This window comes from Bacteroides sp. 51, from assembly GCF_010500965.1.
In the GTDB taxonomy this organism is placed as follows: domain Bacteria; phylum Bacteroidota; class Bacteroidia; order Bacteroidales; family Bacteroidaceae; genus Bacteroides.
Window position 1 is genome coordinate 57,672 of sequence record NZ_QVMI01000001.1, and the last position, 57,671, is coordinate 115,342.

General features: G+C 45.4%; 31 protein-coding genes and 1 pseudogene (2 of these 32 cut by a window edge). 16 read left to right on the top strand and 16 right to left on the bottom strand.

What is annotated here, in order from left to right:
• The 10 genes from D0T87_RS00200 to D0T87_RS00245 form a co-directional block, all read left to right on the top strand.
• Positions 1-1,555, top strand: partial view of a SusC/RagA family TonB-linked outer membrane protein gene (locus tag D0T87_RS00200; protein WP_370526801.1) — the 3' end only. The gene continues 1,775 nt to the left of window position 1, outside the view; 1,555 of the gene's 3,330 nt are visible here — the last part of the coding sequence; the start codon falls outside the window, past its left edge; the stop codon is at positions 1,553-1,555.
• A 14-nt stretch (positions 1,556-1,569) separates the two neighbouring features.
• A complete protein-coding gene (locus D0T87_RS00205; protein ID WP_163171661.1) occupies positions 1,570-3,609 on the top strand; it encodes a RagB/SusD family nutrient uptake outer membrane protein in 2,040 nt (679 codons plus the stop codon).
• Positions 3,610-3,631: 22 nt separating this feature from the next.
• The gene (locus D0T87_RS00210) at positions 3,632-5,950 is read left to right on the top strand and encodes a hypothetical protein (RefSeq protein ID WP_163171663.1); all 2,319 of its coding nucleotides are present in this window, start codon (positions 3,632-3,634) and stop codon (positions 5,948-5,950) included.
• A gap of 1,242 nt (positions 5,951-7,192) precedes the next feature.
• Positions 7,193-8,041 (top strand): hypothetical protein, encoded by an 849-nt coding sequence (locus tag D0T87_RS00215; RefSeq protein WP_163171665.1) that lies wholly within the window; start codon positions 7,193-7,195, stop codon positions 8,039-8,041.
• A gap of 121 nt (positions 8,042-8,162) precedes the next feature.
• On the top strand, positions 8,163-9,644 hold the full coding sequence (locus tag D0T87_RS00220; RefSeq protein ID WP_239063404.1) for a pectate lyase: 1,482 nt from the start codon (positions 8,163-8,165) through the stop codon (positions 9,642-9,644).
• Between the two features lie 470 nt (positions 9,645-10,114).
• Complete coding sequence (locus tag D0T87_RS00225; RefSeq protein ID WP_203558580.1) at positions 10,115-13,255, top strand: TonB-dependent receptor; 3,141 nt, start codon at positions 10,115-10,117, stop codon at positions 13,253-13,255.
• 18 nt (positions 13,256-13,273) lie between these two features.
• Positions 13,274-15,241 (top strand): RagB/SusD family nutrient uptake outer membrane protein, encoded by a 1,968-nt coding sequence (locus tag D0T87_RS00230; RefSeq protein WP_163171669.1) that lies wholly within the window; start codon positions 13,274-13,276, stop codon positions 15,239-15,241.
• A 42-nt stretch (positions 15,242-15,283) separates the two neighbouring features.
• The gene (locus tag D0T87_RS00235) at positions 15,284-16,477 is read left to right on the top strand and encodes a DUF5000 domain-containing lipoprotein (RefSeq protein WP_163171671.1); all 1,194 of its coding nucleotides are present in this window, start codon (positions 15,284-15,286) and stop codon (positions 16,475-16,477) included.
• A gap of 20 nt (positions 16,478-16,497) precedes the next feature.
• Entirely contained in the window at positions 16,498-17,724 is a 1,227-nt protein-coding gene (locus tag D0T87_RS00240; protein WP_163171673.1) for a DUF4998 domain-containing protein, read from the top strand.
• Between the two features lie 34 nt (positions 17,725-17,758).
• Positions 17,759-19,945: an alpha-galactosidase gene (locus tag D0T87_RS00245; RefSeq protein WP_163171675.1), complete on the top strand. Its 2,187-nt coding sequence runs from the start codon at positions 17,759-17,761 to the stop codon at positions 19,943-19,945.
• Here the strand turns inward: D0T87_RS00245 and D0T87_RS00250 are convergent.
• Complete coding sequence (locus tag D0T87_RS00250) at positions 19,942-20,328, bottom strand: HU family DNA-binding protein (protein ID WP_163171677.1); 387 nt, start codon at positions 20,326-20,328, stop codon at positions 19,942-19,944. The genes D0T87_RS00245 and D0T87_RS00250 overlap by 4 nt on opposite strands.
• A 297-nt stretch (positions 20,329-20,625) precedes the next feature.
• Here D0T87_RS00250 and D0T87_RS00255 point away from each other — a divergent pair, with 297 nt between their 5' ends.
• Positions 20,626-21,429: a KilA-N domain-containing protein gene (locus D0T87_RS00255; RefSeq protein ID WP_163171679.1), complete on the top strand. Its 804-nt coding sequence runs from the start codon at positions 20,626-20,628 to the stop codon at positions 21,427-21,429.
• Between the two features lie 18 nt (positions 21,430-21,447).
• On the opposite strand, the gene D0T87_RS00260 is transcribed toward D0T87_RS00255, so the two are convergent.
• Positions 21,448-23,535, bottom strand: a complete 2,088-nt coding sequence (locus tag D0T87_RS00260; RefSeq protein ID WP_203558568.1) for a hypothetical protein — start codon at positions 23,533-23,535, stop codon at positions 21,448-21,450.
• 182 nt (positions 23,536-23,717) lie between these two features.
• On the opposite strand from D0T87_RS00260, the gene D0T87_RS00265 reads away from it, so the two are divergent.
• A complete protein-coding gene (locus D0T87_RS00265; RefSeq protein WP_163171681.1) occupies positions 23,718-27,734 on the top strand; it encodes a two-component regulator propeller domain-containing protein in 4,017 nt (1,338 codons plus the stop codon).
• Positions 27,735-27,884: 150 nt separating this feature from the next.
• Positions 27,885-29,474 carry a glycoside hydrolase 43 family protein gene (locus D0T87_RS00270; protein WP_163171683.1) on the top strand — a complete coding sequence of 530 codons (1,590 nt, stop codon included), beginning with the start codon at positions 27,885-27,887 and terminating at the stop codon, positions 29,472-29,474.
• Positions 29,475-29,744: 270 nt separating this feature from the next.
• Here the strand turns inward: D0T87_RS00270 and D0T87_RS00275 are convergent, their stop codons facing one another.
• The 5 genes and pseudogenes from D0T87_RS00275 to gpmI all read right to left on the bottom strand — a co-directional run bounded on the left by D0T87_RS00275 (position 29,745) and on the right by gpmI (position 36,205).
• Positions 29,745-30,329 (bottom strand): DUF3109 family protein, encoded by a 585-nt coding sequence (locus D0T87_RS00275; RefSeq protein ID WP_163171685.1) that lies wholly within the window; start codon positions 30,327-30,329, stop codon positions 29,745-29,747.
• A 60-nt stretch (positions 30,330-30,389) separates the two neighbouring features.
• On the bottom strand, positions 30,390-32,639 hold the full coding sequence (locus D0T87_RS00280) for a GH92 family glycosyl hydrolase (protein ID WP_370526803.1): 2,250 nt from the start codon (positions 32,637-32,639) through the stop codon (positions 30,390-30,392).
• A 102-nt stretch (positions 32,640-32,741) separates the two neighbouring features.
• Positions 32,742-33,221 (bottom strand): annotated as a pseudogene (locus D0T87_RS24430) (trehalase family glycosidase); the annotation flags it as partial.
• A 177-nt stretch (positions 33,222-33,398) separates the two neighbouring features.
• The gene (locus D0T87_RS00285) at positions 33,399-34,382 is read right to left on the bottom strand and encodes a hypothetical protein (protein ID WP_163171688.1); all 984 of its coding nucleotides are present in this window, start codon (positions 34,380-34,382) and stop codon (positions 33,399-33,401) included.
• Positions 34,383-34,690: 308 nt separating this feature from the next.
• Positions 34,691-36,205, bottom strand: coding sequence for a 2,3-bisphosphoglycerate-independent phosphoglycerate mutase (gene gpmI / locus D0T87_RS00290; protein ID WP_163171690.1), 1,515 nt, complete (start codon positions 36,203-36,205; stop codon positions 34,691-34,693).
• A gap of 208 nt (positions 36,206-36,413) precedes the next feature.
• Here gpmI and D0T87_RS00295 point away from each other — a divergent pair, with 208 nt between their 5' ends.
• Positions 36,414-37,358, top strand: a complete 945-nt coding sequence (locus D0T87_RS00295; RefSeq protein WP_163171692.1) for a hypothetical protein — start codon at positions 36,414-36,416, stop codon at positions 37,356-37,358.
• Between the two features lie 185 nt (positions 37,359-37,543).
• Positions 37,544-38,470, top strand: coding sequence for a magnesium transporter CorA family protein (locus D0T87_RS00300; RefSeq protein WP_163171694.1), 927 nt, complete (start codon positions 37,544-37,546; stop codon positions 38,468-38,470).
• 40 nt (positions 38,471-38,510) lie between these two features.
• On the opposite strand, the gene D0T87_RS00305 is transcribed toward D0T87_RS00300, so the two are convergent.
• Positions 38,511-39,131 (bottom strand): ribonuclease HII, encoded by a 621-nt coding sequence (locus tag D0T87_RS00305; RefSeq protein ID WP_163171695.1) that lies wholly within the window; start codon positions 39,129-39,131, stop codon positions 38,511-38,513.
• Between the two features lie 122 nt (positions 39,132-39,253).
• Here D0T87_RS00305 and D0T87_RS00310 point away from each other — a divergent pair, with 122 nt between their 5' ends.
• Positions 39,254-39,484 (top strand): type II toxin-antitoxin system Phd/YefM family antitoxin, encoded by a 231-nt coding sequence (locus tag D0T87_RS00310; protein WP_163171697.1) that lies wholly within the window; start codon positions 39,254-39,256, stop codon positions 39,482-39,484.
• A 125-nt stretch (positions 39,485-39,609) separates the two neighbouring features.
• On the opposite strand, the gene D0T87_RS00315 is transcribed toward D0T87_RS00310, so the two are convergent.
• The 8 genes from D0T87_RS00315 to sufD all read right to left on the bottom strand — a co-directional run.
• Entirely contained in the window at positions 39,610-42,549 is a 2,940-nt protein-coding gene (locus tag D0T87_RS00315) for a discoidin domain-containing protein (protein WP_163171699.1), read from the bottom strand.
• 142 nt (positions 42,550-42,691) lie between these two features.
• On the bottom strand, positions 42,692-44,251 hold the full coding sequence (locus D0T87_RS00320) for a RagB/SusD family nutrient uptake outer membrane protein (RefSeq protein WP_163171701.1): 1,560 nt from the start codon (positions 44,249-44,251) through the stop codon (positions 42,692-42,694).
• 35 nt (positions 44,252-44,286) lie between these two features.
• Positions 44,287-47,337: a TonB-dependent receptor gene (locus tag D0T87_RS00325; protein ID WP_163171703.1), complete on the bottom strand. Its 3,051-nt coding sequence runs from the start codon at positions 47,335-47,337 to the stop codon at positions 44,287-44,289.
• A gap of 1,486 nt (positions 47,338-48,823) precedes the next feature.
• Positions 48,824-52,819, bottom strand: a complete 3,996-nt coding sequence (locus D0T87_RS00330; RefSeq protein ID WP_163171705.1) for a two-component regulator propeller domain-containing protein — start codon at positions 52,817-52,819, stop codon at positions 48,824-48,826.
• Positions 52,820-52,873: 54 nt separating this feature from the next.
• Positions 52,874-55,084 (bottom strand): sodium-translocating pyrophosphatase, encoded by a 2,211-nt coding sequence (locus D0T87_RS00335; protein WP_163171707.1) that lies wholly within the window; start codon positions 55,082-55,084, stop codon positions 52,874-52,876.
• A 154-nt stretch (positions 55,085-55,238) separates the two neighbouring features.
• A complete protein-coding gene (locus tag D0T87_RS00340; RefSeq protein ID WP_163171709.1) occupies positions 55,239-55,565 on the bottom strand; it encodes a DUF5684 domain-containing protein in 327 nt (108 codons plus the stop codon).
• 185 nt (positions 55,566-55,750) lie between these two features.
• Entirely contained in the window at positions 55,751-56,965 is a 1,215-nt protein-coding gene (locus D0T87_RS00345; RefSeq protein ID WP_163171711.1) for an aminotransferase class V-fold PLP-dependent enzyme, read from the bottom strand.
• A 1-nt stretch (position 56,966) separates the two neighbouring features.
• On the bottom strand, positions 56,967-57,671 hold the 3' portion of the coding sequence (gene sufD / locus D0T87_RS00350) for a Fe-S cluster assembly protein SufD (protein ID WP_163171713.1). It continues 645 nt past the right edge of the window; 705 of the gene's 1,350 nt are visible here — the last part of the coding sequence; the start codon falls outside the window, past its right edge — the gene reads right to left on this strand; its stop codon occupies positions 56,967-56,969.

The window sequence follows — 57,671 nt, forward strand, 5'->3', positions numbered from 1 at the left end:
TATGCGTGCTGATGGTTCTACTAAATTCGCTCCGGGTAATCAATGGGGTTATTTCCCTTCTGTAGCTGGTGCATGGGTACTTTCAGAAGAAGGCTTCTTGAATGATGTTGAATGGATCGAACAATTGAAATTCCGTGCCGCTATTGGTATGGCTGGTAATAATGACATTGATGATGATATGTGGCGTTATTTATATGCAGTTAACTCAACTGGTGGACCAGGCTTTGGTGAGGCAACACAGTTTGGTGAACAATGGTACGGTAACTTGGGTGGTGATAAATTTGCCAACAAAAAAATTAAATGGGAAACCACATTGACCCGTAACCTCGCCTTTGATATTTCTCTTTTCAATGGCCGTATGACAATTACTCCGGAACTTTACTGGAATACCACGAAAGATTTGCTTTATAGATCGAATATTTCATCATCAGTAGGTTACGCAAGCCAAATGCAAAACATTGGCCAGGTAACTAATAGAGGTATTGAATTGAGTGTATCGGGTGATATTCTTAGAGGTAAAGACTATGTACTCTCTGCAAACTTCTCTGCAGGTATGAATAAAAGAAGGGTCGACAAACTGAATGGTACGGATGATATCCTTTGGTCTCAACACAAAGACTGGAGCTCAGCTTTTAATGACTATTGTTTGAAAGTAGGCGATGAGGTAGGTTTAATTTACGGCTTCGTGTATGACGGTATTTATTCAATGGATGATTTCTTTTTTGATCCAGCCAACAACTATCAGGCTATCCCATGGGGTTCTACAGCAGCCCAGAATGGTACTTCAAAAGATCAACCTAAAAGAGTTGATGAGAACGGTGTAGAACTTCCTGCAACTGTAATCAACAATGTTTCCGGAAGCTCAAATTCAGGTATTGCCACCCTTCCCGGTAAGGTTAAGTTCAAAGATATCAGTGGTCCTGAAGGAAGACCCGATGGTGTCATCGACGAACACGACCGTGTTGTTATAGGTAATACTAACCCTAAGTTCCAGGGAGGTTTCGGATTTAGTGGGCAATGGAAGGACTTCGATTTTGCAATGAACTTCAACTTTATGCTTGATTTCGATGTAAATAATGCCACAGCCTATCAACTCGCATCTTCAGAGAAGAATGATAAAAAGTTCTACAATGCTCTTGCTAAGTATGCCGATAAAGGATGGCGTTATACGCGCGATAGCGATGGAGAAACCCTGTATAAAGCTTATTTTCTTGACAACTCAGTGGATCTGTACCGCGAGTTGAACGAAGGCCGCACGCTTTGGAATCCGACAGACGTAACCACAAAGATTACCCATTCTTACTTCATTGAAGATGGCTCATTCCTGCGTTGTCAGGATGTGACAATCGGTTATACACTGCCTTCAAAACTAACAGCTAAATGGGGCATATCAAAGGCTCGTTTCTATGCATCGGCATCCAACTTGTTCATCATTACAGGATACTCCGGCTATGACCCTGAAGTCGATGTTCAGACAGGTTTAACTCCAGGTATGGACTACAACCGTTACCCACGTAGCCGTGGCTTTGTATTGGGAACTAATATCACATTCTAAAAAACTGAAAGAAAATGAAACTAAGAAATATACTATTAACAGGCTTGACCGTTATGACCTTGGCTTCGTGCAACGACTTTCTCGAAGTAGAGTCTCCGTCAAGTTATAGCGAAGACTTCGTATATAGTCAAAAAACGGAGATGAATCGTGCATTGAATGGCGTTTACGCTTCTATTTTGTCAGGTGATCTCTATGGCAATGCCTATCAGAGAACCTTTGTTCTAAATAGCGATGTTGACATGCAAGTGAGTAGTAACGGTTCGGAAACTCATAACAGCTACGCCCGTTTCGATTGTGATTCCCAAGGTGGTGAAATCGACAAATTCTGGAAAGCTGCCTATAATGCTATTGAGGTTGCCAATCGCTTCCTGTATGGCATGGCGAATAGCGAACTTTACGACGAGAACGATGATGAGATTATGCAAATGATAGGCGAGGCCAAATGTCTTCGTGCCATGGTATATCACGATCTGGTAGTAATGTTTGGCGATGTTCCTTTCACCTTTACAGCAGCTGCGCAATTAGGTAATGATTATGTGATTCCTGTTGCTAAACGCGAAGATATTCAGAATCAGTTGATTGAGGATTTAAAAGCCATTGCTTCGAAGATGAAGTCCTCCTCTAATACCACAGTAGAGCGCGCCTCTAGAGAATACGCCTGGTCGTTAATTGCGCGCATTGCTTTGGCTGCCGGTGGATATTCACTTCACCCGGAAGAAGGTAATTCTGAAAGCTACGGTGTAATGAAGCGTCTGCAAGATTACCAAAAATACTATCGTATCACAAAAGATTATGCCGACTCGGTGATCACACGCAGTGCACACACCTTGGGAAACTCTTATCAAGATGTGTTTGTCAAACAAAGTAATTTTGAAATCACAACCAACGGAGATCCTATTTTTGAAATTCCTTTCGCAAAAGAGTCTACTGGTAATACTGGGTATATCCAAGGCCCCACATCAACATCTAATCTTGGATTAACTTTGGGAAAGAACGTTTGGGGAGAATCAAGTGGTAATGCACGTTTAAATGCTTTCTATCGTTTCTTATTCGATGAAAAAGATAAGCGTCGTGACTTTATCAACGGACTTTGGTATTACGGTAATACTAAAGGTAGCGCTACGCAAGATTCTTGTTTAATTCGTGCCGATTATACCGTACATAATAACAAATGGTCTAAACTATGGGCCAATGCCGGACAATTCACCAACATGAGTGCAGGTTCCACAGGCATTAACTACCCATACATGCGTTTTACTGACGTGTTATTGATGCATGCCGAGGCAACCAATGAGCTAGAAGGCCCTACGGGTGCGGCACAAGAGTCGCTTCGTAAAGTTCGCGCGCGTGCATTCGATGATCAGGGCGCTGTTTCTGCATACATTGCTAAAGCATCTGCTTCAAAGGAAGACTTCCTAAAAGCTGTACTTGATGAGCGTAAGTGGGAGTTTGCTGGTGAGAATATGCGTTGGCGTGATCTTGTACGCAACAATCTTTATGGACAAGAATTGGTTTACAGTTTCCTTCGCTACCTAGCTGTCGCAATGAATAATGCAGGCGCCTATACAGGTTTCGAGGATGATATTATAGAGCACGACGGTAGTGACTATCTGGATAATTTACCTTTTGAAGTCTATTACCATGTTCTACCTCAAAACACAGAGTGGAATGTAGAACCAAGTAGTGTTTACGGCTATCCTTATCCGAATAAAACACTTGATATCCTATATGTTTATAATCCTTACAAAAATACATCTAAGCCTGCAAATGCAGCTGCTGGCATCGAAGGAAAAGCTTGGCAAACTGCAGAATTCTATCAGTGGCAAAAAGATGGTGTTGTGGATAACAGATGTAGATTCTCGTTTTATGGCTACATTCGTTACAACAATCAAAATGAGATTAAGCTAATGAAAAACAACTCTGAGATTTCACTTGGGCAGAGTATACCCGAAGCTAGCGCTTTGCCTCCTGTACGCTACATCTTACCTTATCCTAATGCCGCTATCCAGCGCTCGGCAGGTGCATATAAGAATTACTATGGTTACGACAAATAATTATAAAGAAAAGAACTGATTTATGAAAAAATATATATTATATACTCTGATGTTGCTATCAGGTTTTTCATTCAGCTCATGTAGCGATAATGATGATTCCTCCTCAACAGTATTAGACAGAGCGTTTATGACAATGTTCATCAAGGATGAAAACAGAGGAAAAGGCAGTGACTACCCTTACAACAGCAAGGCAGAGGGGCCTAACGGTAATGATATCCATCTCTATTGGTATGGTGTACATGATTGTGCCGGTTACCAGATTCGCCAAGCGCTTCAACCGAATGTATCGGGTGGAGCAGATGCATGGGGAACATCGGCTGAAAATGGACTTTTATTGTTAGATACAATCGTGGGACCAGATGTACTTGATCTGGTTATCAAAGATCAACAATACTCTACCGATTTTCGTTTTGCTATTCGTGTACTTTCAAAAAAGGATGATAATATAACTGATTTCTCGCACGCTTCCAAGTGGTATGGACATGGCGACGGCAGACAATGGGCAGAATATATGGGTATTGAAACGGCTGCTCGTTACGCTACACCGTTTTGTGTCTATGTGGATGCCTCGCAGACTACAGAAACAACGATGCGTGTGATGTTGAATCGTAGTTTTCAAACAGTCTCAGAAGGTGTCTCAGAAGATGATAAGGTTATATATCGAGAAAGATTCGAATTGGATGAAAATGATAATTTTGTCTACCAATGGTTGGAGGTTGAGGCTTCTCCTAATAATCCGGAATCGACTGTAGGTTCTCAATGGAGAAAATATAGATTAACTGATGATGATTTCAAAAAAGGTTATGTAGAGATTGACGGTCTTCAAAAGAACTCAGTTTACGTGATTAATGTACGTAATGAGCATGTAAAAATTAAATGGGATTCTTATTATAACATTTGTTCTGCCCGTTCGGATGGCGAACCGGGTGAACCGATTGTAATCACTCATGATTTGACTGCTCCAAACCGCGATTATTTCGATTCACAAGAAGCTTATCAAACTGCAATGGAACAGCATGAAGTTGCATTGAAGTATAATGCGAAGCGTATTGATTTCATATTGACCGATTTTATCTCTGATGTGACCCTTGCCGAAGGACAGACATATTATCTGGAAGGTGGAAAGACTTACTGTATGTTCAATAACCTGACTACTTGTAAGGGATTTGTTCTTCGCACACATCCGGATGATGTAGCCGAAGGGAAACGTGCTAAAATATTACTTGGTGGTATGCACATGACTGGTACTAATGTGAATACTATGAATCTGATGTTTGGCCGCCAGCCTCAAGCCGGTGAAGGTGGCGAAATTTATATGAAGATGCTTGAATTCTATGATATTGACTTCGATTGTCCGATGGCCTTCAATTATGGAGACCGGCAAGTAGATGGTAGTGGTAACTACTTCATTAACATGTACTCTAATGGGATGGCAGTACACCTGGAAAGTTTCGTCATTAAGAATTGTACGTTCAAACGTATGGTTCGTGGTTTCATTCGTGAACAAGGGTCAAATTACAAAATTTGGGATAAAGTGTTGATTGAGGACAACCAATTCTTCGATTGCGGCTTCTATAACAATGGGGCTGGAGGTTATCCATGGATAGCTGGTTCTGGTAAAAATACCAAAACGAATCTTTGGAAAGATTTTGTAGTTCGTAATAATACATTCTTTGATTGCCCATTCCCGTCATTCTTTAATCAAACAGCAGGAACTGATACAAAAAGTGAACCATGGAACATTACCTTCGAGAACAATACATTGGTCAACTGGAATGTACGCGGCACAGGGAACATCTTCAACATGCGTGGTTTACCCCACAACAGTACATTCAATGTTAAAAATAACTTGATTATTTTGACAGTACAGGACGGTGATTTCCGAGCAAGCCTGAATGAGAGTGGTACTTATAGAATGATGGCAATGGCCGGTTGCGATATCCGCAATACCGTGACTATGGATGACGGTACAGCTGGAAAGATTACATTGAATTTTGAAAACAACTACTCAACCAATGCATTCCTAACCAAAGGGCAGATATTCAGCACAAATGCCTGGAATGCTACCGGTAATCAATTTGGTAAGTTGGTAAACAATAATTCTGCTACACTGAACGGAACTTTAGAAGTAATTGCGGATAATATTTCACCTACCGAATTAATGGTGAGTCCTAATCCTCCACATAAAGCTAACAGTGGAACAGATAAAGATATGCACCGTGCCGACGCATTGGATGGTACTGGTGGTTCGCACGGAGTAGACCTTCATTATAATAAAACCGACAAGGTCTTTAATTCTCAGATTTACAAACTGGGTGTTGGCGACAAGCGTTGGAGATAATAAATAATAAAAGGTAAATTGATATAATGTCGTTAATGAGGTTGTGAAATTTTGTTAGACATTCTTTGCAAGAGAGAAGGGCGCCCCCGAAAGGGAGCGTCCTTCCATGCTTTTATACCACGCAGACTAATTTACCTATCTCTTTGGAATGCGATTTGACACAAGTTTAATACATCTATATTCCACATTAACAAAAGCGGGTCAAGCATAGAAGCAGGTTGGATTGTTAAGAAACTCACTATATATTTTGGTTCTTATTCACTTTCGGTGCAAGCTTAGGCGGTTTTTATGCACATTCTATAGGAATATCCTTCTACGGTAATGATTGACGAGATTTACCTTTAGGATATTGAATGCGTAAAAACAAATATCTAAAATTATCTGAAACAACTATGGATAAAGGGATTGTGCTGATTTACTTGCACCTAAATTGCCTAAGAACCTATATTTTTCAAAAAACAAGAAAAAGCCTCATTCATTTCATTCAAACCCTTTATTCATAGGGTATATAAGAATGGTACTTTGTATTTTTTCTGCTAGCACTCTAGTATCACTGCTAGCATCCAGCATCCTTGTGTTGAATATAAACCAGATAAACCCCTCCTCGATGATTCCTCTGGTTTCGATTGCCGGCTCATTCCGGATTCCCGACCTAGGTGGGAAGGCGTGCCCGACGTACATGGGGAAGAGTCGACCATCTAGGTGGGAAAAGTAATGTGAAACCAGCAATTGAAATTACTGCAAGTAGAACTTCAAATTCAATCAAGTTTCTACCCAATAGTCTGATGCTAGCAAGTGCTATATGAGTGCTAGCAAAAAAGGTGGTAAGTACCATTCTTATATACCCTATAAATAAAGGGTTTGAATGAAATGAATGAGACTTTTTCCTGTTTTCTTAAATTTCTATAGTGTAAATAAAGATCGGAGATCACGCCAAATATAAGCTTCCAGTTCAAATGAGTTCACTCCGATTAACTGAGTTTCTTTCGCATTTTCCATTACACACAAGATTTGCTCGTTATCAATCTTTTCGCTGTCACAACTTAGGAATGATGGCGTAATCATAATCAAAAAAATCCACTTGTCTCCATCGTTTAGTATTTATTTCATTGTTACTATTAGTATTATAACTGAAATCTTTAACTAAAAACACGACACCCCATGCAATATTCCCCAAACCCACGCATTTACTAATTAAACCGCATAACGTTCTTAACCACAAGAACATAACAAGAACTAAATATGAAAAACAACTTAAGAAACACCAGAACATTGATACTGCATTTATTCGCAGTAAGCTTTCTATTCACTAACGTTGCTTGCAGTAACGACGATGATTCGGCATCGATTGATTCGGATATTCAGATTCTAGTCAAAGAGATAATGGGAACAGAAACAAATACATTCTCCTTATTTTGTCGCACAGAGAACATATATCCTTGCGTTAACTACCCGATATTAACGACCCTAGACTTTAAAAGCAACTCCCTGAATATCAACTTTACAGGAGTACCAGAGGAAATCGGTATTTGTTTTACTGCAACTGGCCCCGCTACAACAGAGATAAACCTATCCGCGCTAGAAAACGGAAGTTATGAGATCATGTTGAATAATGGCAGTTTAAACAATTCAGGAACACTAACCATTACTGATACGAAAGTAGAACTTAACGTTAAAACCCCCAAAGGAATTAGAATCACTAATCCGACGCTACAAAGAGTACCGGCAAATACATATTGGGGATTAATTGGATATTCCTCTAAAGATAAGATTAGTAAAGTCAATGAATTCCTGAGTAAACTAGAGCAAGCCGGCGCCCTGTTTAATAAACAAACCCCAGGAGATTACAATCATTACGAAATAGATCAAAATGGTGAAATAAAGAATGACTACGGCTCAAATTTATCAGGATACCACTTTCATAATTGGTTTATATTCCAATACTCCGGCGATGAAGAAGCCTTGAAAGAAACCATAAAGACCTTGTTCAGTTCCAACAAAGACGACTTACATATACGCCTTAATACATATAAAGGCGAATATATATACAATTGGACTGACTTTCCTACATTCAGTCCATGGAATCAGTAGAGAATACTTTCCTTCATATCATTTAGTTCCCTTTTTAGCCTAAATATTACCCCGGTTCAACCCAGTATTTCATGATATTTGTGATGATTAGACATAATAACATGTAAAAACCGCAAATATCATGAAATCACTGCATCTATTCGTTTCCCTATTATTGTTGTTCGCAGGACAACAATTGACAGCCACGAACGACCCCATCGCCTTTCCCGGCGCCGAAGGCTTCGGCCGATACACCACCGGCGGACGTGGAGGTAAAGTCTACCATGTCACCACCCTCAAAGACGGCATGGAAGAAGGAACCCTGCGCCACGCCATTGCCCAGAAAGGACCGCGCACCATCGTCTTCAACGTAGCCGGAACCATCTTTCTCGACAAGAGATTGCCCATCAGCAACGGCGACCTCACCATCGCCGGACAAACAGCACCCGGACAAGGCATCTGCATTGCCCGGCACCCCGTAACGATCAATGCCAGTAACGTCATTATCCGCTATGTCCGCTTCCGCGTGGGTAACGAAGGAGGCGGAGAACCGGATGGATTGGGCGGATCGGATAATAAGAACATCATCGTTGATCACTGCTCCATCAGTTGGTCCGTCGACGAAGCCTGTAGCATCTACGGCAATGAAAACACCACCGTTCAGTGGTGCCTCATCTCCGAAAGTCTCCGCATGGCAGGACACGGTAAAGGCTCACACGGATACGGCGGTATTGTCGGTGGACACAAGGCTTCCTTCCACCATAACCTGATGGCACATCACGAAAGTCGCACACCCCGCTTTGGACCACGCCCCAGAACACAAGACCGCGAACTGGTCGATATGCGAAACAACGTCATCTACAACTGGGCAGGACACGGCTGCTATGGCGGCGAAGGCATGCATGTCAACATTGTAAACAACTACTATAAACCCGGACCGGCAACACCTACCGACAGTCCCGTTGGCTATCGCATCGCCGCGATAAATATCCGTACCAAAGCGTATATAGGCAACTCCCAAACCTGGGCAAAGATGCTACACGTCTGGGGAAGGTTCTATGTAGACGGAAACGTGATCGAAGGAAACCCCGAAGTCACCAAAGACAACTGGACGAAGGGCATGTACGAACAAATAGACAACTCCAAAAACGACAATACATTTACAGATCAGGTTAAAAAGGAAATGCGCCTGAGCACCCCATTAGAAACCGATGTCATTACCACACACACAGCCCAACAAGCATACGAACTAGTATTAGCCCATGCCGGCTGTTCTAAGGAACGGGATATCATTGACACACGTATCATCGAAGAAACCCGGAACGGAACAGCAACCTATACCGGTAGTGTTTCCAAAGATGCCAATCGTCTGCCGGGATTGATCGACCTACCCAGCGATGTTAAGCCCCAAGGAGCAGCAAGTCCATGGCCGGAGTTAAGCAACGGCAATGTAAAAGCAGATGATATAAAAGATTCCGATGGCGATGGCATGCCGGATGTTTGGGAAATAGCACACAAACTCAATCCGAACGATGCTTCGGACGGTGCTGCAACATCGTTAAACAAAGAAGGATACACCAATCTGGAAGTCTATTTGAATAGCCTTGTAAGCAAACAAAAATAATACAGCACAGCCAGGGACTATCTAAAAAGAGCTTTACTCTAAAAATCCATCACCCCGCCCTTTGGGCACCCCTCCTCAAAGAGGCGGGGAGTTCCATGCGGCACCGACTCTCCTCCTTTTTGAGGAGGAGTACCCGAAGGGGGAGGTGGTGGAAAGGACTTTTAAGACACCCCCAATGCCACATGGAAATTTGACTTCGGCACCATGCCGCCGCCGTGCGCCAGAAACTTGCAATATTGAACACAAACCCTCTCCCAACCCACCCCCTGGCGTAATATTCCAAGTTTTTTCTTTATTCCTATTAGTTTATAGAGAGCGTGCAAGCCTATATTTGCACTGTTGTCGACACACAGATTTCTACATCTCTTAAAACTAATACAATGAATGAATTAATCCAAAGAAAGCCTCAACCGGCAAATGGGTCAATCAAAAGGAGCATCCCCAGGAAACTCTTCGACCTTCACAGGAAAATGACAATCATTTTTTTCCTCATGTGTTTCACCACCTATCCATTCCATTCGGCTAAAGCCAACGCATCCCTAACCGAAGCGAACCAACAAACCCAAAACCTGAAAGGTAAAGTAGTAGACACAACAGGCGAACCCCTGCCAGGTGCCACCGTACAACTAAAGACCAGCACCAAGGGAGTAATCACCGACGTTAACGGTTATTTCGAATTTACCGGAATGAAAGCAGGCGACATGCTTGTCATTTCATATATCGGCATGGAAACCCTGGAAATCAAATACCAGGGAGAACCCCAGCTGAATATCACCCTAAAAGACAAAGCCGATGAACTCGATGAAGTAACCGTAGTTGCTTTCGCTAAACAAAAGAAAGAAAGCGTAGTGGCCTCCATCACCACCATCAAACCATCCGAGTTGAAAGTACCCAGCAGCAACCTGACCACCGCCCTGGCCGGGCGCGTAGCCGGATTAATCTCCTTTCAACAAAGCGGCGAACCGGGACGAGACAACGCCAGCTTCTTTATTCGCGGAATCACCACCTTTGGTGCAGACGCAAAAAAAGATCCACTTATCCTGATCGATGGTATTGAACTAGGCACCGACGACTTGGCACGGTTGAACACCGACGACATCTCCTCTTTCTCTATCATGAAAGACGCCACCGCCACCGCCCTTTACGGAGCACGCGGCGCAAACGGCGTCATACTGGTAAACACCAAAGAAGGACGCGAAGGTAAAGTATCCGTCAACGCCCGCGTAGAGAATACCATAGCCAGGCCAACAGAGAAAACCAAAATTGCCGACCCAGTTACGTATATGCGAATGCAGAACGAAGCCATCAAAACACGCGACCCTCTGGGACTTGCCATGTACTCCGAAGAGAAGATCGCTATGACTGCCGCCGGAAGATACCCCAACATCTTCCCCGCCATCAATTGGTACGACACCATGCTGAAAGATGTCACCATGAACCAACGCGCAAACGTCAGCATTAGTGGTGGTGGAAAACTGGTACGCTACTATGTAGCCGCAAACGTTTCGCGCGACAATGGCAACATCCGGGTCGACAAACGTAATAATTACAACAATAATATCGAACTCATCAAGTATTCCTTCCGTTCCAATATCAACCTCGACCTAACCAAAACAACAGAACTGTTCCTGAAGATCAGCGCTTCGTTCGACGATTATAACGGACCAATCGACGGAGGTACGGAAGTCTACCGCATGACCATGCAAGCCAATCCGGTTCTGTTCCAACCCTATTACGCACCCGACCAGCAATACTCCAACGTGCGCCATATCCTATACGGAAACTATGGCACCGGAATGTATGTAAACCCTTACGCACAGGTGCAAAGAGGCTATAAAGAATACAGCAAAAACACCATCCTTGCCCAGTTGGGATTCAAACAGAACCTCGACATGATCACCAAAGGACTATCCGCTCGTGCCCTGGTAAACATTGACCGATATGCAGAAACAGCAACCACACGTGCATGGGACCCTTACTTCTATGGAATATCCAGCTACAATCTGGGCGATGGAAGTTATAAACTCAAAAGGCTGAGAACCGGTAGCGACGGGCTTAACTATAACCGCGACCCGATGCACATCAATACCGCCTTCTATCTGGAGAGTGCATTGGAATACTCTCGCGTATTCGACACAAAGCATCATGTCAATGCGTTGTTTGTTTACACCATGCGCGAAGCAACCAAAGCCAATCCGGATATCAACACCCTACAACTTTCCCTGCCCAACCGCAACATTGGCTTTGCCGGACGTATGGCATATAACTATGACAATCGTTACATGGCCGAGGCCAACTTCGGTTATAACGGTTCCGAACGCTTTGCCAAGAACAACCGCTGGGGGTTCTTCCCTTCCGTCGGCTTAGGTTGGATGCTGTCGAATGAAAAGTTCTTCAAACCCATGGAGAAACTCTTCAGTCAGTTCAAACTGAAAGCCACTTACGGTATGGCGGGCAACGACCAGATCGGGAACAATAACGACCGCTTCTACTATATGTCGGATGTTAAAAACGATGCCGACAACTCAGTGAACTGGGGCGAGCGCGTAAACTACAACCCCGGTGGAGGTTTCTACGTAAACCGATACGCAAACGACCAGATTGGTTGGGAAAAGTCCTATAAGCTGAATACAGGAATAGAGTTCAGCACCACTTTCGGGCTAAGCGCCAATATCGAATACTTCCACGAAAAACGCAAGAACATTCTCCTGTCCCGCACCATTCCGGCAACCACTGGTATCACCCAGGATGTGAAGGCCAACTTAGGTGAAGCAGAGGGAAGCGGCGTTGATATGGAACTCAATTATGAAAAGAGCATCAATAAAGATCTATGGATTACCGCACGGGGCACATTCACCTACGCAACCAGTAAAGTGTTGAAATGGGAAGAACCCGATTACAGTTCCACGCCATGGAAATCGGCCGTTGGAAGAACAATTGGCCGCCTATCGGGCTATGTCGCAGAACGTTTGTTTGTAGACGATGAAGAGGTTAGAAACTCTCCAACCCAATTCGGCGATTATGGTGCCGGCGACATCAAATACCGCGATATAAACAACGACGGAAAGATCAATGAACTGGACAAAGTGACACTTGGATTCCCCAACAATCCGGAAATCAACTACGGTTTTGGTTTCTCTATGGGTTACAAAGCGTTCGACGTTTCCTGTTTCTTCCAGGGATCGGCGCGCCAGTCGTTCATGCTCAACAGGACAGAGATCACGCCTTTCCATAACATACGTGGTGATGACCTGATTGGCCAGAATGCCATACTGCAAGCCATCGCCGATAACTATTGGTCGGAAAGTAATCCGAACCCATATGCCTTCTGGCCTCGTTTGCAAAACGGGCTGAATGAAAACAATAACCAAGACAGTACATGGTGGTTGCAAGATGCCGGCTTCCTACGACTTAAATCTGTTGAAGTAGGTTATACACTCCCTCAGAACCTGACCAAAAAAATGAGAATGAGCAACCTGCGCCTCTATGTAAGCGGAACAAACCTGGCTTGTTGGAGCAAATTCAAGTTATGGGACCCTGAGATGGCAGGCAATGGGCTGAATTATCCGATACAACAAGTATTCAACATCGGACTAAACATAGGATTTTAACCTTTAAAGTGTACGAAAATGAAATCAATTTATACATATATCACCACGCTTTGCATGGCACTTGTAGTTGTGTCTTGCGATTATCTCGACATCATGCCCGATGACGTAGTTACGGTCAACAGTATGTTTGCCGACCGGTACACTGCCGAAAGGTATCTGGCTACCTGCTACCGTGGACTTCCACGCCTGGCAGAAACAAACGGAAACCCGGCGCTCATCGGTTCCTTCGAAATGACATACAACAAAAGCACCGATATGCTCAATAATTCATGTATGAAATTAGCATTAGGCCAGAATAGTGCTTCTGCCAATGTGATTAATTATTGGCAGGGAACAGACGGATGTTATGCCAATATCCGTGTATGCAACGACTTCCTGGAAGGAATTGACGGAGTAACCGACCTTACAGCCAGTCAGCGCGAACGGATGAAAGCGGAAGTGAAGCTGGTCAAAGCCTATCTGCATTTCTACCTGATTCGCTTTTACGGCCCCATTTGTCCGATACGCGAGAACACATCCGTTAACGAGTCTACTCAAGGCGCCCGCGTACACCGTGAAAAGATAGACGATTGCTTTGCGTATGTACTCGAACTCATTCAAGAAGTGATCGACAGTGAGGCACTTCCATCCATCATCATCAACCGGGCAACTGAATTGGGACGTTTTACACATCCGGCTGCTCATATGCTCAAGGCAAGGGTATTACTATATTGGGCAAGTCCGCTATTCAATGGCAATACGGATTATAATGATTTTCTGGATCATAATAAGGAGCCTTTCTTTAACCAAACTCCCGATCCCGAAAGATGGAAACTAGCTGCCGAAGCTTGCGACAAAGCCATACTGGCCTGTGAAGAAGCCAACATTCGCTTGTTCCAGATGGGCGATTACAGTACAGGAAGTACACTCTCGGACGAGACTATGCAGGTAAACATGCTTAGAAGTTCCGTATCCGAACTATGGAATTGTGAGATTGTCTGGGCATGCACCCGTTCGCTGGTCGATGGTGGTTTCCAGAGTTCGAGTATACCACGTCTTGAGAACGGTACGGTAGCTTTAACTACCGGGACGATTAGTTTGCCCTTTAGTACGGTCAATCTTTTCTATACTAAAAATGGTCTGCCCATCGAACACGACCCGAGTTATTATACGGATGGTATGTATCTGCCTGTCAGGTATTCAACCAATAACGAAAGCTTTACAGCGCATTATGATTTCGATTACAATTTCCGTTATGTAATTGAGAACGAAACAACTGCCGGCATGAACTTCGACCGGGAACCTCGTTACTATGCATCGGTAGGTTTCGACCGTGGCGTATGGTATGGCAATGCATACAATGACCCAACCAATGACCAGGGAGATACACAAGCTGCTTACCGTTATCCGCGTAATCTCTTCGGCGAGTTTTCTTCCGTATGGAATGCCACCTGGTATAACGCTACCGGATTCTGGCCAAAGAAAATGGTTTCACTGAAATCAAGCTCTACGGGCAGCGACAATATCTCTTTCCATAACTTTGCCTTCCCCGATATGCGTTATGCCGATCTGTTGCTGATGGCTGCCGAAGCATGGAACGAGGTAGAAAGCAAGCCTACGGAAAAGGTGTACAACTACCTGGATCAGGTAAGGGAACGCGCCGGACTGAAAGGAATCCGCGAAACCTATTCACAATATGCAGATAACGCTTATAAAGGCTATCCTAATGATAAAACACGGATGCGCGAAATCATCCAACGGGAGCGCAAAGTGGAACTGGCTTGCGAGGGAATGTACCATTGGGACAGTCGCCGCTGGAAAACAGCCTCGAAAGAACAGAACAGGATTATACAAGGCTGGAACGTATTGCGTGGCGAAACGGCCGGAGATTATTATATCCCGACCAACCTTTTCAACCAGCAATTCACGCACCGTGATTATTTCGCACCGATACCCGATGATGATATCATAAAGAATCCACAGTTGGTTCAAAACCCTGGATGGTAGTGTATTAAGAGTCAATAATTGAAGAACTGAAAATGTAAGATTATGAAGAAAATATATCTGATTATAGTAACAAGTTTGTTCATGATGAGTTCCTGCGACGAAAAGAGGCTGGAACCCATCACCCCAAGCCTCGGCAAACCGGGAATTCCCACGGAGATAAACGTGGAAGTCGTTGCCGGGGGAGCGATTATCTCCTACCGCATTCCCGAAACCGAAGATATACTCGGAGTGAAAGCGGTATATCAGTTGGCAGATGGCAAAACACGCGAGGTCATGTCTTCCTTGTTCAATGACGAGGTAAAGATAGAGGGTTACGTTGATACGGCAGAAAAAAGAGTAACCCTGTATGCACTCAATCGCGCAATGACGCTGTCCGATCCGGTAGAGGTTAGCTTTACACCACTGGAAGCAGCCATCAGCAAGGCAAGAAAGAGCATGCAGATTGCCCCCGACTTTGGAGGAGCGCAATATACATGGAAAAACGAGGATAGGGCAAACCTTACGCTTGAGGTACTGACTACAGATTCTACGGGAGTGATGACAGCAATGAAAGTCTTAACTACCGGAACCGTGGATGGAAAATATAGTCTGCGGGGTTATGATACCGATTCCCGTTGGTTCGCCGCCATCTTCCGCGATAATTTCGGGAATGCCACAGACACCATTTATCCCGTCAACCCCAATGGCGAGAAGATGCAACTGGTTCCGATATACGAACAAAAGATAGACAAGAAACAAATCCGTTTCCTATTTCTTAATAATGACGCCAGCTTCGGATACTTTGACGGAAGCGAGGACAACATGATCGACGATAATACGGAGACATTCGGCCACAGCCCCAATGGATCTATGCCGGCAGCCTTTAGTCTTGACCTGGGAAGCAGAGTCAAACTGAGCCGGGTAGTTATACATCAGCGGAATAATTATCCTTACGGGTGGGGTAACCCTAAAACATTCGAGATATACGAGTGCACAAGCAGTCCCGAGAAGAACGGCGACTGGAATCAATGGAATCATATTCTGGATTGCGAAGTCATTAAACCATCCGGTCTACCCATCGGCAACGATTCCGAAGAAGACAAAGAAGCGCTAGAGAACGGTCATGACTTTACCTTCGATCTGGAACAGGAGCCTATACAGTATATACGTTTCCGGTTCACTTCGGTATGGACGAGTTCGACTTTCTGTCACCCGGCAGAGATTACTTTCTACGGAGATCCGAATTACAATAAATAACGAACAAAAACAAGAGTCAAATGAAAAAGATCATTCAAATAGGGTGCTGGTTACTGTGTGCTTGTGCATTTATGGCATGCGATGACCTGATGGATACCCACAAGGAATTTATTGAGGGCGGGGAAATCATCTACGCGCCCAAACCGGACACCATTTTCTTCGTTGCCGGAAAGAACCGGATCGAAGCGAATTACATTATTTCCAAAGCGCCGAACGTTAATTCGATCAATATATATTGGAATGGGAGCCAGGATTCATTGGTTACGACAGTCAACCTTTCAACCGCCGCAACGGCAGGTAAGATCGTATTGAACAACCTGGAGGAGAAGGCATATACCTTCACCGTGCAACTGGAAGATAAATACGGGCACCGGTCACTAAAGACTACCGGATTCGGCACTTCTTATGGCGAGAACTACCAGAACAGTCTGCTGGGGCGACGAATCAACCAGATGGAGAGCAACAGCGAAGGTGGTGTGGTGAAGTGGGACATTGCGCAGGAAGGTTTGGTGTACAATGAAATCAGGTACAAGGATAAACAGGGTAACACTAAAGAAGTGAGAATGGAAGCAGGCGAGCGAGACATCTTTTGTCCGGCAGCTGCAAGCGGAAGCACAATTGATTATCGCTCGGCCTACATTCCGGAAGAAGCAAGCATTGATACTTTCTTTACGGCCTGGCAAAACTCGGCCGAGGTGGGTATGAATTTCCCGCATGTTTACGAGTATGCCGACGTAGACCGGGGCAACTGGGAAGTGCTTTACTATGACAACAGTGATCCGGACGAGGGAAGTGTACAGAATATGTTCGATAATGACGAAGGGTCTTACTGGCATTCCAATTATCATGATGCTACACGGTTTCCATACACGTTCGTTATTGATATGAAAGCAAATTACTGGATAGGCAGAATGGGGGCCGCATCACGGCAGAATACGCATTACTCCAAAGGAATAACCTACTACATCACTGAAGATGCCAATTATGCTAATGATCCGAATAGCAATAACTGGATATATCTGGGCGACCTTGATCTCCGTCAGGAAAATGGTTGGCAATGGAGCACCATATCCGAAGAAACTGCCGGGAAGGAGTTGCGCGGCAGGTATCTGAAAGTGGTATTTACCAGCGGGCATAACGGTGAACACCTCGGAGCGATAGCGGAACTTGGGGTGCAACGTATTTCATCGATAGATGGTGTAATGGCGACAAACCACGGCCAGTACCCCCCCACAGTTAATCATTAACTCAGTTTTCAATACGTATTATAAAAACATTACCATGAAAAAGATTTGTCTTCTCTGTGTGGCATTCATCGCCACCCTAACCGCCAAAGCCTGGGACTACGATATCCTGATCTCGACCCGGAACACTTCCCTTCTGTTCTCCGCCAATCAAGGCGAAGAACTACGATTCAGCTATTACGGCGATAAAATAACCCCGGCACAGATCGGTCAGGTACACGATGCCTGGATTGGAATGAATCGTCCGGCATACCCCGCTTTCGGAATGGACTGTACCCGCTCGCATGCCCTGCAAGTCGTTCACCCCGACGGGAACATGACCCTCGACCTTGTAGTGGATCATATAGAAGAAAGAGATACGGAAAATGCCACGCTTACCATCATTACACTGAAGGATAAAGTCTACCCTTTCTTTGTAAAGATGAACTACAATGCCTATAAAAACTCCGATATCATCGAGCTTTGGACAGAGATCTTGCATACGGAGAAGAAAGCGGTTACGTTGCAGCGCTTCGATTCGGGTTGTCTTCCTATCCGGCGGGCAGATGTATGGGTATCTCACCTGTCCGGCAATTGGATATCGGAAACCTACGTCACTGCCGAGCCCTTGCAGCGAGGCATGAAGGTGATTAAGAACACAGACGGTGCCCGCAATGCACAAGGTGCTCATCCCGAGGTTATGCTTTCACTTGACGGGAAGCCACAGGAGAACGAAGGCCGTGTGATTGGCGCAGCACTCTGCTGGAGCGGCAATTACAAAATACGTATCGACACGGAAGACCACCACTCGCATACGCTTTTTGCCGGTATTAATGAAGAGGCATCCGAGTATAAGCTCGAACCGAAAACCACCTTTACTACTCCTAAACTGGCTATTACGTATAGCGAAGAAGGACTAAGCGGTGCAAGCCGGAACTTCCACCGCTGGGCGCGTAACGGACAGATTCACGGGGGAGATAAGCAGCGCGACATCCTCCTGAACAGTTGGGAAGGCGTTTATCTGGATGTTAACGAGCAGGAGATGGAGAACATGATGCGCGAAATCGCGGCTATGGGAGGCGAACTTTTTGTTATGGACGACGGTTGGTTTGGCGACAAGTATCCGCGCGATCACGACAACTCATCGCTGGGCGATTGGGTAGTCAACAAGCGGAAGCTCCCGCATGGTGTGGAAGGATTGATTGCCACAGCCCGGAAGTACGGCATCAAGTTTGGCATCTGGATTGAACCGGAAAGCACCAATACCCGCAGTGAACTGTACGAGAAACACCCCGACTGGGTGATCCGTGTTCCTAACCGCGAACCACGCTACGGACGCGGCGGCACGCAGATCTTGCTCGACCTTTCCAACCCTAAGGTACAGGACTTCGTATTTGGAGTGGTAGACGACCTGATGACGAAATACCCCGGAATTGCCTACATGAAATGGGATGCCAACCTTCCGCTCTTCAATTACGGTTCTTCTTATCTGCCCAAAGACAAGCAATCGCACCTGTATGTTGAATACCACAAAGGATTGGAGAAAACCCTCCAACGCATCCGCGCAAAATATCCCGATCTGGTTATGCAGGCCTGCGGTGGCGGCGGCGGACGTACAAGCTATGGGGTGATGCCCGCCTTTGAAGAGTTTTGGTTGAGCGATAACACCGATGCCATGCAACGCATCTATATGCAGTGGGGAACATCGTACTTCTACCCGTCCATCGCGATGGCGCAACACGTAAGCGCAGCGCCTAATCATCAGACGGGAAAGAGCATTCCCATCAAGTTCCGCTTCGATGTGGCCATGACCGGCCGCCTGGGTATGGAAATACAACCCAAAGATATGAATGAAAAGGAAAAAGCATTCGCAAAGAAAGCCATTGCTACGTATAAAGACATCCGGCCTGTGATTCAGTTCGGAGATCTGTACCGGTTGGTTTCTCCTTTCGACAAGAAAGAGGTGGCATCGCTTATGTATTGCACACCCGAGAAAGATTGTGCAGTGTTCTTTGCCTATAAGCTGGATCATTATGCCAATCAGGTCATTGCCCCGTTCCGCATGGCAGGGCTTGACGCAACGAAGTATTACCGCCTTCGCGAGATCAACGTCCCCGATGGGGAAAAGCCTTGCCATCTCGATGGAAAGGTGGTTTCGGGCAAACTGTTGATGACCGTGGGACTAGATATTCCGCTGCATAAAGAGTATGCGAGCCGGGTGTTTGAATTGAATGTAGTAAACTAACCCTTCTCCCTCTTCTCGTACTTAATTTCGGCCAGTACGCGACGCATTTCCGGATCTGCCTTGTAGCAAACACGCAGGGGCTTTACTTTGGCGGGTGTGCACTCTTCGGGAGTGTCGCACCCCTCACTGCTGGCCGACACGGTAAACAGCCCCAAACCGTTCAGGTTCACCGTATCTCCCATAGCCAGATGCTTCCGCGTAAGGCGGGCTACAACGCTTATGGCGGCAATCACATCTTCCGGCGTCAACGAACCACGCACGGAGGCTTCGTCGGCGATATACTTCAAATCAATCACACCCGAGCTAACGGGAACACCATAATACTGCACCTTTTCTTCTTCTCCTAGTACACTTTTCTTTGTACGCACCACGTATTTTGCCATATGCTACCACGTTTTTTTAGTTTAGTAACTTTCTCTTACTCTTTGAGATGTACATCTCAATAGGTTTTAGATGTACATCTAAATAGGCTTGACATGTACATCTCAAGACACAAATGCTACTACAAAGATAGAAAAATAAAGCTGGGAAACAAGAAGTTTGCCGGGCGGAATAGGAAAAGCCGGCGGTGGAATAAGAAAACCAACCGATTAGTTTTGCACGCTAATGCTTTTTGTATAACTTTGTTTCATTAGAAACATAAAACAGGACAACAACTCTAAAAATACAAGAAAAAAGATATGGCAAAGATTACAGTATTAGAAACAAATATAAATGTGGTAACTATTTATAATGAAAGTTACATCTGCATCACTGACATGCTAAAAGCAAAAGATGGTGATTTTTTTATTGCAGATTGGTTAAGAAATAGAAACACCTTGGAATATCTCGGTATTTGGGAGCGACTCTATAATCCCAATTTTAATTATGGCGAATTCGCCATAATTAGAAACCAGTCGGGGCTTAACAGTTTCAAGATTAGCGTCAAAGAATATGTAGAAAGAACTCATGCCATAGGGATACAAGCTAAAGCCGGAAGATACGGCGGTACATATGCACATAAAGATATTGCATTTGAGTTTGGAATGTGGATTAGTGCAGAATTTAAAATTTATTTAGTAAAAGAGTTCCAACGCCTCAAGGAAGAAGAGCAAGCACAACTAGGCTGGTCGGCAAAAAGAGAACTCTCTAAAATAAACTATCGCATCCATACCGATGCCATAAAGCACAACCTTATACCGCAAGAGATTACCCCGAAACAAGCATCCATCATTTACGCCAACGAAGCCGACGTACTTAATGTAGCCATGTTTGGCACCACTGCCCTACAATGGCGTGATGCCAACCCCGGGTTGAAAGGCAATATACGCGATTATGCTTCCATCAATGAACTCATTTGCTTGTCGAACATGGAAAACCTGAATGCGGTATTCATTAACGAAGGACTTCCACAAAGCGAAAGATTAATCAAACTGAATCAAATAGCCATCCAGCAAATGAAAATACTTGAAGACAATCAAAGCAAGAAACTTCTCAGCGACTGATCCAACCGCCAGCTATAACTACAAACGAACTCTAACCGATTCTCCATTCCGTATTCTATACGTTTTAATCACCCGATTGTTCCGTTGCAGCCGGGTTTCGATTTTACTCCCCCTCCGCTCCACAAAGATATCAAACGGGGCATCGCCGAAGGCCTGTATGTTTTTCAATGCCATGCGGTCCCATTTATCCGGCAATTGGGGCGTGAGGGTAAACGACCGGAACCCGGTTGGCCGGATGCCAAATAGCCCTTCCGTAACGATACGTGCATACAATCCGCTTTCGGCCGATAAATGACGCTGGTTACCCTCCGGCCAGGCTTCTATCGGATAAGGGACGTGCTCGCCCAAGAGTCGTTGCGCGGAATAATCGTGTAAATAATCCAGCGCCTTTTCCGTTTCTCCTGCGGCAAACACACCTCTTAATGCATAAAGAGTCGACCGGTCCCAGAAGGTAGAAGTACCTGCCTGAGTAAGCAACCCGTCCTTTGTCCATAAGCGTGGAGAGAACAACGCATTGACAGTTCCTTCACTTCGCTCGTAGATGCCAACCGTTAACGGCATACAAATCCACGACCGTAAAACATCGTTTCCATCGTAATAACGATACGTTTCAAAACCCTCGACGGTTGCGCCAAAGTGCCGATTAATCGCTTCTTTAAGATCCTCCGCCCGACGGGCATATTGTTTGACCTGCCCGACGGGCTTCTTCAACTCTTTCGCAAGAAAAACAGCTGATAAAAGCGCATCATAATACAAAGTAGAAGTACACAGATTAGCATCACCCGAAGGGAAACGATTCTCCAGTTCGTCGGAATCGGACGCCACCACACCTTCCGCCGTTAGCTGACGATTGCAATATTCCAGGCACCATTCTATTAAAGGCCACAGCGTATTTGCTTCCGCTGCATCTCCTTTTGCCAAAGCATACCGGGCGGCACCATAGGCAATCATAGCCGCATCTCCACGGTCGCCTGCCCCATGCCAGACGTCCTTCCCCTCGGCAACGATAGAACTTGGCATCGGTTTGTATTCAGGATTCATAAAGCGGGCGAAGTGCCGGAAAGAGTTTAAAGCAGATTCATTTCCTGTTGCATAACCCAGAAAAGGGAAAAAGGGATTGACATATTCCGCCTGGTCGTTTGCCCAGACCGCCGCATAGTACGATTCCCCGCCGGGACCATGCATCAGTCCGCCGGAAGTGGCAAATATACTTTCGGCCGTTCTTACTTTAGCAAAAGCGAATGCGTGGTTTATCACCTCATCGGGCGATTCGAAGCAAAGGTTGGTTTGTATTTGATGTACAAAGGACTCTCTCGCCTTTCTCTCGGCGGTGAGATCGGGGAAAAGCTCGGTTTCATCGCTATTATTTGCTTGCAGAGTTGCACCGAAACGTACCGTTTCTCCGCTTCCGAGTGTTATTGGTTCGGTACTTGTTTCTTTTAAGGTACTCATTGAAACACCCGTTAAGGTATCCATTAAAGGACTTATTAAAGTACCCACTATCCGGTAGCTTCCGTCTACTCCTTTAGCCGGATCTGTCTGGTATATCACCCGCGATTGGGGTATTAGTAAAGATACGGGGCGGTCGCTGATATTTTTCACCGTATATTCTTCGCACAGCATCGGCTCATCGGTAGAAGGGAAATATACACGGGTAACTTCCACAGCAGGCTCTTGTAATTTATTCCCAATATGTCCGCGGGTATGATCAATCGTAAACTCGCTGACAACAGTCAGTGTGCCATCCAGTTTCAGTGATTTAACCTTCTCGTTATTCAGTGTTTTACCGTTTACTATCAACATAGAAAGGTAATCAATCGAAGACCGTTGCATCAACGAGCCGTGTGTATTGTTGGGGATGGTTCGAAGCATGGGCCAAATCATCGAGCGTTCCAGCGAAAACGAGCCGTCGGCGTTTACTCCGTAACGCAGTACCGCGGATACTTTTAAACCACTCATCTCGATGTGATCGTAATGGGGGATATCGTCCGTAACCGCCCATTTAATCGAATGATCGGGTTGAATGGTCCATCTTTGAGCATGAGTCGAATGGATAAACAGGGAGAAGGTAAATAGGAAAAGGGGGAATAAAGGTTTGAAGTTCATATTTTTATGGTTATGAGGGAAATAAAAGTCACCCCACAAAATTACTCCAAACCCTACTACGCAATCGTAACAGTTACGCCAATTACTATCAAATATGACGAAACCGGTTCTTTTTAAGATTCTCCCATGATTCGGATACATCTTCTTTTCCTATCTTTATCTCTCAAACAGAAGCTATTACCATGAAAAACATTCGCCTCATCCTTACCATCCTGATCGCCTTGTCATGTTATACACCTGCCAAAGGAAACTCCAGTTACTCTTTCATTCACATCAACAGTGAAAACGGACTGTCGCAGAGTAACGTAAAATCCATTGTACAAGATGGTTACGGCTTCATGTGGTTTGGCACCAAAAACGGATTGAACCGTTACGACGGAGCGTCCATGATCACCCTGAACTGCTATGATCCTGTGGCAAAGCGAGGCAACAACAACATCTCAGCCCTGTTCGTAGACAGCCGGCAGAACTTGTGGACAGGAACCGACGAAGGAGTATACGTATACAACATCATGCAAGACACATTTACGTTCATCGACTACGAAACCGAAAACGGGAACATGATGCACAACTGGGTATCTTCAATCACAGAAGACAAAAAAGGGAACATCTGGATCATCCTGCCACAACAAGGCGTTTTCCGCATCTACAACAACCAATTGTTCTTCTACCAAATACGGAGTACAACCGAAACACCGACCTGTGTGCACGTCCGCGAGAATGGCGACGTCTGGGTAGGCACCTGGGAAGCGGGACTCTTTAAGTACAACGCCGGAACGGGAAGCTTCGAGCAATATAAAACCGATAGAAACGGGAAATCCATCGCCGAACTATACATCAATACCCTGTCCGATGACGGCGAATGGCTGATTATGGGAATACAAGACGGTTATATCATGAAGTACAACCCCCAAACCAACAGCCTGGTCAATCTGGAATATGCCAATCTGCGACATACCTACGTCCGGAACGCCCTCTATGCCCGAGGTGAGATATGGGCAGGAACACACGATGGCCTGTACATTATCGATGAAAAGGACAAAAGCGTAAAACATCTGAAGGATGATATCGCCAATCCGGCAGGCATCTCCGATAACATTATCTACACCAGTTATTTAGACAAGAGCGGCGGCGTATGGCTAGGAACCATGTTCGAAGGTATTAATTACCTCCCCAACCGGGAACTAACCTTCGAACGGTATGCTCCGGGCTACTCCCTAAACTCCCTGAGTTCCAAAAGGGTAAGCGAGCTGGCCGAAACGGGAGACGGTACCATCTGGATTGGAACCGAAGACGGTGGCCTGAACAAACTTAACCCACAGACAGACGTAATCACCCGCATAGCACCGCCCAAAGGTATGTCGCAGAGCCACACACCGATCCTTAGCCTGGTGGCCCATAAAGACAAACTATACTGTGGACTCTTTAAACAAGGGTTGAATGTATTCAATCAAAACGGTTCAGTCACCCACTATCCCTATCTGGATATGCAGATCAACGAGGGAAGTACATTTGCCTTCTGTATAGACAAGGATGAGAACAAGTGGCTGGGAACGGGTTCGGGATTGTTTAAAGCGGATAAAAACTCGTTCAACTTCTCGCGCATGGATCAAACCGGACACGACTGGATTTATGACATCTTCGAAGACAATAGCGGTACGCTTTGGATGGCTACAATGGGCAACGGAGTGTGGAAGCACAATCCGGCAACAGGCTCTTTCGAGAAATACCTGCACGAACCGGACAAGGAAAACACACTAGGCTCCAACTCAGTCAGCTCAACCATGCAAGACAGTCGCGGCAACATCTGGGTCAGCACAGACCGGGGTGGCATTTGCCGCTACAACCCGGACGAGAATAACTTCACCAACTTCTCCATCAAGGAAGGACTACCCGATGATGTGGCCTATAAAATACTCGAAGACAATCATCACTATCTATGGTTCGGTACAAACAAAGGACTGGTAAAGTTTCACCCCGATACGCACGAGATTGTTGTTTACACCACCAAAGACGGACTTCCCGGCAATCAGTTCCTATATAAAGCCGCGTTGAAAGCATCCGATGGAAAGCTGTATTTTGGAGGAGTCAACGGATTGATAGCCTTCGATCCGCTTACCTCAGGCAAATCGGAGAAGCATTCAACACCTATTTACATATCCAAACTCAGCATCTACAATAACGAGGTGACGGTACACACGCCCGATTCTCCGTTAAAAAGGAATATAATTGGTACTAAGGATATTGTGCTGCCATACGATCAATCGAACATAAGCCTTGAGGTTTCTTTGTTCAATTATTCCTCTACGAAATCGAATATCTACTATTACCGTCTGGAACCAACAGACAAAGAATGGGTTAAATCGTCGGATAATCAGAATATCTCGTATGCCAATCTACCGCCGGGAAATTACACACTGCATATCCAAAGCGATCCGGAAGAAACAGACGAATCGGCAAAATGCTCACTAACAATCACCATTCTACCCCCCTGGTGGTTATCAACATGGGCGTATCTGGCGTATACTATTCTTTTGATTGGCCTCGTGCTTTTTATCTTCCTATGGTATAAACGCCGCAAAGAGAAACAAATGGAAGAAAGACAAACCCTTTTCGAAGTGCAAAAGGAGAAAGAGTTATACGAGTCGAAAGTGGAGTTCTTTACGGAAATTGCACATGAAATCCGGACACCACTCACCCTCATCAATGGTCCGCTGGAAAGCATCCGGACGATAGAGATTGAAGACCCGCGGCTAAACAAAAACCTGGGAGTCATCGCCCAAAACACCAAACGGTTACTCAACCTGGCATCACAGCTACTTGATTTCCAGCGAATCGACTCCAAGAAACTGAAACTCAATTTCGAGAAGACAGAGATTGTAGAGCTTATCCGCGAAATCACCGAACGCTTCGAGCCAACCATCCAACTGAACCAAAAGCGCCTTTTCATCGATATACCCGAACGGAAAGTAACTGTTCTGATTGATAAGGAAGCCGTCACCAAGATCATCAGCAATCTGTTGACGAATGCGTTGAAATATTCCAATCAAAACATTCATCTTAAGCTGAATCTTACGGCTACAAGTTTCTCTGTACGCGTCACCAGCGACGGCAAGAAGATACCCGCAGAGTTTAGCGAATTGATTTTTGATCCTTTCTACCGGATGGAAAGAACGGCACAGGAAACGCAAGGTATCGGCATCGGTTTATCTCTATCCCGCTCTCTGGCTTTGTTGCATCATGGTAAGTTATATCTGGATATACAAGACGAAAGGAATGCTTTTGAGTTGGTGATCCCCATCAGTAAAGAGGAAATGCAAGAGGAATCCAACACTGCCACAACTTCTGATGATGACGAACGTTTCACGGAAGAGTTAATGGACACTACAGAATCCGGAAAATACAGCATCCTGTTTGTGGAGGACAATGCAGATATGGTTGACTTTATGACCGATCGGTTGGAGGAAGATTTCCAGGTGCAAACCGCCCGAAACGGAGAAGAGGCATTAGAAATAGCAAGGAGCACATATATAGATCTTATTATCAGCGATATCATGATGCCGGTAATGGATGGATGGGAGCTTTGCAGAATCATGAAGAGTGACATTGACCTTTGCCATATCCCTATCATCTTCCTGACAGCGAAGAATGATCTGCAAAGTAAAATCAATGGCCTTAAGCTGGGCGCAGAGGCATTTGTAGAAAAACCATTCTCGTACGATCATCTGAGGGTACAGATTCTTTCACTGCTGGACAACCGGCAAAAGGAGCGGGAGGCATTTACAAAGAAACCGTTCTTCCCTGTTCGCAATATGCAACTCAACAAAGCGGATGAGGAGTTCATGAACCAGGTGATTGAAGTTATCGAAGAAAACATCACGTACGAGAATTTTAATGTAGAACGCCTGGCAGAGATTCTCTGCATGAGCCGCTCGGGTATGCTCCGGAAAATTAAGATGTTATTCAATCTCTCTCCGGTAGATTTTATACGGGTAGTCCGGCTAAAGAAAGCAGCCGAACTCATTCAAACGGGGAAATACAGGCTGAGCGAGATTTGCTATATGGTAGGTGTGAGTTCTCCGTCGTACTTCAGTAAGCTTTTCCACAAACAATTTGGCATGTCGCCCAAAGACTTTGAGAAGCAAAGCCAGCAGAATAAGGAGAAAGTAAATATGGATGAGTTCCTGAATTTACCGTAAAACGCTGGTTATACGTGCGGTTCTTTTCATTTAAAATGGCTTTTGCTCAAATATATCATTTTATGAAGCATAAGTATTAAATGATGACCGGACTTAAGTTTATTTTTGCATGAGTAAAAATGAATCCGGTAATCCTTTTAATTTAATCACATGAAAAAGAAACAGAGATTTACTTTCCTGAAGCATTATAAAACGGCTTTTATTTTGTGCTTCGCAACCCTGGCTTTATCTGCAAATGCACAACAAAAGCCGATGAGTTGGGGCGATCAGGGAAACGGCACTTATATCAACCCTATTCTGAATGCCGACTACTCCGACCCTGATGTGATTCGTGTAGGAGAGAAATACTACATGATCGCTTCGGATTTTCACTTCATCGGTATGCAAGTGCTCGAATCGGATGATATGGTAAACTGGACATTGATCTCACAGATATACGATCATTTCGACCATCCGGAATGGAACGAGAATAAACGATACGGCGCAGGGGCGTGGGCACCCAGCTTACGCTACCACGACGGAAAATTCTGGATGTTCGTTTGCACGCCTCACGAACTATACATGAGCCAGGCAGAAAAAGCCTCCGGCCCGTGGTCGCCTCTGCATGTAGTTAACGCCGTGGGACAATGGGAAGACCCCTGCCCACTTTGGGATGACGACGGCAACGCCTACCTCGGAAGGAGTCAATGGGGAGGAGGCCCGATCATCATCCACCGCATGAGTCCCGACGGGCGGGAACTGTTGGATGACGGTAGAATTGTCTACACCGGTCCCGTGGCGGAAGGTGTTAAACTCCACAAATGGAACGGATATTATTATATTAGTATTCCCGAAGGTGGAGTCAGTACAGGTTGGCAAACCATTCTCCGTTCGCGCAACATATATGGTCCGTACGAGAAGAAAGTGGTTCTGGAACAAGGCAGAACAGACATCAACGGTCCGCATCAGGGTGCACTTGTAGATACACCGGAGGGTGAATGGTGGTTCTACCATTTCCAGGGAACGGAACCGTTAGGCCGCGTTGTGCATCTGCAACCAGCTCATTGGAAAGATGGTTGGCCTGTCATCGGGGTAGATATAGATATGAATGGTATAGGAGAGCCTGTGCGCACATGGACAAAGCCTTCTATCGGCAAGAACATAACCCCACATTTGCCCCAAACCAACGATGATTTCTCGACCAGCAAGCTGGGATTGCAATGGCAATTCAATCATAATCCGGTGAACGAACGTTGGAGCCTCACGGAAAGAAAAGGTTGGCTGACGTTGGATGCCATCCGGTCGGAGAAACTGTATGAAGCGCGCAACATGATAACTCAGAAATGTACGGGTTATCAGAGTGAAGCCACTACCCTACTGGATTTTAGCAAATTAGCCGAAGGTGGGCGCGCAGGTATCCTTGCCATGGGCAATATTCCTTGTGGCGCAGGGGTGATTCACAAAAACGGCAAGAACCATATTTATGTTGAGAAGGATGGAGAAGTAGAAATTATACAGCCTGCAAAAGGAAAAGTAGTTTATTTGAGGGTTTCTTTTGATGCCATCAACAATACGCACCAGTTTTATTATAGTACAGATAATAAGGCATTTACCGCTTGTGGAGAGGCGTTTGCCCTAAGAACAGGAAGCTGGAAGGGTATACGCACCGGGGTATATACGTATAACACAGCTCAGGATAATGGAAAGGTATCTTTTGACTGGTTCACTTATAAGACCGATGCCCACGGAAAAGATAAATAATTTCAACTTACGACCTTTATTGGAAAAGAAAAATATGACACAATAAAAAACAAAAAAAGATTTTCGAAAACCTCATTTCAAGGAGTTCTGACGCGGATCAATTTTTGATGCATCGAAAAAATATTTTTGATGCATCAAAAATTTAAAATGGATGCATCAAAGATTTATTTTCGTTGCATCAAAAAAAGCGGCTGGATTAACCAGCCGGAAAAATTGTTATCTATCAAAAGAGTTATTCAAGGAAATAACAGGACATCAAGGATGCATTCCTTAAGAAATCATATTCTGTTCCTTCAATTCTGCTGCTACAGATTCGAGCTCATCATACCAAACCTGTCCAAACTTACGGATAAGCGGTTCTTTCAGGAATTTATAGACAGGTACTCCTTCTTTCTTCCCCAATATAGTGGCAGCATGACATACGCTCCACCTGTGGTAATTAACCGCTTTATACGGGCCGTAATCGCCTACGCGAATGGGGTACAAATGACAGGAAACCGGTTTATAGAAATCGACCTTACCGGCACGATAGGCTTTCTCGATGGCACAGAAGCAATATCCTTTTTCGTCATAGCAAGTAAAAACACAATCTTTGCCATTTACAATAGAGGTAACCAGATCGCCATCCCGGTCCTCATAACACACGCCCTGCTTTTTAATTACAGCCTGGGCGTCGGGCGAAAGATCATCCCAAACCACGGGAAGTACTTTTTCCAACTGCTCAACTTCGTCTCTCTCCACAGGAGCACCTGCATCACCTTCAATGCAACATTCTCCTTTACAGGCATCCAGGTTGCAAATGAACTTTTCAGTAAATACATCCAGAGCCACTACTACATCATCAATCTGTACCATCTTCTTAAATTAGTCGGTGGCAAAGGTACAAAAAAGAGTCGATAGTCAACAGTTAACGCCTTAATTACCCATCGTCAATACCAGCGTCCCTCCATTTATAACATCCTCATGGGTAATATGAAAACGCTCGTATTTCTCCCCATTAAGCTCCATTGACTGTATATATAGATTCTCCGGAGAGTTATTCTTTGCTTTTACCACAAACGTTTTTCCCGAATCCAACCGGATGGTAACTTCATCAAAAACCGGACTGGTAATCTCATACTCCGGTTTCCCCGGACAAATGGGATGCAGGCCAACCGCTGCCAGAACATACCAGGCAGACATCTGACCGGCATCTTCATTGCCCACCAAACCTTCCACACTGTTCCTATAAGCGTTCTTACAAATATGACGGGTCCATTTCTGGGTAAGATGCGGAGCCTGTAAACGATTGAATAGGAATGGAACATGATGCACCGGTTCGTTGGCATGATTATAGTATTGATTCCACAACAAGTCATCGGGCGTATGCTCAAAGAAAGCAATCAAATCGCTTAACGTTTTATCTCTTCCTCCCATCAGCGCAATCATTCCTTCTATATCATGCGGCACAAACCATCCCTGTTGATAAGGATTAGACTCGATACACCCATACCACTCCGTAGTCCTTCCACCGACAGGCCATTCCAACCAATTCCCATCCTTATCTTTAGGACGGAACCACCCCTTTTCCTTATCGAAAACTTCTTTGTAAGCCTCTGCCCGCCCGCTAAAATACCGGACATCTTCTCCTTTATCCAGATAACCCGCCAATACAGACATACACCAGTCAGTATAGGCATACTCCAAGGTATTCGAGATGCTATAAGAGTCGGTAGAATAACCCAGCTTGCCGTTTCCGAATTTTGCAGATGTATTGTAAGCATATTGATAGGCTTTATCCAGATCAAATCCTCTGATCCCTTTAACATAAGCATCGGTGATAACAGATATGGCCGGATTGCCAACCATACAACCCGAGTAAGCGTTCAGGAACTCCCATCTGTCGTAATAATACGTTTTATTTTCTTCGGCCAGTGATATGAATGAGCAAATCATATCATTCACCAAACCAGGATTGATAATTGTTTGCAGTGGGAATTGACTACGAAAGACATCCCATCCGCTAAAGATTGTTCTCTTCGAGAAACGTGCTTCTTTATGAATCTTCTTGTCGCCGCCTGTATACCGCCCGTCTGCGTCCGAAGAAAGTCTCGGATCAATCATCGTATGGTAGAGGGCCGTATAGAAAATAGTCTTCTCGTCTTCCGTTCCTCCCTTTACTTCTATTTTACCCAATGCCTCATTCCAACGCTTATAAGCCCCGGCATAGACTTCATCAAAAGACTTACCCGCAATCTCTTTTTTAAGATTATTCTTAGCGCCTTGTTCATCGACAAAAGAGATGCCAACCTTCAACGTAACCTGCTCACCTTCAACGGTTTCGAACTCGGTAAAGAACCCGACGTGTTTTCCCTCCAGTGCAGAAACACCACTGATTATTTCGGCTTGGGCAACACGCTGCTGATAAACATCGGAAGTAACATCACCCAAACGGCGCGACCATTCATCGGGTATATCGGCTTTCCAAAAGCCCATATCTTTTAACGGCTTACTGAATTCCGCATAAAAATAAACCGTATAATCCGGATGACCATCGCCATTTCCCCAGCCTCCCCCTTGGGGAGTACACAACATATAACCCGTAATCGCATTTTTTCCGACTTTCTTTACCGATTGATAAACAGACGTTCCGCCTACCCTTCTTGCCAGATCGACCTGAATACGCGACTGTTTATGCTGCGGAAATGTAAACCGAAGCATGCCGCTATGTGGAGCAGCGGTTGCTTCCACCTTAATATCATAATCGGTCAGTAGTACCGAATAATAACCGGCTTTAGCCACTTCGCTCGCTTTGGAATAAGAAGACCTGTACCCTGCCTGTGTATCATCTGGCTTGCCTGCAACCACTTTAAGCGGTCCGTTGGCAGGAGTTACAAGGAAGTTTCCCAGATCGCCATACCATCCTACCCCACTCATTTGGGTAAAGGCAAAACCTTCGATGGAGGTGTGTTCATCACTATACCCCGAACCATTGTCACCCCCTGTTATGGTGTTAGGACTCACCTGCACCATTCCGAAAGGAGTCGTTGCTCCGGGAAATGTTTTTCCAAGACCGTGATAAGAATGTGCTGTATTTGTACTGGCACCGATAAAAGGATTAACGTAATCTGCAAGTTCCTTGTCGTGGGCAACAGCAGAAGGAGAATTCAAAAATTCATGTGCAATTACAAGAAAAGCACTCGAGGTCCATGTATAAGTCAAATCCCGTAAAGGCTTACCTGTTAAAGCATTATAGTTCTCCGAGAATCCGGATCTCAGGCAATTATCGCAAAAACGTTCGGCAATTGTGCGCGCAAGACTTTCTTCACCGCAACTACGCAACCCTTTACACAAAATAACGATAGTAGGAGCCCAGATCGGTCCTTTCCAGTAACCGTCTTCCTGATAATAAGGACTTCCCGGGCTTTCGGATGCAACCCCATAAGGAGTTAGCAAATAACCTTCCTGCTTTAAATCAGCAATCATTTTGTTACGGATATCCAGTGGCAACCGCTCACCTAAAATAATAGGCAAATAACTCATAAGACTCTGACTTTTAGGATTACTGCTTCCATCGCCTGCCTTGATGGTCACAAACTTATCTCCATTCCAAAAAGCCTTCAGCATTTTGTCCAGCATTTCCTTACTCTTCGTTTGCCATTTCACAGCTTCATCCGTATAAGATAATTGTTTAGCCAAATCTGACAAGACTTCCATCTGAAGAATTAAAAAAGTAGCCAGATCGGGGCTTTCCGCAGGTACGCCCATTTCAAACGAGGTTCCATTATCCCACCCGGAATCGAGCGCATTGTAATATTCAGACAATCCATTCCCGTTTGTATCCCTACAAACTAACCAGTAATTAGTCCACAAGGTTAGCCGGCTATAAGCCTCCTGCAACTGATCTTTACTAAGCGGATATTGTTTCAAAAGTTCCGACAGCGTCTAGCCATGTACCGGAGGTTTTTTAGCTCTCCAGTTTATGGATTGAGCACTTATCAGATCGGGTAATGCGCCGGTTTCCTTGTTCTGATGATCAAACATAATCATCAATTGATCCCATGACAATTCTGGTTGATGATAACTTAAACTCATTGCATTAAAACAGTGATCCCAGCTCCAGATATAACTCATACCTCCCTTAGACATGGCCATTCCGAATCTTGTTATATTTTCCCTGGGTTCATAAACACAAGACCAATTGATGTAAGCTGCCAACCGTTTGCCGGGCAAATATTTATCACCAACAGAAGGAAGGTTATTCTCCCACTGGATAAATTCTCTTGTTAGTTTATCAATGCTTTGGCTATGATTTTCAGTATAACACTTAGGTACCCAATCGCCATAATATTGTTCTACAACGATATCTAAATCTCCTTCTGCGCTCTTTTCCAGATGAATAACCCCCGGTTCATTATCAGGAGAAAGGTTAATCCGGCCAGTTCTGGCAGTCAACACAATTCCTCTGTCATAGAGTACATAAGAATCAGGATATCCCGGAACAGATAGCATATGACCTCCTATATTTCCAGATAATTGCATATCTGTTCCTTGAGAGCAAATATGCAAAACCCGAGGGGTTTCATAATAAATATGAATGTTCCCTTCTTTGGTTTTACCTTTCAGTTCAACCGGATCTCCCGTATATTTAACAGGAAGAACACCTCCCGCATGAACAGGTTGTATTGTCATTATACGTTTGTAGGCATCCCACAGCACATTTCCCGTAAGGTCATAAAGGCCCAATTCCTGAGAACCATCCTCTTTATTCTGAGCAATAAGAGACATGTACGAACCATAACGACTAAACGGAACTTCGGAGACATCAAACGTAAGAGATTGCACATCTGAAACACTCATTTTATTGTTAGCAAAGACAGATGTAAAAGTCGTAAATAGCAATAAAGAGAATAGGTAGATTGTTTTCATAGGTTGATTAATTGATTGTGCTTCAAAAATAGGTATAAACAGCACATAGAGAACTGACAAAAGGGGCAAAAAATAACACGATTACGGCAAAACTATTTATAAAACACAAAAAGTTACTATCCGACAGAAAGTTTGCACTGAGAATAACCCTTGTTTCCACCCCCAATGAGTGTTATCGCTATATGCAATGATGTGACTGAACTCATCCAACTTCTAAATATCAACAAAAAAAGAAACCACAGACTACACTGAACGAATCATGGTGTAATCTGTGGTTAAAACCTGGCGGCGGCACCTTGCCGCTCTTATTATTTAATCAATACATTTCCTGTCATTTCTTTCGGTGCTTCAAGACCCATGATCTTAAGAATTGTTGGAGCAACATCTGCCAAACGGCCATCTTCAATCTTAGCATCTTTGTTCTCCGTAACGTAGATGCAAGGAACCGGATTCAGAGAGTGTGCCGTGTTAGGCGTACCGTCTTCGTTTACAGCATTATCTGCATTACCGTGGTCGGCAATGATAATAGCTTCGTAACCGTGTGCTTTTGCAGCTTCGATGGTATCTTTTACACAAGCATCTACAGCTACAACTGCTTTTTCGATGGCTTCGTAAACACCGGTATGACCTACCATGTCGCCGTTTGCGTAGTTCACAACGATATAATCATACTTTTCAGTATTGATAGCCTCAACCAGTTTCTCGTTTACTTCGTAAGCACTCATTTCCGGTTTCAGGTCATAAGTAGCTACTTTAGGAGAAGGAACCAGGATACGGTCTTCACCATCGTAGGGAGCTTCACGTCCACCATTGAAGAAGAAAGTTACGTGAGCGTATTTCTCCGTTTCGGCAATGTGAAGCTGAGTCTTACCTTGCGAAGCCAGATATTCGCCCAATGTATTGTTTACGTTATCTTTATCGAAAAGGATATGTACACCTTTGAAAGAAGAATCATAAGGAGTCATGCAGTAGTATTGCAGATTAGGAATGGTGTGCATTCCGGCTTCCGGCATATCTTGTTGAGTCAATACCACTGTCAATTCTTTAGCACGGTCGTTACGGTAGTTGAAGAAGATAACCACATCGCCTTCTTTGATGGTTCCGTCGAAGTTTGCATTGATGATAGGCTTAACGAACTCATCGGTTACGCCTTCGTCATAAGATTCTTGCATGGCCTGAACCATATCGGTTGCTTTCTTTCCTGTACCATTAACCAGAAGATCATATGCTTCTTTCACACGTTCCCAGCGTTTGTCACGGTCCATAGCGTAGTAACGACCAATGATGGAAGCAATTTTACCTGCACTCTTCCGGGTATAAGCGTCAAGTTGCTCAATAAAGCCTTTACCGCTCTTAGGGTCGGTATCGCGACCGTCCATGAAACAGTGTACGAATGCATTGTCAATGCCGTATTCCTTAGCGATATCGCATAGTTTGTACAGATGATCCAATGAACTGTGCACTCCACCGTCGGAAGTCAGACCCATGAAGTGTATGTTTTTTCCTTTTTCTTTAGCGTAAGAGTAAGCCGCAATGACTTCCGGGTTCTGCATGATGCTGTTGTCACGACAGGCCAGATTGATTTTTACCAAATCCTGATAAACCACACGTCCGGCGCCAATATTAAGGTGACCTACTTCAGAGTTACCCATTTGTCCGTCGGGCAAACCTACGTTCTCGCCACTAGCCTGAAGCTGTGAGTGTGGATATGTTTTTACCAGATAATCCCAATAAGGAGTAGGGGTATTAAAGATTACGTCTGCTTTTCCGTGGTTACCGATTCCCCATCCGTCGAGAATCATTAAAAGGGCTTTTTTGCTCATAATATTTAAGTTATTAAGTTTTTGAGTTTATAGGTCTTTGAGGCACTTGCCTTGTTCTCGTATTAGCTTTTAAGGAAACAGACATCCGGTCAGGAACTTAAAGACTTAAAAACTAATAAACTGAAAGACTCAAACAAATCGGGTGCAAAGGTACGAAAAAAGATTATTTTAATTATTTTTGTTTCACTTACTTTAATCATCTAATGCCATGAAAAGATTCATTATTCTGTTACTGGTTCCTTTTATCTGTCTTAAACTATCTTCCCAAGAACATAGCGACAACTCTATCGACATCATTGCATACTGGAATATCGGCGATAAAGCCACGTATGAGTATAGTGATTATGGAATGAAAATTGTAGAAAATGATACGATATATAGTCCGGAGATTTACAAAGAGTGGTTCTCACTCGAAGTCATTGATTCTACAGCTACGGGATATGATATCCGATATCGTTTACTGGATTATAAGCATCTTATCAGTAACAATAATAAAGAGGTCGAACTTTTCTGGAGTAGCCTTCCCAAAGGAACTACAGCCATCTTTCATACCAATGAGTTCGGAGCATTAGAGAATGTGGTTAGCTGGGAGATTCCGGAAGATAAAACAAACAAGGATGAAGTATTCAAAGACCCCGACACACAACAGGAGATTGTCGTAGTAAGGGTACCCGGAAAGGAACCCACCATATTAGGAGAGGAACCGATTGAAAGCGAAGAAGGTTTCTTATCGAAGATACCTCATGTTACTCAACTGTTCTACTATCATGGCAATACATTTCAAAAAGACTCGGCTTACTACTTGAAAGACAAGGTTCCATCTGCTTGGAATGATGAGCTTATAGATGTTCAATGCCAGATATTGGTAATTGATGATCAGGAAGAGAAAGAATTAATTCATATACTCAATGATAACGTCTTAGACAGTGATCAGTTATTTGAGAATTACAAATCACACTTTTCACAATTTACTAAGGATACCACCATGTTTGACGACCCGGAACGGAATTATATGTTTTCCGAGGAGAACTTCTATGTAACCCTTCATTGGCCTTCCGGATGGAATGTTTCAACTTTCCATAAGACTCAAACAACTCAGGGAAAAAAAACCGTGATAAACATTAAAGAGATTAATGTTCTATTCGACGAATAAGTCAATTTTCCTCAAAAAGCACAAACTTAAGGCGCTGGTTACAAAAGATTTCCATACCTTTGCCGGCGTTATAAAATTAACTAAAAATTATGGACGATTATCCGCGACCGTACAACAGTATTAACTAAGCGGACAGAGTCATAACCCAATGCCTCTGTTCGGATTAAAAACGAAAGGAGGCAATAATGAGAACTTATCTTTATTGTGACGCAGGCTTCGTGCAGATTCCCGAGTGGAAGCCTAACTGCTGGATTAATGTAGAATGCCCTAATCTTAGCGACCTTGAGTTCCTGACTCAGGAACTTCATGTACCACAATCTTTCTTGAATGACATCGCCGATACGGACGAACGCCCGAGAACGGAGACAGAGGGCAACTGGCTACTCACGATTCTTCGCGTCCCCATACCCAATGATATAGATGGAATTCCTTTTGTCACCGTGCCCATCGGAATCATTACGAATGATGATATTATTATTTCGGTGTGCTACCATCGCACGGAGATGCTGGCCGATTTTATTACTTACTCGCAGCGCAAGAAGATTGTTGTAAGGAACAAGCTGGACTTGATTCTTCGATTGATCTACTCTTCGGCTGTATGGTTTTTGAAATATCTGAAGCAAATCAGCAACGATATCAAGTCGGCTGAGAAAGAATTGGAAAGAAGCATTCGTAATGAGGACTTACACCGTTTAATGAAGCTACAAAACACACTGGTATATTTCAACACCTCTATCCGTGGCAATCAGGTAATGATTTCCAGACTAAAAGGAATATTCCAGGATACAGATTATCTGGATGTGGATTTGCTGGAGGATGTTGTTATTGAGATTAATCAGGCTCTGAACATGGTGAGCATCTATAGCGATATCTTAACGGGAACAATGGATGCATTTGCTTCGATTATCTCAAACAACGTGAATAGTATCATGAAACGAATGACGAGTATCTCGATTATCCTGATGGTACCCACATTGATTGCCAGCTTTTACGGAATGAATGTGGATATATATCTGGATAAGGTGCCACATGCATTTATACTTATAGTTATCGCATCTATTTCGTTATCAACACTTGCTTTTATTGCCTTTAAGAAGTTGAAATGGTTCTAAGCGGCGAGACGGCGCGGCCAGGTTTCCATGCGGATTATATTTAATCGTCCGCAAGGAAACCTGGGTGCAGTGCTTCGCTGCCGCTACCTAAAAGGTTAAACGTCAAGCGATGGTAGGGCGAAGTGCCACTTTCTGATATGGCTTGCCGGTGCTTCTTAGTCGGATAGCCTTTATTTTTGTTCCAATCGTAGACAGGATATTCTTGATGGAGAGTCTCCATATAGTCGTCTCTGTAGGTTTTGGCCAGAATAGAAGCTGCTGCAATAGACAGGTATTTACCGTCGCCTTTTATAACGGTGGTGTGAGGAACATCGGTATAGGGTTTGAAGCGGTTTCCATCAATCAATAAATGCTGTGGACGGATTTGCAGTTGATCAACAGCGCGGTGCATGGCCAGAAAGGATGCATTCAGTATATTAATCTTATCTATCTCTTCCGGGGTTACTATGCCTACGGCCCAGGCCAGAGCCTCCTTCTGAATGATTTCGCGTAACAGATATCGTTGCTTTTCGGATAGTTGTTTGGAATCATTTAACATTTCATTCCGGAAGTCTTTGGGAAGAATAACTGCGGCAGCAAATACAGAACCAGCCAGGCAACCACGTCCGGCCTCATCACAACCAGCCTCTATAAGGTCTTCGTGTAAATAGGGTAATAGCATAATGGTAAGATTTTATGGAGTAAAGATAAGAAGAAGCCTCCAATAGCTTGCTTGAATTAAAAAGATATTTTAAATTTGTATATTATAAGGTACATCACGCCATTTATTTAAAGAATATAGTTATGATAGTTATAAGCTCGGCGGAATTACGCAATAATCTGAAGAAATACCTTGATTTGGCTAAGACTCAAAAGGTGGTTATACAGCGAGGGAAAGCAGAAACGTTTGTGCTTACTCAAGAACAATATTTGCAACCAGATGACAATCTGGCAAAAGGCATGACTGCCGATGAGCTTTTGGCTGGCATTGAAGCGGATATCCAACAGTTGTTCCGGACAAAGTATAGAAAATGAAAGTATTATTTTCTCCGGAAGTGCGATTGTATTTCTATAATACGAAGATTAACATAACTCACATTTAAAGAGAGCGTATGCCGCTTATGACATACGCTCTCCTTATAAAACGACCTCTTCCCTAGCTAGTTATTATAAGGCTTAACCACAAGTTTATAAGAACCTCCATTCAGCAACGCTTCATCAAAGGTGATGAATACATTCTTGCTTTCGCCCGGCATAAGCGTGAAATAGTTTTCATTCATAATAGCAGGCAGGATACGTTCATTGTCCGTCGTTCTTACGGCCTGTACATGTACAGCAAATGCAGCACTTTTTGCCGATTTAGGATGCGTAACGGTAGCTTGGATCTCAGCTTTTCCATTCTTTCTTACCAGTTTGGAAGAAACCTTCAGATCGGCTTTATCGAGTGTATTCAAGGCGGTGAAGTCAAGGCGGTCGTTGCCTCTCCAATAGTTGTTTTCGGAGATTAGTTTACCTGTTTTGTCTTTCAGTTTCAGACGGATGAAATGTACATCAGACAAGCCTTCGCTTGGTTCCGTACCGCCCAATACATCGAAGCTCCATAGGGAATAACCGAACCACCAGCCTCTTTCAATACCAAACAGACGGACATAGCGGGCATCAACTTCGGGGAAAGAGATGAAATCAACGCCACCTTTACCTTCACTCGTTTTGTAGACTTCTTTCCAGGTTTCGGCATCATTTGATACTTGTATTTTGTAGGCTTTACCGAAAGACGCTTCCCAATCCAGGCGAACGGCTCCAACGGGTTGTGTATTGCCCAGGTCGATGTATATCCACTCATTATCTAACGAGAGACTTGCCCAGCGGGTATCTTTGTTTCCATCCACCACCATGCCGGGGTCGCCGTGGGTTGTGGAGGATACAACTACTTTCTTGTTCAGGGAAAGGTTCTTGCGTTCTTTATTGAAATCAATGGTAAAGCATTGTACAATACTATTGGATGGCGAGTTGGCTATACCGGTTTTGCTGTAAGCAGAAACCAGCTTGCCATCCATATTATATACGCTTGCCTCTACTTGCACGTCTTGCATGTCTTGTGCAGACGTATTGGCGATCTTCACTGCGTCGGTCACCGGATTCCAGAGTACGTGCACCGGTTCACAAGCCGATTTGGCTCCCCAGTACGCCCCTGTCAGGTCAAAATAGTAGTCATAGGTTTGCCATACCATAGAAGGGTAAGCAGATTGTCCCATCCAGGTCAGAATGCCCGAAGCATCTTCCCACATGCGGTCGAGCCAGCCTTCGTACATGGCTTTGTTTGATTCTATATTTATGAGCTGTGCTTTGCGGCAGTAATCTTCAATGCCCGATGGCGCTCCGAAGTTTTTGGTGATAGATGCATCATATCTGTCGGGGGCGGCGTTGAATGCCGACGGACCAAAGTAGCGAAGGTTCCACATTTCATCTCGGGGCCACCAATTCTCTTCGGGCATGAACTTCTTGAAGCTCTCGAAGTTAGGGAAAACGGCTGTACCGATCTCGGTACGGAATCCCCAGCCACGAGCGGGATCGCCTTCCAAACCGTCGGGGTATTCGGTGAAGTAGTAGCGAGGATCGAAAGCCCCCCACGGACCACTACCTGTCAGGTTGCCTGCATGTGAGTTGGCCTGGAAGTAACGGTCGCCGCCATCGAAGGTTTTGATGTTCTCCGCCATCCAGCCTTCCAACGGAGGTTGTGGATTAGACTCGTTATCGCCACACCAAACGGCAATAGCCGGGTGGTTGCGAATACGTTTGATCTTCTCCATCATATTGTTGTTGAATACATTGAGGTCGTAAGGCAGGTTCGGATTGGAGTTGATCCAGAAGTCATCCCATACCATGATACCGTATTTATCGCAGGCTTCATAGAATTCGTCGTCCGTGGTGGAACCCAGCCAGTTGCGGATCATGTTGAAGTTCATTTCATGGTGGAGTTTGATTCGGGTATCGTATTCTTCTCCACGGCACCGCAGCATATATTCCGACATGCCCCAGTTGGCACCTTTAATGAATACAGGCACACCGTTGATGTGGATATGCAGGGTATTGCCTTCGGTATCGTAGGTGTATTTCTTGATGCCGAACTTTACGTCTTGCGATTGGGAAACCTGGCCATCTATGGTTACTTCGAAGGTACAGTTATACAGGTTGGGCTCTCCGTATCCGTTGGGCCACCAAAGTTTAGGATCGTGAATGGTGAGTTGAGGATAGTATCTTTTGTCGAACTTCAACTGCGTGGTGGTATTAGGATCGAGTTCTATTTCCTTTGAGAATTCAACGTTGCCAGGGGTGATAGTACCTTTTACGATACCTTTTTGCTTTTTACCGGAGTTGTTCTTTACCTCTAAGGCTACGGAAAGATCACTCTTTGCGCGACTTGGCAGGTCTGTTCTAATCCAGGGGTCGATCAGGGTTAGTGTGCCTGTATTGCTGAGAAAGACTTTGTCGGTGATTCCCATATTTAAGCCGGGTACGTAGGGCATCCAGTCCCATCCACCGCTGGACAGGTAGGTTGGGCTTCCCTGATTGGCCAAAGGGGTCTGCGGCATGTGGACTAATACGGCCAGGATGTTCTCTCCGTTTCGCTTGATGATGTCTGTTACATTAAAGCGTCCGCGGTGCATGAAGCCATCGAGTATGCCCAGTAGTTGGCCATTGAGATATACTTCGGCCTTGCGGTTTACGCCGTTAAAGTTTAGCCAGATGAGTTCTTTGGTAAAATCGGCAGGAACGGTGAGTTCTGTGCGGTACCAGAAGCTACGGTCGTATTTGGCGCGATCTACCTGATGGATGTTGTTGCCAAAGTTCGGGTCTTTCTCCAGTCCGGCTGCTACATAGGAGGTAAAGGCGGTACCGGGGACTACGGCGTCTACCCATGCCGAAGCGTTGTAGCTGCTCTGCATCATGGAGGTGATATCGGTACCTACTTCTGACTGGGGTTTTAGTTTCCACTTCAGGTTGGGATTGTCACTGTGTAAATAGACAGGTCCGGCCTGTACTATTTGCATAAAGGCTGCAAGGAATAATCCTGCACAAATGTATTTTAATCTTTTCATACCTATTGTTTTTGAGTTGGGAGTGATTAACTGTAGGGGCGGTTCGCGAACCGCCCGCAAATGGTTTTCTGTGCATCCTGTGTATTGGGCGGTTCGCGAACCGCCCCTACAGTTAATCACTTACCTTTGAAACATTATCTTTTTATTTATTCGTATTCGCACCATATCCCGGGTTCTGATCTTCCTCGGAAATATCGGCATTCCCTTTAATTTCAGTATCAGGAATTGGGTATAATACATGGAAATCCTGAATAGCATTTGCTTTCTGAACAGATGGGTTGCGCTCTTTGGCATACTTAACAAGATTGCCGGTACGGATGAGGTCCATTCTTCTCCACCCTTCGAAGCTAAGTTCGCGGGTACGCTCGTTCAAGATATTGGTGCGGAATTCTGCCTGCGACATGCCTGTGTTCCACTTCTTATCTGCCGGCAGGTTCCAGTTCCATGCACGTGCCCTGATCTTATCGTTTACTTCGTTCACAGCCTCGGCTGTTCTACCCAGCTCGTTCAAACATTCGGCGTGGCAAAGAATCACATCGGCCAGGCGGAGATACGCAAAGTGCTTACCCGATTCCCAAGGCTGGCTTCCTTCTACATTGGTACGAATGTCTTCGAACTTCTTGATATGAGGTAGCAACTCATCTCCTGCTCCACCTTCCATAGGGCGGCATGGTTCTCCGTTATACGAAAAGTCATAGCGGATGCTTTCTTCCTTCCGTGTGTCGCCTTCCTCCCATACGCCACCATCGGCTACATCGGAGTAAGCCCACGGCGTAGGTACGATCATGTCCCAACCGGCAAACCAGCAGATGGCATCGAAGGTTCTGTATGCCGCACCCGAACCGAGGTCGTTCATCCAGTGGTTACAGTTTGGCCAGCCTTTGCGGAACTGGAATTCGAAGATAGATTCGGCACAGTTGGGTTGTTCCGTATCCCAAAGGTCGGCATAAGAGTTCATGAGCGAATAGCGTGGCATTACCTTTTCGAAGCACTCGCGTGCTTTATCGAAGTCGCGCAGGCCGGTTTCTTCCGGAGCCGACATATAGGCTTTTCCCAGCATCATCCATCCGGCCCAACAGGTAGCGCGTTTTTTGTCGCTTTGTGTTTCGGGCATGTACTTGGCGGCGTTCTCGAGGTCGTTGATGATGAATGTCCACACATCCTTCAGGGGTTGCCGGCCATATCCCAGTTCCTTCTCTCTGGCTCTGTCGATGATGGGCACTTCGCCCCAAAGCATGGCCAGTTCATAGGTAAATATGCCGCGGATAAAGCTGGCTTCGCCCAGTAGATTTTGGGCTTTCTCCGGTTCTTCTTCCGTCAGGCTCAGTGCATAAACCGCTTTGGCAGAGGCCGTTACTACCGGCCAGCGGCTTGCCCATTGTTCGGCCAGGCGTTCGTTGCTTGCCATCAGACCTTTGTAGCCATCCATATAGAGGAACTGTGGGTTCTCCCAGAGCTGACGCTCGCCACCTTTGGTTTCGTCTATCCCGAAGTTGAACATGAGGCTGCCGCGTCCTTTCTTCACTTCAACAACCGAGTTGTATAGCCCAATAACGAGTGGTTCTATGTTTTCGATCTTCGAGAAGACCCCTTCTTCGGTCATTGCCGTCTTTGATTCCTGATCCAGAAAGTCCGAGCAGGAAGTGCTTGCAAAGGAGAAAGCCAATGCATAAGCTATCGTTTTTATAGTATTTCTTTTCATACGTTGAATTGCTTTTTTAAAGTTAAGTCCAATGGTTAGAAGCTCAGGTTGATTCCGAATGTGTACATTCTTGTAGGCGGATACCAGTCGCCTGTTTCGGGGTCGTAGCCTTTGTAGTTGGTGATGCAGAACAGGTTGGTGCCTGTGGCATAAAGGCGTACGTTGTCGAGGAACAGTTTCCTGGCTGTTTTGAGCGGCAGGTTGTATGCCAACGTCAGGGAAGACAAGCGCAGGAACGAAGAGCTTTGTACGGCATAGTCCGAATCGCCCACGCCAAAGCGGGGATATTTATTATCGCCGAGTACACCGATTACGCGGGGTATATTGGTGTTGGTATTTTCGGGTGTCCAGGCATTCAGGAGGTCGGTGCTTGCAATGCTATTGCCTATGCTGCCCAGTAATGACTCGTAGTATGGACTGAGTTTCTTTCCTCCATACGAGTAGTTGAACACGGCGTTGAGTTCGAAGCCTTTGTATGAGAGGTCGGTTGAGAAACCTCCGTAGAATTTGGGGTCGGTAGAACCCACGATGTATTTATCGGCTTCGGTGATGGTTTTGCTTCCGTCGGCATCGAAGATATACAAGTCGCCCGGGTTTACGTTACGGCCGTTAAAGTCGATGGTGTTCAGCCATGCCATATCGCCGGCCTGTGCTACGCCACCCGATTTGTAGGTGTAGATGGTGTTTCTGGACTTGCCGAGGAAAAGATTACCTTCTTTTTGCACTACCTGGTCGCTGCTTATGTTATACAGTGCGTCCATATCTTCGAATAGCCGGGTTACTTTGTTCTTATCGGCCGAGATGTTTCCCGATAGTGTCCACTGGAAGTCTTTGGTTTGGATAAGGGTAGCGCTCAACGAAAGCTCGATCCCTTTGTTCTCGATGGCTCCGATATTCTCGATGGCTTCTTTAAATCCGGAAGTCGTAGGAAGGGAGCGTTTCATCAACAGGTCGTCGTTTTTGATGTAGAAGGCATCAATAGATGCGCGAAGACGGTTGTTCAGGAAGGCCATGTCGACACCTATGTTCAGCTGCTTTTGTTCTTCCCAGCTTACGTCTTCGGTTCCTCTTCTTCCGTTCGAGGTATAGGCCACCTGATTGTCTTTGATGGATGGGTAGTACAGGCTGCGGTAGGCATAGTTGTCTATGTTCTGGTTACCTACGATACCATAGCCTACGCGTAGTTTAAGGATATCGAATACCTTTTGGTCTTCCATGAAAGCCTCTCCTGCTATGTTCCAGGCGGCAGAGAAGGATGGGAATAGACCCCACTGATGTCCTTTGGCGAATTTAGAAGAACCGTCGTAACGTGCCGTAACTGTCAGGTAGTATTTCTGCGCATAGTTGTAGTTGAAGCGTAGTAAATAGGATACGAGTGTTTCGGTAATGAAGTCGGAACCCATCTGGAGTTGTTCTTTGTCGGAGCCGCTACCAATGTTGTAGTACGAGAAGTCGTCGGTGGCAAAACCGTAGGTGTTGAGGTAGGTGTACTGACGGCTTGTTTTGCTCATACTTGTACCAAAGAGTCCGGTGATGCTGTGTTTATCGAACTTGGTGTCGTAGCTCACGGTGTTGTCCCATTGCCAGTTGGTACGGCCATCTTTGTTGTGTTTGGCCTCGCCTTTTGTTCCGTAGCGGGTGGACTCGTATATGGCTTTCGGTGTGTATTTGTACTCGGATTGTTCTACGTAGTCGAGGGAGAAGGTGGAACGGATGTTCAATCCTTTGATGGGGTTGATGTTGATGAAGTTCGAGGATAGGACACGGTTTCTGATGCGGTCGTTATCTATCAGTAAAGAACGCAGGGGATTAAAGAAGGTGTTATTGAATTTATTTCCGTAAACCAACAGGTCCATATCGGGATCAATGGGTTGCAGAGGGTTACCGTTGCGGGCATTGTCGAAGATATAGTCATCTACACGTTCGTCTTCGGTACGGGTGAAGGAGGTATTGGTACCTATTTTAATCCAGGGTTTTACTTCATGTTCTGCATTGAAGCGGCCGGTATAGCGGGTTTGGCCTACATTCTTGATAACGCCTTTAAGGTCGGAATAGCCGAAGCTAACGTAGTAGGTGCTCTTGTCCGAACCGCCCGAGAAGCCTAGTGAATGGCTTTGTTGGATTCCTGTGCGGGTGATCTCGTCCAACCAGTCGTATTCTTTTCCGTTTTTATAGGAGTCGCGTTCGAAGTCAACGTATACTTCGTTTGTTCCGTTCAGGATGTTTGTTTCGAACTCGTTCCAGTTGCTATTGGGGTTGTGGATCATGTGGCCGTTGAAGTAGGCTTGTCCGCGAAGTTCGTAGAGTTGTTTGGCATTCATCGTTTCGGGGGTATTGGCATACTTCTGGAAGCCTATCCAACCGTCGTACGTGATCTTTCCTTCGCCTCTTTTCCCTTTTTTGGTGGTGATAAGTACCACACCGTTTGCTCCGCGCGAACCGTAGAGTGCGGTTGCCGAGGCGTCTTTGAGGACTTCAATAGAGGCTACATCGTTGACGTTGACGCTGTTGAATCCGGCATATTGGTTGTCCATCACCAAACCGTCGACTACGTAGATGGGGTCGGTTCCGGTATTGATGGTATTGATACCGCGTACACGGATCGATGTATCGTCGCCGGGGCGGGTTCCGGTTGAAACGAGTACACCGGCTACACGTCCTTGCAGGGCTTGGGTTACGTTGGTAACGGGGCGCTCGGTCAGTGTTTTGGCAGTTACGCTACCGACGGCTCCGGTGAGGTCGCTCTTCTTGAAAGAAGCTCCTACTACGACTACTTCATCGAGGAGTTTGGAGTCGGCCCGGAGGGATACGTTGATTACACGTTGTCCGTTTACTTTCACTTCTTTGCTGTCGTAGCCCATATAGCTGAATACCAGGGTTGCATCGGAAGGGGCGGAGATGGTATAGTTACCATCGAAATCGGTGATGGTTCCGTTGGTGGTGCCTTTCACCATGACGCTTCCTCCAAGTAGGGTCTCGGACGAATCTGCATCGGTTACTTTGCCGGTTACGGTTATATTCTGGGCGGAAAGGTTGTATGCCCAAAACATAAACAGGATTAAACTCAGGATTTTTACTTTTTTCATAATATCATTGTATTAAAGGATTTTTGTTGTTTATTCTGTTTGGAGTATGATTGTATCTTGTTATCTGTGGGGGAACGGAGCACCCGTCCCGGGGCGGTTCATTGGCTGCACCGCCGAAGCAGACCAACGAACTGATGTTATATTTGTTATCTTTACCTATTGACATGGCGGTTTTTCACGATTAGGATTAATCAATTTGCTGGGACGAAAATAGGTAGTTAGAATGAAGGGGACGGGAAAGATGCGCTGAATTCTTTGTAATTTTTGCAGCAAAGGGGCGTAAAGGGGATTAATTTGCGCAAATTTTATATTGGATTGAGCGGATGTTATAATATGGATTGAGCGGATGTTTTATTGGGTTGAGCGGATGTTATAATATGGGATATCAAATATTTTAAGCAGCGAGGCGCTGTACTCAGGTTTAGCTAACGCTGATCGTTGGTTCCATGCGGCGCGTTAGGGTAAGCGTTTTTGCATATTACGAATAAAAAAGGAAATCTATCTGTAGGGCTGAAAGCCTGTAACATTTAGCCTGGGGTTAGTGAGCGTAGCGAACGCAGCCCCAGGGGGACGAGGCGTCCCAGCCAGGTGAGTTCTGTAAGAACGGTATATACACTCAATCTCTTTGTATATCGTTCTTACAGAACTCTCTGCATGAATTATTCTTATACCTGGGGCTGCGCTCGTTCCTCGCTGACCCCAGGCTAAATCTAACAGGCTTTCAGCCTTACAGATAGATTGGTGTACTTCATCTTTTATATTGAACTTATGTTGAACTTGTATTGGGTTTGTATTGAACTTATACTGAGCTTGTATTGAACTTATGTTGAACTCACATTAAATAAATTGCATTACCTTAAAGAATAAAGAACCTTTTTTGTTCGATCAGCACTCCAAAGGTTTATCTCTTTAATATGTATATAGGGTAAAATGAGTACAAAATGATTGCATTTAATCGCTTTTGCTTACCAATCAATCTTTAAAAACACCTCTCCCAGAAGAGGAATAAAGGCAAAAAACATTATACTACCACATAAACCGGTGTTTGAAACAGGCATAACGATCAAATGAAACTTGCATTTCGGTTTTAAGAAAGTACCTCGGGAGTGAAATGCTACTAGCATTTGATCGATGAGAAAGTTTCTCAAGATTGAAATGGTACTAGCATTTGATAAAGAAGATACTTTCGGGAAGAAAAAGCGGGAATTAAACGGGTGTGTTTTGCTGGAAGAGGACTTTAAACAAACAATTCGCGATTGACATTTTAATCACAATAAGAGAGATCATAAGATTATTGAAACAGAAAACAGCAATACAACAACATCATACTATATAAATAGCATTTTACACAACCTTTTGACCCACCCAAAACCCTACTACAACAATTCCCTTCCCCCTCACCCTTGCCCAGACGCCAAACACGCCATTCTGATGACCTTCAAATACCAATATGTCAATTCCTGACACATTGATATTCATGCCGGCGCTACGGTTTATTCCCCTGGCTCTGCCGTTCGAACTCCTTCGGCGTCATACCAAACTGTTTCAGGAACAGCTTACTGAAATAAGAATTAGAATTAATCCCCACCATCTCACAGATTTCGCCCATGCGGTACTTTCCCTCTTGAATCAGCTCGGCAGCCTTCTTTAACCGGATCAAACGGATAAAATCTACCGGCGAAAGATTAAACAGGATCTTGATTTTCCGCAACAGATTGGAACGACTCATGCAAAGGATATCGGCCAAACGTTCGACATTGAAATTCTCGTCCACAATATTCTCCTGAATGGTCCGGATTACTTTTTCCATAAATTCCTCATCCGCCTTGTTCATCTGCATATTGCGCACCGGGAAGAACGGGCGCTTGGAGAATGCCTCACGCTCCTTACGCCGGTTGTTGAGCAAAGACAAGACCTGCGTTTTCAGGTAATTGAACGCGAACGGCTTCTCTACATACGCCTCCGCCCCGATCTTTAAACCATTGATCTTGCTTTCCAGGTCGTTCTTGGCCGTGAGGAAGATGACCGGTATGTGGCAGATATCCATATCAGATTTAATCTCCCGGCACAACTCCCAGCCGTTCATAACGGGCATCATAATATCGCTAATCACCAGGTCTATCTGACTGTTGTGCAGAATGTCAAGCGCCTCCCGTCCGTTCCGCGCCGTCTCTACCGTGAACGAAGCCTCCAACCGCTCGCGGATAAAAGAAAGCATCATTTCGTTATCTTCCACCAACAGCAGCGTATACCCCTGCATGTTCTCCTGTTCGGTCGTCACGTCTTCGTCCAGCGTCACGGTGTACTCTTCCACCGTTGGGTTGGCCTGCAATTGCACCGCCTCCCTGTCCAGAGGAATTTCGAGTACAAAGGCATTTTGCGGATGCCCCGTGTCGAGGTAAAGCAACCCCTTATGAAGCGTGGCCAACGATCTCGCCAAGGGCAGTCCGATGCCCACTCCGGCAACCGAAGCATCTTTCTTAGCCCCCTGATAGAAGGGTTCGAAGATTTGCTGACTATCGCCCGGCAGTATCTTATCGCCATCGCTAACCACGCGCACGGTGAATTTCAGGTCATCCCTTGTCAGCTCCACCAAAATGGTGCGTTCGGCGTACTTCAAGGCGTTGTTCAGTAGGTTGCTGAGTATTTTCGTCACCGCCTCTTTATCTATCGACACCCAGATCTCTTCCTCCGGCACGTGGATCAGTAGCTCTTTCTTGTTTTGCAGAATGGTGGGTTCGAAACGTGCGATGGTTTCGTTCAGCAACGCCGTTATATCTACCGTTTCGGGCTTGAGCTGGAACTTGTTGACCCCGATTTTCTGGAAATCGAGCAACTGCCCCACCAGGTTGAGCAAGCGCTTGGTGTTCTGCCCGATCACTTGCAGGTTTCGGTTGATCTTCGTGTCCTCAATCTCCATTTCCTGCAACGTTTCCAGCGGACCGTTAATCAGCGTCAGCGGCGTGCGCACCTCGTGGGCAATCTCGGTGAAGAAACTAACCTTCGACTCATACAGTTCCTTTTCCTTCTCCACCTCAAAGAGTTTCTGCCGTTCTTCCATTTGCCGCTCCTTACGCCGCCTGTACCACAGGAACCAACCCACGACGATGCAAATGCACAGGAGCGTATACAAAAGATAGGCCCAGAACGACAACCACCACGGTGGCAAAATGGAAATAACCATAGAGCGGGTCGACGGATCGCCCGAACCGCCATGCGTGGCCTTCACTTTAAACACATAATCGCCCGGAGGCAGCTTGGCATACGAAATGTTCTGGTTACTGGCCGCCCTGATCCAGTCGCGGTCCAACGGCTCCATCATGTAGTAGTACTGATTGGCCTCGGCGGTGGAGTAACTCAACAGGGCCACATCGAAACTGATATTCGACTGATCGTACGGAAGCACAATCTTGTCGGTATGAACAATGCACTCCTTCAGCGGCGAGCCGGGCGTGTGCACCGTTACCTCTTCGTTATAAATGCTGAACTTCGAAATGTAAATAGGCGGGCGATAGTCCGACCGCTCGGGCGTGTTCGGGTCGAAGGCAATCAAGCCGTCTATTCCCCCGAAGTAAAACCGACCGTTGCGGGCCTTCAAGGCCGATTTATAGTTGAACTGATTGCCCAGCAAACCGTCTTTCGTGGTAAACACACGTATGTCGTTTGTCTCCGGGTTGAACCTCACCAACCCCTTGTTCGTTCCGAACCACAGGTTCCCGCGGTCGTCTTCGAGGATTTTGTAAGCCACATCATCGGGCATACCTTCCTTCACGGAGAAGGTGGTAAAGTCGTCCGTGTCGCGATTGTAACGGCAAATCCCGCCCCGGTCCGTCGAGAACCAGATGCGCCCCTTACTATCTTTCATCACCGAACTGACAGAGTTGGAACGCAACGTCCGTCCGTCGCCCTCGATACTGGAATAATGCTTAAAGCTATCTTCCTGCCTGTTATACTTAAACACACCGCTACTCAGCGAGGTAAACCACAGCGTACCGTCGTCCTCTTCGAGTATATCGAATATCCAACTATACCCCACATCTTCGAGCCTGTTAAAGCGAAAGGTGTTAGGCTCGGCACGGTACAATCCCCATCCGGCACCCACCCATTTGTAGCCCCGGCTATCTATGTAGCAGAAGTAAACGCTGCCCTCCTCGATATTCAGGTCTTCATTGCTATACGTCGTCACCTTTTCGCCGGGCAAGTGAATGATGTCCAGCCCCTGTTTGAACAGCCCGCAGTAGATATCTTCGCCATAGGTGGCCATAGATAGCGTAATGAGGTGCGCTTTGCTGCCCGGCTTATTGTATCGCACCTGCCGCACTTCGCCGTTAGCCGGGTTGAGTACGTTGATGCCGTCGTCTTCCGTACCGATCCAGATATTCCCGCGCGAATCTTCGGTCAACTCGCGTATCCGCTTGGTGCTTAAGGAGTGTCCGTCACTTCCGGGCACATATTTGTCGAACTGTAAATCGCGGTGGGGCAGGTAGTTGATTCCACCAAACATGGTTCCGATCCAGATACCCCCTTCGCGGTCGCGGTACATGGTATAAATCATCTTGTCCGACAGGCTGAAAGAGCGCATCAGGTCTTCTTTCAAGTGAACGACTTTGTTCTTTGCCTCATCGACCACAAACAGACCTTTGTGCGTACCGATCCAAAGCTCGTTGTCGAAACTCACTACTTTCTGTATAAACGTATCGCTCATGCCCGGCAGGTAGATGTCCTGGAACACATTCGTCTGCGGATTGTACTTCTTTACTTCACCTTCGTGCACAGTAATGGCTATGCAGTCGCCATAATCGCATATCGAGCTGATGTTTTTGCCCTGCAATGAGTTGCCGTATTTATCTTCTGTATATTGCTTGAAGGAGTCGGTCGCCGGATTATAACAGAACAACTCAACGCCCCACGAGCCTACCCACACCTCGCCATTGCGGCGTACACAGATGCAGTTGGGTCCCCGGTTGGTATCCATTTTATCGGTAGTGGCATAATAGCGAAGCGTTGAATCGCGGTAGCAGAACACCCCCCGGCTGGGAACGACGATCCAGATATTACCTACTGAATCGCCTACGATATCGGCCACCCAGTTATCCATCACCATGCCGTCTTCGGTTACATCGTCTATCACCGTAAATATATCCGTCCGCGGGTTGTACAGGAAAACGCCCTTATCGGTTCCGACCCATAGGTTGCGGTCTTTGTCTTCAAAAAGAGCGGTAATGTTGTGGTTGCCTTTTCCGGCCACATAGTCATCGCAATCCATCTGCACGATAGACGTACCATCGAAACGGTTCAATCCGTTCTTCGTTCCAAACCACATGAAGCCGTAGCTATCTTGAATAATGGCTTTTACGTTACTCTGTGATAGTCCGTTCTCGCCGGAAATGTGGGAAAAGTAATAGTGGGTGAGGTCTTTATCGGCAGCATGAACGAATGCAGTTAGGGATAGGCTGAATAAGGCTAAGATGAATGTTTTCATAGTTATTGTCGTGGGCGGTTCGCGAACCGCCCCTACAAATGGTTAATTATATAATCAGAATAAACTCCAGGCAACCGTAAGCCCAGCCATAACGATAGCCACCATGCTCATCAGTTTAATCAGGATGTTCAAACTAGGACCCGATGTATCCTTAAACGGATCACCCACGGTATCTCCTACTACAGTTGCTTTATGAACCTCCGAACCTTTGCCGCCATGATTGCCCTCTTCAATATATTTCTTGGCATTATCCCATGCACCACCGGAGTTAGCCATAAATATAGCCAGTACAAACCCAGTGCTCAGACCACCAACAAGCAGCCCCATAACACCGGTTACACCAAACAGAAGCCCCGTAACAACAGGAGCGGCAATAGCAAGAATAGAAGGAACAATCATTTCCCTTTGTGCACCCTTGGTAGAAATCTCCACGCAACGGGCATAGTCGGGTTCGGCTTTTCCTTCAAGAATACCTTTGATCTCGCGGAACTGGCGGCGGACTTCCTCAACCATATCGGCAGCAGCACGACCTACGGCATTCATCGTTAATCCACAGAAAAGGAAGGCCATCATCGACCCAATAAACATACCGACCAGTACCTTAGGATTCATCAGCGTAACCTCGTACCACTCCATGAACGTAGTAAACGAAGCAGCATGAAGTTGCTCGACCGTTACGGAAAGGTTGCTGGTTATAGCCACCAATCCGTCTTGTGCGTTCTCTGCCAAACGGATCAAACCTATCTTGATCTCTTCGATGTACGATGCCAACAGCGCCAAACCAGTCAGCGCAGCCGAACCAATAGCGAAGCCCTTGCCTGTAGCGGCAGTGGTGTTGCCCAACGAGTCGAGCGCATCGGTGCGTTTACGTACTTCGGCTCCCAAACCCGACATTTCGGCGTTTCCACCTGCGTTATCGGCAATAGGCCCGTAAGCATCCGTAGCCAGCGTATAGCCCAGTGTAGATAGCATACCCACAGCGGCAATACCAATGCCATACAGTCCCATACCCACGTTCGCAAAGTCAAAGCCCGAGGCAAAATAGAACGAAGCAATTACCCCCACAACTACAGCCAATACAGGAATAACAGTCGAAACCATTCCCAACCCCAATCCGGAGATGATTACAGTTGCCGGACCAGTCTTTCCTGCATCCGCCACCCGTTGGGTGGGCTTATATGAATGAGAAGTATAATACTCCGTACCCTGTCCGATAACAATACCCACCAACAGTCCAACGACTACGGAGCAGGATATCCATTGCCAGTTAGGCATATCGAGCAGATACATAATACCGAAGGTTGCCACTACAATCAGTGCAGAGCTTAGGTTTGTACCAAACGATAGCGATTTGAGTAGCATCTTCATCGTGGCGTTTTCTTTTGTCTTCACCGCAAAGATGCCTATAATAGATAAGAATATGCCCACGGCGGCAATCAGCATAGGGGCTATTACCGCTTTGGTTTGTAGTTCCACGTTGCCGGAAGTTGCAAATGCTGCCGCTCCCAGTGCTGCTGTGGCGAGGATAGATCCGCAATACGATTCGTAAAGGTCGGCACCCATTCCGGCTACATCACCTACGTTATCGCCTACATTATCGGCAATGGTTGCCGGGTTGCGTGGGTCGTCTTCGGGAATTCCGGCTTCAACCTTACCTACCAGGTCGGCACCCACATCGGCTGCTTTGGTATAGATACCTCCACCTACGCGTGCAAACAGTGCCTGTGTAGAGGCTCCCATTCCGAACGTCAGCATGGTGGTGGTTATGATAGTTAACTTTTCGGGGGTTTCGGGCAGTACGTAGCTAAGAAGAAGATACCAAAAAGCAATATCGAACAGCCCCAGTCCTACCACTACCAGTCCCATCACCGCACCGCTACGGAAGGCTACCTGCAAACCGCTGTTCAGCGATTGACGGGCTGCATTGGCCGTACGCGCAGAGGCGTAAGTAGCCGTCTTCATACCCAGGAATCCGGCCAAACCCGAGAAGAAACCTCCTGTAAGGAAAGCCACCGGCACCCAGTTGTTTTGTAAGCCAAACCAAGCCATAATACCAAAGATGATTGCCATCACAATGAACACGGCAATCACCACCTTGTACTGTTGCTTAAGATAAGACATAGCACCTACACGCACGTGCTTGGCTATTTTCTTCATAACATCGGTACCTTCGTCCTGTTTCATCATCCACCGGAAGAAATAGTACGCGAAACCAAGAGCAAGAAGAGAGGCTACAGGAATGAGCCAGAAGAGTAAACTATCCATAGAATTAAATGTTTAAAAAGGTTATATCTCTCAAAATTATTGATTTCGATTGGAATTAACAACTTAAATAAGACAATTATCGCAACAAAAAAAGGCGGCAATCTTCCGACTGTCGCCTTTTATGTCTTTCAACCTCACTTAATGAGGATATAAGTTATTCAGCAATTTCTTCTGCAACAGGTTCTGCACCAAAACCAAGTACTGGAATGAAGATGAATGACAAGAGGATCAAACCAACTGTGAATCCAACACCTTTTCCAAATCTCTTCGACAAATCATTCATCAGAAGGATAACGAAATAGATATTCACAACCGGAACGAAAAGCATAACGATTTTCCAAACCTCTGTCCATTTCAATGCTTGAGCCAATACAATCATGTTGTAAATTGGAATAATTGCTTTCCAACCAGCTTCACCTAGTTTCTCAAAAATCTTCCACATACCTACGATAATAAGTATGTTAATAATAAGACCAATCATAATTTTGTTGTTTATAATTTGCGCTTGTTGTCCCAATACAAGCTATTAAATAAATAGTAAGTGCGGAACATTGCCAGGATAGGTAGGCAACACTTCACTGTTAATTTCATATAAGATTACGCAAATATATATAAAGTCCCCTATTCAGACCAAAAGAAAGTGAAAGAAAAACCACTTTCCATTCATTAAAACATTCTACTTACGCGTTCAATGCCTTGCGTCAACACATCAACTTCTTCTTTTGTATTATAAACAGCAAACGAAGCGCGAACAGTTCCTTCAATTCCAAAACGTTGCATTAAAGGTTGAGCGCAATGATGACCCGTACGAACGGCAATACCCAACCTATCGAGTAGCGTCCCCATATCGAAGTGGTGAATATCGCCAACCAGGAAAGAAATGACACTACCTTTATGCTCCGCCTCACCATAAATACGCAGTCCTTCGATGGCTTTCAGACGCTCGGTAGCATACCGGGTCAACTCATGTTCGTAAATAGCGATCTTATCCAAACCGATAGCCGTCATGTAATCCAGCGCTTTTGCCAAAGCAGTTGTACCGATATAATCCGGCGTTCCGGCCTCAAACTTGAAAGGAAGTTCATTGAAGGTAGTCCGCTCAAAGCTAACGTGCTGTATCATCTCTCCCCCTCCTTGATAGGGTGGAAGCCGATCCAACCAGTTCTCCTTGCCATAAAGAACACCAATACCTGTAGGACCATACATTTTATGACTGGAGAATGCATAGAAGTCTGCATCAAGTTCTTGCACATCCACCTGCATATGGGGAACGGATTGGGCGCCGTCAATCAAGACCGGAACCTCATGGTCGTGTGCAATCCGGATCAGTTCTTTCACCGGATTAACCGTGCCCAACACATTAGATACATGCGTTACACTTACCAGCTTCGTGCGTTCGGAGAAAAGCTTCTCGTATTCATCCATCAACAACTCTCCCTTGGCATTGATAGGAATCACTTTAATAGCAATGCCTTTACGGGCAGCAAGCAACTGCCAGGGCACAATATTACTGTGGTGTTCCATGGTGGAGATAATCACTTCATCTCCTTCCTGCATGAATTCTTCGCCGAAACTAAAGGCCAACAGATTGATAGATTCAGTTGTACCGCGGGTAAAAACCACTTCGCTAATGCTACGGGCATTGATGAATTTACTTACCGCCTCGCGCGAACCTTCGTGAAGTTCTGTGGCCTGTTGCGACAAGAAGTGAACCCCACGGTGGACATTGGCATTTACAGAATAATATTCATCAACAATAGACTCAACTACCTGACGCGGTTTCTGAGTCGTAGCAGCATTATCAAAGTAGATCAGCGGCTTGCCGTATACCTCGCGTTGCAGAATAGGGAAATCCTGCCTTATTTTCTGTATATCTATCATCTTATTTCTCTTTACATATGGCACAACCCTGGCATTTGGCCAACTCTCCACGGAAACGTTTCTCTACGAGTTGATGCAAACGGTCTTTCAGCGGCTCCAAACGGATGGTATCTATCACCTCGTTGACGAAAGCAAACATCAACAACAACCGTGCTTCTTTTTCGGCTATACCACGGGTACGCATGTAGAACAAGGCATTATCGTCCAACTGACCAACGGTAGCACCGTGACTACATTTCACATCATCCGCATAGATTTCTAATTGTGGTTGGGTATACATGCGAGCCTGGCGTGTAGCGCAAAGGTTACGGTTTGTCTGCTGCGAGTTGGTGTGTTGCGCACCGGGACGAACCAGTACCGTACCGGCAAAAGCGCCCACCGATTCCTCATCCAACACGTACTTATAGAGTTCATTGCTATTACAGTTAGGTACGGCATGGTCTATAAACGTGTGGTTATCGACATGTTGGTTTTTATCTTCAATAGCCATTCCACAAAGGCTGACTTCTGCTCTTTCGCCTGCCAGTGTCACCTGGGTAGTATTACGGGTAGTTCCATTATGCAGGGTCATAGCATTGTGCAACACACTGCTCGACTCTTCTTGCTTTACATACAGATTACTGATACGCACGGAACTGGTGTGTGTTTCTTCCAACTCATAGAGGTCGAAGACTGCATCTTTACCTACAAATACTTCAACGACCTG

Bases quoted from the DNA above. Each gene is read 5' to 3' on its own strand.
- D0T87_RS00315 (WP_163171699.1), bottom strand. From the start codon at position 42,549: ATGAAAAGATTAAAATACATTTGTGCAGGATTATTCCTTGCAGCCTTT.
- D0T87_RS00340 (WP_163171709.1), bottom strand. From the start codon at position 55,565: ATGATTGGTCTTATTATTAACATACTTATTATCGTAGGTATGTGGAAG.
- D0T87_RS00265 (WP_163171681.1), top strand. From the start codon at position 23,718: ATGAAAAACATTCGCCTCATCCTTACCATCCTGATCGCCTTGTCATGT.
- gpmI (WP_163171690.1), bottom strand. From the start codon at position 36,205: ATGAGCAAAAAAGCCCTTTTAATGATTCTCGACGGATGGGGAATCGGT.
- D0T87_RS00215 (WP_163171665.1), top strand. From the start codon at position 7,193: ATGAAAAACAACTTAAGAAACACCAGAACATTGATACTGCATTTATTC.
- D0T87_RS00260 (WP_203558568.1), bottom strand. From the start codon at position 23,535: ATGAACTTCAAACCTTTATTCCCCCTTTTCCTATTTACCTTCTCCCTG.
- D0T87_RS00285 (WP_163171688.1), bottom strand. From the start codon at position 34,382: ATGAAAACAATCTACCTATTCTCTTTATTGCTATTTACGACTTTTACA.
- D0T87_RS00245 (WP_163171675.1), top strand. From the start codon at position 17,759: ATGAAAAAGATTTGTCTTCTCTGTGTGGCATTCATCGCCACCCTAACC.
- D0T87_RS00325 (WP_163171703.1), bottom strand. From the start codon at position 47,337: ATGAAAAAAGTAAAAATCCTGAGTTTAATCCTGTTTATGTTTTGGGCA.
- D0T87_RS00295 (WP_163171692.1), top strand. From the start codon at position 36,414: ATGAAAAGATTCATTATTCTGTTACTGGTTCCTTTTATCTGTCTTAAA.
- D0T87_RS00300 (WP_163171694.1), top strand. From the start codon at position 37,544: ATGAGAACTTATCTTTATTGTGACGCAGGCTTCGTGCAGATTCCCGAG.
- D0T87_RS00205 (WP_163171661.1), top strand. From the start codon at position 1,570: ATGAAACTAAGAAATATACTATTAACAGGCTTGACCGTTATGACCTTG.
- D0T87_RS00310 (WP_163171697.1), top strand. From the start codon at position 39,254: ATGATAGTTATAAGCTCGGCGGAATTACGCAATAATCTGAAGAAATAC.
- D0T87_RS00240 (WP_163171673.1), top strand. From the start codon at position 16,498: ATGAAAAAGATCATTCAAATAGGGTGCTGGTTACTGTGTGCTTGTGCA.
- D0T87_RS00330 (WP_163171705.1), bottom strand. From the start codon at position 52,819: ATGAAAACATTCATCTTAGCCTTATTCAGCCTATCCCTAACTGCATTC.
- D0T87_RS00235 (WP_163171671.1), top strand. From the start codon at position 15,284: ATGAAGAAAATATATCTGATTATAGTAACAAGTTTGTTCATGATGAGT.
- D0T87_RS00225 (WP_203558580.1), top strand. From the start codon at position 10,115: ATGACAATCATTTTTTTCCTCATGTGTTTCACCACCTATCCATTCCAT.
- D0T87_RS00210 (WP_163171663.1), top strand. From the start codon at position 3,632: ATGAAAAAATATATATTATATACTCTGATGTTGCTATCAGGTTTTTCA.
- D0T87_RS00305 (WP_163171695.1), bottom strand. From the start codon at position 39,131: ATGCTATTACCCTATTTACACGAAGACCTTATAGAGGCTGGTTGTGAT.
- D0T87_RS00220 (WP_239063404.1), top strand. From the start codon at position 8,163: ATGAAATCACTGCATCTATTCGTTTCCCTATTATTGTTGTTCGCAGGA.
- D0T87_RS00270 (WP_163171683.1), top strand. From the start codon at position 27,885: ATGAAAAAGAAACAGAGATTTACTTTCCTGAAGCATTATAAAACGGCT.
- D0T87_RS00255 (WP_163171679.1), top strand. From the start codon at position 20,626: ATGGCAAAGATTACAGTATTAGAAACAAATATAAATGTGGTAACTATT.
- D0T87_RS00320 (WP_163171701.1), bottom strand. From the start codon at position 44,251: ATGAAAAGAAATACTATAAAAACGATAGCTTATGCATTGGCTTTCTCC.
- D0T87_RS00335 (WP_163171707.1), bottom strand. From the start codon at position 55,084: ATGGATAGTTTACTCTTCTGGCTCATTCCTGTAGCCTCTCTTCTTGCT.
- D0T87_RS00345 (WP_163171711.1), bottom strand. From the start codon at position 56,965: ATGATAGATATACAGAAAATAAGGCAGGATTTCCCTATTCTGCAACGC.
- D0T87_RS00230 (WP_163171669.1), top strand. From the start codon at position 13,274: ATGAAATCAATTTATACATATATCACCACGCTTTGCATGGCACTTGTA.
- D0T87_RS00275 (WP_163171685.1), bottom strand. From the start codon at position 30,329: ATGGTACAGATTGATGATGTAGTAGTGGCTCTGGATGTATTTACTGAA.
- D0T87_RS00250 (WP_163171677.1), bottom strand. From the start codon at position 20,328: ATGGCAAAATACGTGGTGCGTACAAAGAAAAGTGTACTAGGAGAAGAA.